Genomic DNA, 57,005 nt, shown 5'->3' on the forward strand with positions numbered 1-57,005 from the left:
CGCATCGGCGGCGGCTGGAACATCTACACCCAGATCATCGGCGTGGGCGACAGCAACGTCGACGGCAGGCCTGACATCGTCGCCGAGGACCGGGACGGCTCCACGTGGCGCTACCGCGGTACCGGGAGCCGGCAGGCCCCCTTCACCTCGCGCGACATGACCGGTGCCCTCTTCGTCCCCCGGTACACCATGGTGGTGTGACCCACTCGGCCCCACTAAAGTAGATAAATGTGGGCATAGCAGACGCTGTGGGAGCGGCCATGCGGGAGCACCGGCACGGGGCCGCCGCCCGTAAAGAGGTGGAGAGCACCCCGGAGCTGCTGGTGGCCCTCGCCCATCTGGTGGATCGGACGGGCGAGCGGATCAGGTTGCAGCGGGCACGGGTGGAGCTGGCGCTCGCGCTGCAGCGGGACATGCTCCCGGCGGAGCTGCCGCAGATCGCCGGGATGCAGCTCGCCGCCCGCTACCAGCCCTCGCAGGACGGGCTGGACGTCGGCGGCGACTGGTACGACGCCTTCCCGATGGCCGACGGCACGGTCGGGATCACCATCGGCGACGTCCAGGGGCACGACGTGGAGGCCGCGGCCGCCATGGGGCAGATCCGGATCGGCCTGCGCGCGCTGGCCAGCACCACCACCGACCCCGGCGAGCTGCTGCGGTACGAGAACGACCTGCTGCTGTCCACCGGCGGCACCCTCTTCGCGACCTGCTGCTTCATCCGCTTCGATCCGCTCACCGGCGGCATGGACCTGGCCCGGGCCGGGCACGTCCCGATGGTCTGGGCGCACGCGGGCGGTGCCCACGGTGTCGCGGACGACAGCTGCGGCCCGCCGCTGGGCGTGCTGCCCGGCACGCGCTACCCGGTCACGCACCGGTGGGTGCCGTACCCGGGCACGCTCGTGCTGCTCACCGACGGCGTCGTCGAGGGTCCGGCCTGCCCGATCGGCGTCGGCCTCGGCGAGGTGGACCGGCTGGTGCGGGCCGGGCACGACCGCGACCCGGAGGAGCTGGCCTCCGCGGTGATCCAGGTCGCCGACCTGACCGGGCACAACGACGACGCGGCGGTCCTGGTGGTGCATTACGACGGGCTCCCCGGGCGACGCGCGGACCGGTAGACCGGCGGACCGATAGGTGTGGATTTCCCGAATCGTAGGGATATCTTCCTCGTATGCCGGTGCGCGGACGTCTCCTCATCGCCGGGCAGATCGTCGTCCTTGCCGCCGTCTACTACGGGGCAGCAAAGCTGGGGCTGCTCCAGCAACTGGTGCGCGGCCAGGTCACGCCGCTCTGGCCGCCGACCGGTGTCGCGCTGACCGGGCTGCTGCTGTTCGGGCTGCGCACCTGGCCAGGCGTCGCCGTCGGTGCCTTCGTGGTCAACGTGACCCTCGGCGGCCCGGCCTGGATCGCCCTGACCATCACCGTCGGGAACACCCTCGCGCCGGTGGCGGCCTACCTCCTGCTGCGGTGGGCCGGCTTCCACAACGACCTGGACCGGCTCCGCGACGTCCTGTCCCTGATCTTCCTCGCCGCCTTCGGCGCGATGCTCGTCAGCTCCACGCTCGGCACCTCCGCCCTGGTCCTGTCCAGCGCCCTGGACTCGGCGGACTTCTGGCCCACCTGGTCGGTGTGGTGGACCGGCGACGCCATGGGCGTCCTCGTCGTCACGCCGTTCCTCCTGGTGCTCCGCGCGCCCCACCGGCCCCGCGACCTGCCGCCCGCCCGCTGGGCCGAGGCCGCCGCCCTGGCCCTGTGCACGCTGGCCGCCGGCTACCTCGCGACCAGCACGTCCCACGCCTCGCTGCTCTTCCTGGCCTTCCCCGTGCTGATCTGGTCGGCGTTCCGCTTCCAGCTCTTCGGCGCTACGACCTGCGCCCTGGTCTTCTCGACCCTGGCCATCCTGGCGGCGGCCCGGCAGGTCGGCCCGTTCGGGCACCACACCCTGCTGGGCAACATGGTCACCCTCCAGGGGTTCAACGGGGCCATCGCCCTGACGGCCCTCCTCCTCGCCGTCGTGATCATCGAACGCGACCGCACCCACGCCGAGATCCAGCGCCTCTGCGCCCGGCTCACCGAACTCGTCGGCCCGGACCTGCCCGGTTCCGGCTCCGGTTCCGCTTCCGGCCACGGCTTGCCGTAGCAAAAAAAATTGCCCCGCAGACCTCCCTTGATTCCGTCCCGGGACTTCGGCACCCTTCCCGATATGGTGATCGCACTGGGGGACGGCGCTCCGACGCCCCACGGTCACCTCCCCGCCGGGCCTGCGGCGTCCTCGCCGCCCACGCGCCGGCGCTCCGCCGCGGCACAGCCCGCCCGACCGGCCGACGGCCCGGTGCCCCGCCTTCCGCGACAGCTCCCGAACGGCAACGGCAACGGCACCGCCTGCCCGTTATGACCCGCCGCACCCAACCGCCAGGAGGCACCATGACCAACGACGTTCCGGCAACGCCTGCCTTCCCGGCCGCGACCCCCAGCGCCATCGGCTTCACCTCGGGGCCCCCGCTCTACATCGCTTCCGCGGCGTCCACGCCCCTGCCCGCGTTACCCCTGGCGGACGCGGTGCGCGACGGGCTGATATCGGAGGAGAACGCCAAGATCACCGGCATGACCTCCGTCGCCGTCGCGGACGAGTCGACGAGCGTGTTCGACATCGCGTCGGCCGCCGCCCTGGCGGCCACCTCCCGGGCGGACGTGCCCGTCACCGACATCGGCGCCGTGCTCTTCGCCAACGTGTTCCCCTACACCCGCCCGCGGCTGTACAACATGGCCACGGGCCTGGCCGAAGTCGTCGGCGCCCCCTGTGACTTCGCCACCGAGCTGTCGGGCGGCTGCGTGGCCGGCCTCAACGCGCTGCTGCTCGCCGCGTACCGGCTGCTCCCCTCCCACGACCGCGCCGCGCTCATCGTCGCGGCCGACGTCTGGCGGATGCCGCACATCGACCGCTACAACTGCGAGCAGGGCTACATCTTCGCCGACGGCGCCTCCGCCGTCGTGGTCGGCCGCGACGCCGGGTTCGCCCGCATCCTGTCCGCGGCGACCCTCACCGACCCCACGCTGAGCGGCATCCACGCCGAGGTCCCCTCGGACCGTACGCCCGTCGACATCACCGCGCGCGCCCGCAACTTCCTGCAGACCCGGATGGGCACCGACCAGGTCCTCCCGCGCCTGCGCGGCGGCCTGCGGGCCACCATCGACGCCGCCCTCGCGCAGGCCCGCGTCGACAGCCTGGCCGACGTCGCCCACGTGCTGGTCCCGGCCATCGGGGAGCCGTTCCTCTACCGGAACTACCTCGACCCGCTGGACATCCCCATCTCCCGCACCACATGGGACTACTCCGCGGTCACCGGCCACACCGGCGCGGCCGACCAGTTCAGCGCCCTCGCCCACCTGGTCGACACCGGGAAGTGCAGCAGCGGCGACATCATCCTCATGATCGCCGAGGGGCTCGGCTTCCAGTGGAGCCTGGTGGTCCTGCAGGTCCGGTAGACGCCTCTCCCGTCCCCCGCATGGCGGCGCCGCGCCTGACATTCCGGCGGGCTGCTTTGTCGTACTGATGAGAGACGTACACACCCCTAGCGAGCAGGAAGCTCAGGAGGCACCACATGACCACCCAGGTTCCGGCCACACCGTTCACTGAACCGGCGCCCGCCGAGCTCCTGGAGCGAGTGGCCGCCGCGCTGAAGGAGAAGAACTTCGCCGTCGAGATCGTCGACGACGCCGCTGCCGCGCGGGAGCTCGTCAAGAAGCTGATCCCCGAGGGCGCCCTCGTCTTCACCGGGGCCAGCGAGACCCTGCGGCTGTCCGGCATCGACGACGACATCAACACCAGCGGGCGATACGACTCCGTGAAGTCGCGCAGCACGACCATGGACCGCGGCACCCAGCTGGCCGAGATCTGGCGGCTGCTGGCCGTCCCGGAGGTCATCGTGGGCAGCGTCTCCGCGGTCACCGAGAGCGGCTCCCTCGTGCTCGCCTCGGCCAGCGGCAGCCAGCTGGCCGGCTTCTCGGGCGCCGCACCGCGTGCGGTCTGGGTCGTCGGGGCGCAGAAGATCGTGCCCGACCTGGAGACGGCGCTGCGCCGCATCGAGGAGTACTGCCTCCCGCTGGAGAGCGAGCGGGCCATGAAGGTCTACGGCGTGCCCAGCTCGGTCAACCGCCTGCTCGTCCTCAACAAGGAGCCGATGCCCGGGCGCGGCACCGTCGTGCTGGTCCGCGAGGCCATCGGATTCTGATTCCGGCACCACAGAGGTGAAAGGTCCCGGCCACCACGGCGCACAGCCGGGTGGCCGGGACTTCGGCATATCCACCGCACGAACACCAGGAGGGACTCCCATGTCGGGTCTGCAGGGCAAGGTAGTGATCGTGACGGGCGGCTCCGGCGGGCTGGGCACGGCGACGGCCGCCTGCATGGCCCGGGAGGGGGCCAGCGTGGTGGTCACCGGACGGGACCGCGAGGAGGGCGAGAAGGCCGCCGCCGAGGTCGGCGGGCTGTTCCTGCGCCACGACGTGACCAGCGAGGACGACTGGAGGTCCGTGGTGGACGCGACGGTCGACCGCTACGGCCGGCTGGACGGCCTGGTCAACAACGCCGGCATCGACTCCTGGTCGCTGATAGAGCACGAGACCCTGGAGCACTTCGAGGAGGTCCTGAAGGTCAACCTGACCGGGATCTTCCTCGGGTTGAAGGCGGTCATCGCGCCCATGCGGGCGGCCGGCGGCGGCTCGATCGTCAACATCGGCTCCGCCACGGGCCTGAGCGGGCACCCGCTCACCTCGGGGTACGGGGTGTCCAAGTGGGGCGCCCGCGGCCTGACCAAGATCGCGGCGGTGGAGCTGGGCCGCTACCGGATACGGGTGAACTCGGTCCACCCGGGCCTGATGTACACCCCGATGACCGCGGCCCGCGGCGTGAAGCAGGGCGAGGGCAACTTCCCGCTGTCCCCGCTGGGCCGGGTCGGCCTGCCGGCCGAGGTCGGCGAGGCGGTGTCCTTCCTGATCTCCGACGCGGCCGCGTACACCACGGGTTCGGACATCGCCGTCGACGGCGGCTGGACGGCGGGGGAGGCCGGCCTGATGCAGCACGCCCCCGCCCCTGAGGACCTCCCCGGCGGCACCGTCTGACGCCGGGGGCGGCCCCCGCGGGGCGGGGGCGGTCCCCGGTCAGCCCAGCAGTTCAGCCATCCGGTCGAGGTTGCGCAGCGTCCCGTCGCGCGGCTCGACCGGCAGGTTGAACGTGATCTCGTCCACGCCGGCCGCCGTCAGGTCCTCGACGGCCTTCCGCTCCGGCGCGGCCGCGTGCACCACGACGTTCACGTGCCGCTCCGCCCCGGCCCGCTCGCGCAGTTCGGTGACGGCGGTGCCGAGCGCCTCGGCGCTGGCGGCGTAGGGGAACCAGCCGTCGCCGAACTCCAGCACCCGGTCGAAGGTCCCCGGTCCCCAGCCGCCGACCAGCACCGGGATCGGGTGGAGCGGCTTGGGCCAGGCGAACGACGGCGGGAAGTCCACGTACTTGCCGTGGAACTCGGCCTGCTCCTGGGTCCACAGCTCCTTCATCGCCAGCACGCGCTCGCGCATCAGCGCGAACCGGGTGCGCGGGTCGGTGCCGTGGTCGCGCATCTCCTCGCGGTTCCAGCCGGCGCCGATGCCGAGGACGGCGCGGCCGCCGGACACGTGGTCCAGCGAGGCCAGTTCCTTGGCGAAGACGATCGGGTCGCGCTGCGGGATCAGCGCGATGCCGGTGCCCAGCAGCAGCCGTTCGGTGACGACGGCGGCGGCGGTGAGCGCCACGATCGGGTCGAACGTGCGGTAGTACATCGGGGGAAGGTCCATCCCGCCGGGGAACGGCGTCTCCCGGCTGGCCGGGATGTGGGTGTGCTCGGTCACGTACAGCGAGTCGAACCCCCTCTCCTCCAGCGCGGACCCGAGCGCGTCGGGTGCTATCCCCTCGTCGGTCACGAACGTCGATACACCGAACTTCATCGCGGTCACCTCACCGGTCAGCGGAGCTTGAGCGTCGTGGGCAGCGAGGCGAACCCACGGATGTTGGTGGTGTAGACGCGGATGCTGCGCTCCGCGTCGATCTGGTACCCGCTGATCAGGGAGGCCAGTTCGTCCAGGACGATCCGGCCCTCCAGCCGGGCCAGCGGGGCACCGATACAGAAGTGCGGGCCGCCCCCGAAGCTGATCGCGCGGTGGGTGTTGGCGCGGTCGAGGTCATAGCTCTCGGCGTCGGCGAACACCTCGGAGTCGCGGTTGGCGGACGCGATCAGCAGCAGGACGCGCGCGCCCGCGGGCACCCGGACGCCGTGGATGGTCCGCTCCTCGGTGAGGGTGCGCAGCACGTACTGGACGGGGGCGTCGTAGCGCAGGGTCTCCTCGATCCACTCCGATATCCCCCCGTCGAAGGCGCGGGCGAGCTGCTCGGGGTTGCGCCACGCCCAGTACCAGGCGTTGCCCAGCAGCCGCAGGCTCGTCTCGTAGCCCGCCGTGACCAGCAGGCCGAGCAGCGAGATGATCTCCGGGTCGGTCAGCGGCGAGCCGTCGACCTCCGCCTGCGCCAGCGTCGTCAGCAGGTCCTCGGCCGGGGTGCTGCGCCGTTCGGCGACCCAGCGCACGAACAACCCCGCCAGCTCGCCCATCGCCTGGGCGTTCTCCGGCGTCATGTCCCGCGCGCCCGGCGGGCGGTGGAACGCGAGGTTGATCAGGCGGCGGGCCTCGGCCCGGTCGTCGGCCGGCACCCCGATCAGCTCGGAGATGACGTCCATCGGGACGGTGGCGGCCACGTCGGCGATGAAGTCGAACGACTCGCGCTCCAGCGCCGCTTCGAGGTGGGTGCGCACGATCTCGCGGATGTGCGGCTCCATCGCGGCGACGCGGCGGGGGTTGAACACCGACGACACCAGCGCCCGCGTCCGGGTGTGGTCGGGCGCGTCCATCGCGCTGAACGACATCATCTTGTGCGCGTCGGGACCCCAGATGGCGTCGTCCAGGACGGGGCCGTTGGAGCTGGAGTAACCCGCGGGGTCGCGTAACGCGGCATCCACGTCCGCATGTCGTGACAGCACCCAGATGTCCAGGTCTGCGTTGTGATAGACGGGCGCCTCCTCCCGGAGCCGCGCATACAGCGGGTAAGGGTCGACGTTGAGTTGCACGTCGTAGGGGCTGTACTCCACTGCCACCTTCGATCGCCTCCACACTTGTGATCGGTTCGAGCGTCCCTGTTCCGGTGCCTGACAGAGCGTCAGAAAGTGATACTCCTGGGGTTCCTGCTCGCTGAGTGATCTGTGCGCCTCATAGGTACGACAAGACAACCGGCTGGAATGTGAGGCGGGAGGCCGACCTGACATTCGGGTGCGCTGTGTTGTCGGAGTGGTGAGAGAAGACGCCGCGGAGGGACTGGTGACACACGATGACCACCGAGTCGGGACCCGGGAACGGCAGGTCCGATCCCAGCCTGAGCGTGATCATCAGCGAGCGGCGCCAGTTGACCGACCTCGGCTACCGGCTGCTCGGCTCGCTGGCCGACGCCGAGGACGCCGTCCGGGAGACCTACGCCCGGTGGTACGCGATGCCGCGCGAGGACCAGGACGCGGTCGCCTCCCCCGGCACCTGGCTCACGACGGTTCTCAGCCGGATCTGCCTGGACCTGCTCGACTCCGCGCGGGCCCGGCGCGCGTCGTACGTGGGTGAGTGGATCCCCGAGCCGCTGCCGCAGCAGGCGGAGTGGTCCGCGGCCCCACCGGGCGGCACCGGCACGGACCCGGCCGACCGGGTCACCCTCGACGAGTCGGTGAGCATGGCCTTCCTGGTCGTCCTCGACGCGATGACCCCCGCCGAGCGGGTGGCCTTCGTGCTGCACGACCTGTTCCGCTTCTCCTTCGCCGAGGTGGCCGAGATCGTCGGCCCGACCCCGGCGGCCTGCCAGGAGCTGGCCTCCGCGGCCCGCCACCGCATCCGCAACTCGCGCGCCTCCACGGCCCCGAAAGCGCAGCAGGCCGACATCGTGCGGGAGTTCAGGCAGGTGTGGTTGGCCAAGGACATCGACGGCCTGATCGCCCTGCTGGACCCCGACGCCATGGTGACCACCGACAGCGGCGGCCTGGCCACGGCCGCGGACCGCCCGGTCGAGGGCGGCGAGCAGATCGCCCGCGCCTGCGTCGAGTTGGCCGAACGCGCCCCCCTGACCATCGTGGAGCGCACCGTCAACGGCCAGCCCGGCCTGGTGAGCCGGCACGCCGGTACCACGGTCGCGGTCCTGGCCTTCGACATCGCGGGCGGCCGCATCAAGCACATCTGGGCCATCCTCAACCCGGAAAAACTCCGCTCCTGGACCCCGAACTGACCGCACCGGCCCCGGCCCCGGGTTGTGGTGAAACAGCGGAAGTTGGTCTAGTCCTCTTGACGCGATGCACCTGCGCGCTGTTTGGTACGTACCAACTCAGGCCCGAGATGCACCCTCCCCCCACCACTTCACGCATGAGGGGCTTTCATGCAGCTTGCCAAATGGGCGGCCTCCGCCTCCGCGCTCACGCTCGCGACCGCCGGTGCGGTCCTCGCCCTGGCTCCCGACGGCAACGCCGCGGCGACCAGCGTCTACTCCGTGGCTCCCTACGTCGACATGTCCAACAGCCAGGAAGGCCTGCTCGACACCGCCATCACCGGGCACGGGCTCAAGGCCTACACGGCCGCCTTCGTGCTCGGGTCCGGCTGCAACCAGATCTGGGGCGACACCCTTCCCATCGGCAACGACTCCTTCACCGACCCGCTGATCGCGAAGGCGAAGTCCGAGGGCGCCTCGCTGATCATCTCCTCGGGCGGCGCGGCCGGCCTGCCGCTGGCGTGGACCTGCTCCAACCAGAGCTCGATCGACGCCGGTTACCAGGCCCTCATCAACGACTACGGCGTCACCCAGCTGGACTTCGACATCGAGGGCGCCGCGATCGCGGACACCGCCGCCACGGCACGGCAGATGCAGGCCATGAAGGACCTCAAGGCGTCCAACCCGAGCCTGAAGTTCTCGGTGACCCTGCCGGTCCTGACCAGCGGGCTGACCAACGACGGCGTGAACATCATCAAGGCCGCCAAGAGCGCGGGCGTCAAGATCGACGTGGTCAACATCATGACCATGGACTTCTACGCGGGCACCGGCACCCAGATGGGCCAGGGCTCGGTCTCAGCCGCCCAGGCCACGCTGTCCCAGATGCAGTCCGTCGACGCCGGCTACACCTACGCCAACCTCGGGATCACCCCGATGATCGGCAAGAACGACGACGGCTCGACGTTCACCCTGGCCGACGCCCAGACCGTGGAGACCTTCGCCGCCCAACAGGGCGTCGCAAGACTGGCGTTCTGGTCGGTCGACCGCGACCAGCCGTGCGGCGGCAGCGCCAACTCGCTGTCCACGTGCAGCCAGATCAGCCAGAGCAGCCTGGCCTTCACCGACATCTTCCTGCGGTACACGGGCGGCTCGGGCGGCACCACCGGCGGCACCACCGGCGGGACCACGACCGGCGGCACCACCACGGGCGGAACGACCACCGGCGGCACCACGGCCGGCGGGACCACCGGGGGGACGACGTGCACCACCGCCTCCTGGAGCGCCTCGCAGATCTACACCGGCGGCAACACGGCCTCCTGGAAGGGCCACAACTGGAAGGCGAAGTGGTGGACGCAGGGCGAGGAGCCCGGGACCACCGGTGAATGGGGTGTCTGGCAGGACCTCGGCGCCTGCTGAGCCGCCGGTCTCCGTCCGCTGATCCGCTGATACGGGAACGTCCCACGGCCCGGCCCCCGTTCGGGGCCGGGCCGACCCGCGGCCGCGAACGACCGTCGCCGCACGGGTCCTACAGGACGACCACCAGGACGATGACCACGACGATGCCGGCCAGCAGGGCCAGATAACCCGCGGCCGCCCCCCACATCAGCCTCCTGAAGGGCTTCGTCACGGCGCCGGTCAGATTCCCGCCGCGCACCGACTCCCCGTGCGACCAGGCCTCCCACACGTACGACCAGACCGATGAGGCGACCTGGCGGACCAGCCTGCCCTGGCCCTTGGTGGCCCAGCCGACGACGGAGTCGCCGGCCGCCTTCACCGTCGCGCGGTCGTTCCTGTTCAGCAGGTCGGCGTCCGTGCTGTGCTTGAGCTGCGCGAGGCGCTCCCGCATTCCGGCGATGGCCTTGTCGGCCGGAAGACCCGTCTCGGCCCCCAGGATGGCCCGGTGGAGCTCCTTCTCCCGCGCCAGGACGTCGGAGGGCGGCACCAGCAGGGGCAGCAGGTGGTGGACCGCGTCCAGCCGGCCCCAGAGGAAGTCCGACTTCCGCCAGTCGTCGTTGATGAACGCGCCGAAGTGGTGGAACCGGATGCCGTAGAGCTTCCGGTCGCCCAGGCCCTCCGACCAGTCCTCGTTGAACAGCGGCCCGACGCTGTCGGGTCCCAGGCGCAGGAACCTGAACCGCGGGGTGAGCTTGCCGATCACCTTGGCGGGAGGCGCGAAGGTCTGCGTGAGGACCTCGACCTGCAGCCCCGCGGAGACCACCGTCCTCGCCTCCCAGATCCCGTCCCCGCCCGCCGCGTCGCCCGTCCTCCGCTCGGCGTCCGCCGTGTTCAGCGCCTTCGCGAACTCGTCCGCGGCCCGCCACACCCGCACACCGGCCGCGCCGGTGGCATCCAGGTCGCGGAACACGCCGTTGACCAGGCGGGCGACCTGCTCCTCGCTCAGCTCGGCCCCCGCGGGGCGCCGCCGGATCTCCTCCGCCTTCACCGCGTCCGTGATGGCGATGACTTCCCTGAGCTGCTTGTCGATGAAGATCGTCGCGTCGCTCAGCGCCGCACGCCCCTCGGACCCTTCGGCGAACGGCGGCACGCCGGACACCGGCGCCAGGCGGGTCTGCAGGTAGTTCCCCAGGAGCTGGACGAGCCGTTCGGCGACGATCAGCCCCCACCGCCAGGTTTCCGGCCCCTCGCACTGCGGGTCCGAGATCTCGTCCGGATGGTCCGACGGGCACCACAGCCAGTCCGTCGTGGCGAGGATCGCGTCGAAGGCCTCACGGTTCGGCACCTCGGGAGCAGACAGCGTGGTCACGGCACCCGTGTCGGCTCCGGCCGCCGGCTGCAGCGCCAGCAGCAGGGCGTTGAGCCGGCTCCGCCGGTATTCGCCCAGGAGCCCGCTCGCCGCCTCCGCGGTACGCCGGACGAACGCTTCCCCGCCCGCGGCGTCGCCCTCGGCGAGGACGTCGACCAGCCGCCCGAACAGCTCGTCACGGGTGGCCAGCCCGCTCGTGGCCAGCCGGTTGTCCAGCTCTTCCACGCTGGCGCGGAAGTTCGCCTCCTTGGGGTAGTTGCTCGCGCTCCACAGCGTGGTGCCGATCTTGATGTCGGCGCTCCGCTGGTCCTTGACCGCCTCCTCGGCCACCTGCCCGCCGGAGGGGACGACGTAGGTGACCACCCGCTCCACGGCACCGGAGGCCACCCGCTTCGTGATGGCCTCCAGGACGGAGGCGAACGGCTCGTTGTTGAGCACCCCGCCGTCCATCACGCTGCTCGCCGGATAGCTCCTGCCGTCGTCGGGAACGATCCGGCGTTCGAGCAGCGTGGACTCGCTCATCGGGGCGAACGCCCCGGGGAAGCCCGCGGTGACCCGGCCGGCGAGCCGCAGCACCCCCTCGGCCTCGTCCGAGAAGTGGCTCGCCTCCTCCTTGCCGCATTCGACGATCCCGTACGCGCCGTCCTGCTTCGCGTACTCGACGTCCCGGACATGGCTCTCGAACCGGTAGACGCGCCGGTGGTCGGGCACGCTGAAAGGCCGCCCGTAGCTGTCGCGGTACGTCCGGCAGCGGCCGTCCAGGGCCGTCCCGGTGACGAACAGCGTGACCATCTTCCGCTGGCGGACGGACCCGTTCCTGATGGACTTCAGCACCTCGCCGATCTTCTTCTCGAAGTACATCCCGTTCAGGATGCTGTTCTCCTCGACGGGCACGCGCATCAGCCGCTGCCGGACCCTCATCGGCTGCTTCAGCAGCTTGTCGAGCGACGCCGACGACCGCCACATCTGCCGCAGGTCGGGGAGCTGGGCGTTGCGGGCGATCGCGGTGGCGAGGAAGAGGCCGTTGAGTCCGCCGGCCGACGTGCCGGACAGGATGTCGATCTCCACCTCCTTCCCCTTCTCCCTGACCAGCTCCCGCCAGGCCCGGAACACCGGCACGTCCCGATCGGCCGCGTCGGGCTCCGGGTACTGCGGCGACGACGCGCGCCGCAGCAGATCCAGCTCGTGCGTCACGCCCCCCATCCAGACCGCGAGACTGACGCCGCCGTTCATCACCAGCGCGAGTCGGATGGTCCCGCGCCCTTCGGTCTCGCTGCTCACCGCCGGCCCTTTCTCGGAGGTCGTGCCCGCTCGGGGTCCCCTCGACCGTCCCAGACCCGCGACCGCCCCGCACCGCGGAAGCCGTCCGGTTCGGCTATCGGGCGGACGGGCCGGCGGACCTCGTCCCGCTGACGGACCTCGGGCGTCCGCTTTCGGAACGGCTGCGGACTTCCGACCTGGTGGAGTACACAGTGCGGGGCACCAGGCACACTTCACCTGTCGCAGTCCCAACCAACAAGAGGATCACGCATGATCACGCTGAAGAAGGAAGACGAGCCGGCGGATCTGGGCGGGGTGACCCATCTGTCCATCGGGGTGTCCTGGGACCCCACCGCCGGAAGCAGCGGCGGGCTCATGGGCAAGATCCGCCAGAAGACCGGCACCGACCTCGACCTGATCGCCGTGGCGATGCAGGGGACCGAGCCGGTGCGGCTGGCCGGGCTCGACTCCACCGACCCGTTCGGCAACGGCTCGCTCATACACAGCGGGGACAACCAGACGGGCCGCGGGGACGGCGACGACGAGACGGTGACCGTCGTGCTCGACAAGGTGCCGCCGATCATCACCTCCATCGTGTTCGTCGCCGCCGCGTACAAGAAGCGCAGCGCCTTCCAGAACGCGCGGAACATCAGCTTCAAGGTGTACGACGCGACGGGCGGCAGCACCACGCAGGTCGCCGACATCTGGCCGAGCCTGCTCAGCACCGACAACGGCTGCGCGGTGGCCAAGGTGACAAGGGGCGCCGACGGCTGGAAACTCCAGGTGATCAACGAGACGGGGAAGATCAAGCAGGGGGACGAGCAGGCCCTGATGCGCTTCGCCATGAGCAAGTAGCAAAGGCTCGCGTCGGGGTCCTACCGCGTCCGGTAGGACCCTTCGGCGTCGTCCCCGACGGTGACCGATGGACGGCCCGCCCGTCCTACGTGCCCGACCGCAGGGTGAGCAGCGTGATCTCGCCCGGCGCGAAGACCCGGAAGGGCGGCCCCCAGAAGCCGGTGCCGCGGCTGGTGTAGAGCTGGGTGCGCTCGCCGTGCCGGCTCAGGCCGTGCACCACCGGCTGGTCGATGCGGACGAGGAAGTTGAAGGGCCAGATCTGGCCGCCGTGGGTGTGCCCGGAGACCTGCAGGTCGACGCCGGCGGCAGCGGCCCGGTCGACGTACTTGGGCTGGTGGGCGACGAGCAGGACCGGCCGCTCCGGGTCCGCCCCCGCCAGTGCGCCGAGCAGGTTCGCGCGGTGCCCCTCAAGACCCGAGGACTCCGCGGTGACGTCGTCCACGCCCGCCAGGACCAGGAGGTCCCCGCCGCGCTCCACCACGACGTGGCGGTTGTGCAGCGGCTCCCAGCCCAGTTCCGCCATGCGGTCCAGCCAGCCCTGGGCCTCCCCGAAGTACTCGTGGTTCCCGGTGACGTAGACCTTCGCCAGCCGCGACCGGATCGTCCCCAGCGGCGCGGACTGCTCCCGGCGCTGGACGGGGGTGCCGTCGGCGATGTCGCCTGCGTGGACGACGACGTCCGCGTCGAGCCCGTTGACCACCTCGGCGACCCGCGCCGACCAGCCGGCCCGGTCGATCGGCCCGTAGTGGGTGTCGGCCAGGAGGACGACACGGGTGCCGTCCAGGCCGCCGCCGAGCCGCGGGACGCGGACGTCCAGCCGCTTCACCCGGGGTACGCGCATGGCCTCCTGGTGCCCCCACGCCAGCAGCCCGGCCGAGACCGCGGCGACCGCGGCCGCGACGGCCCTGGCCCGGTCGGCGCCGCCGACGCCGAGCCCGGCCAGCACGAGGTGCACCAGGCCGCCCAGCACCGACCAGGTGAACAGCACCCAGACCACGCCGAGCGAGGTGTCCGCGAAGCGGGCCGCCCGGTCGGCGCGCCGGCGCCCGTGGCCCGCGGCCATCAGGAACGGGAAGGAGACCAGCCAGCAGGCGAAGACGACCGTGCCGGCCAGGAAGACCGGGAAGGGCCAGTGGACGCCGGAGGCGAACAGCGTCCACCAGGGCACGAAGAACAGCATCGCGAGGACGAGCAGGACCACGGTCCCGCCCAGCCGCCGGCGCAGGGACCCCCTCCCGCCCTCCGGCCGCCCACCGTCCGCGGTGCGCTCAGGACCGCCGCCGGGCGGCACGGGGTCCGCCTCCACCTGGATGGAATCGCTGTCTGCCACTGCGCCGCCCCTCACACCTGTCCCACCGCCGGACCCCATCATCTCAAGGGCGCCCTCCCCGGCCCGACCCGCTGCGGATGAAGTGCCAACACCGGTTGCCTGCGGCCTACTTGTGGAGTCCGCCACCGACATGGTGCCCTTGTGGCTCACGGGGCAACCGATGCCAGGGAGGGGAACGGGTCTCATGATCAAGCGAATGGTCGCCGTGGCGGCACTGATCCCGGCCATGATGGGCGCCGCATCCGGAGTCGCCTCGGCGCAGCCCGCGCCGAAGGCGACCGCAGCGGTGGTCACCCTGACCTACGACGCCAGCCGTGCGGGCCAGTGGGCGGCCGCGGTCACGGCGGGCGTGCAGAACTGGAACAGCGCGGTCCACAACGTCCACCTGCAGCCCGTCAGTTCGGGAGCACGCGCCGACTACGTCTACGTGGCGACCAGCGGCTGGCCGCAGACGACGCTCGGGCCGATCCTCCCCGGCGGCAGGGGCCAGGTGCAGTTGGGCCAGGAAGCGGTCGCCGAGGGCTACGACATGACGCGGATCGCCGCGCACGAGACCGGGCACATCCTCGGGCTGCTCGACGACTACAGCGGCCCGTGCTCGGAGATCATGTCCGGCCACGGCCCCGGCACCTCGTGCACCAACGCCAAGCCCAACACGGCCGAGGCGGCGCGGGTCGACAGCAACTACGCGAACCGCACCGCGGCGGCGGTCCCCGCCCGGTACCCGGTCGTGGTCGACGTCTGGTCCGCCCCGGACCTCGCCCGCTCGCACTGACCTGCGGCGACGACCGGCCGGTGGGTGGCGGGGTCCACCGGTCGGTGGACGGGAGGTTCAACCGGGCGACTGATCACCCGCCGGCCGGAAACCCGCTGAGGAGCAGGTCCCGCGCGGCCCTCACCAGGTCGCGGGGCTCCCCGCGCTCCAGTAGCCCGCGGCGGGAACGCCCTCCCCGTTCGCGCCCGCCTCGGTGCCCAGCACCGGAGACAGGCAGTGGCGGCACTTCTTGTAACCGGTGCCTGCCGGTGCCGCGGTCTTACGGCCGACCCACTCGGTGGCCTCCTCCACCGTCATCACCTGCATCCCGGCCGCCCACGAGGTGCTCAGCACCCCGTGGTGCGCGAAGGCGGGCAGGGCGGCCAGGCACCAGGGCGGCTCCACCGGCTCGGCTCGGCCGACGAACTGCGCCACCTTGGGGCAGTAGCTGCGGTGCAGGGTGTTCTTGCCTGCCGCGTACGGGTGACGGTCCTGGTCGGAGAGCCGCACCTTGTGCGTGAAGGACTCGATGGAGATGGCGTCGAACTCCGCACGGGCGCCCAGGCACACAGGACAGGCGTGCGGGCAGTCGTCGCCGATCTGCCCGGGATCGACCGCGCTGCTCGGCTCGACGTCGAACGGACCGCTCGGCTCGACGTCGAACGGACGGCCCACCCCGGCGTCGAACGCGCTGCCAACGCCGGTGCCGAACGCGCCGCTCAATCCGGCATCGAACGCGCTGCTCAGTTCCTCCGCCGTGTGAAATCGCTGCGCGAAGGCGTCCAGGGCGTATTGCAGCTCCTCCCCGGTGACCCACCCCCGTGCGAGCAGGTCGATCATCTCCTTGACCGCCGGGAACTCGACCACAAGGTGCCAACCCCCCGGAACATGGGGGGATTCGGTGCAGTGTATTCCCCACACGAACCAGTCCTCTGCGTGCGGGCTACCGATCATCGCCTGGACTTTCTCCTCGAAGAGCAGGGTAAACCTCTCAAAGGTCCCACAGCCGGCGCCCGACGAGGTCGACGGGAAAACCCGGCGCGGTCAGTGCTTGCGCTGCCGGGGCAGCTTGGCGTGGCGCGGATGGAGAAGGGTGAGCTGCCGGAAAAGCAGGTGGAAGCTGACAAGAGCGGAGACGGGTGGCAGACCGGCCGTGGCGATCCCGCTGAGCGTCCGCGGGGCGTGGGCAATGCCCAGGGCCATGGCGATCGCCGAGAAGAGCAGCATCACCAGCCAGGCGGCCCGCACCTGACGCCGGTGGGCCGCCGCGTGCAGGATGGACAGGCACGCCACGGTCCACGGTCCGTAGATCAGCAGCGGCCACAAGGAGGCCAGGCTGTACGCGGTCGGGACGGCCAGGTCGTGCAGCGGGCGGTAGCAGACACGGGCACCGAGAACGCCGACCGTGCAGGTGACCAGCGCGGTGGCACCCGGGATGCCGATCCCGACCACGGACGACCGCCGCGCCCAGACCAGGCGCGGCTTCCTGCGTCGACGGTCGACCGGCGGGCTCGCGGTCAGCGGGGCGCCGGGCGCCTCCTCATGGATCGGCGCCGCCACGTACGTGTCCTGCGGCCGGAAGAGCTCCTCGAACTCGGCATCCAGGTCGTAGCGCCCGGCGCCGGCGCCGGAGTGGTCATCGGGCGGGAAGTGGAGCGGCTGCCCTGCCTCGGCGTCGGACGCATCGGGGGAGATGAACTGATGCGTGTCGAATTCACGCATAGGGCCGCCACTCGGATTGCGGGGCCTGCCGGCGCACACCCTTCGGCGCTCCGAGAAGGGCGGCGTTCCAGCGCATCGTGAAATCGGCCTCGACCCGTCCCGCATGGGCCAGGAAATCGTCCAGCAGGTCGCCGAACACGGGCAGGCCGGCGACCCGCTCCCACTCGGCGGAATCCGCACCGGCCGATGGCCGTCCGATTCTCCCTGGAGCGAGGGTCGGCGGCGCCGGAGCAGGGTCGGCGGATTGCCAGGCCGCACCTCCGGAAGGGAGAGGGCGAGAGGACTCTTTCACGCCTCTTCAACGAGACCGGGATTGCGCTGGATGCAGCGCATTGGAGTGAATCTCCGCAGCATTCGGTCGACATTTCGGAGACCGGCGCACCAGGCTTTGCGTTCACGGGCCGCGCCGGCGCTCCGGCTCGCGGGCCGGGCCGCCCGGCAAGGGCGGCGCTTCCGGTCAGTCCGCAGGGGCCGCGGCGACCTTCGCCGCGATGCGTTCGAGGGCGGCGAGATCCTCGGGGGCGAGCCGGTCGACGAAGTGGCGCCGCACCGAGGCGAGGTGGGCGGGGGCGGCGTCCCTGAGCGTGTCCAGGCCCTGCCCGGTGAGGACCAGGACGCATCCGCGCCCGTCCGTCGGGTCCGGCTCGCGGCGCAGGAGGCCGCGCGCCTCCATGCGCGTGGCGTGGCGGGAGAGCCGGCTGCGCGACCAGCCCATCTTGGCCGCCTGCTCGTGCAGGGGGCTCGCGGTGCCGGGCTGCTCGGACAGGGTGCTGAGCACTTCGTAGTCCGCCTCCGACAGTCCGCGCTCCGCCAGGTCCTGCGCGGTGCGTACCTGCACGGCGGTCACCATCCGGCGGTACGCCCGCCAGGCGCGCTCCTCCTCGGCGGCCAGCCAGGGGGTGGCGGCACGGTCCGACGATCTCGTTGACATGTAACCAATCTAGCAGCTAACGTCGTTTCCATGTCAACGAAAAGGCCGCTCATCCTCGTCCTCGTCTGCAGCACCCGCCCCGGCGCCCTCGGCCCGGCGGTCGGCAGCTGGCTGGAGCGGACGATCTCCCCCCGCGCCCGCGAACTCGGCGTGGACCTGGAGCAACTGGCCATCGGCGACCTCGGACTGCCCTTCCTGGACGAGGAGGAGCACCCGTCCACCGGCATCTACCACCAGGCGCACACGCGGCGCTGGAGCGCGACGGCCGAGGCCGCCGACGGCTTCGTCATCGTGACGCCGGAGTACAACTACGGGATGCCCGCGACGCTGAAGAACGCGCTGGACTACCTCGGTCCCGAATGGGCCTGGAAGCCGGTCGGCTTCGTCAGCTACGGCAACACCTCGGCGGGCACCCGGGCGGTCCAGCACGCCAAGCAGGTGGTGACCACGCTCCGCCTGGTGCCCGTGGGCGCCACCGTCGCCCTCCGGATCGCGGACGCCGTGCAGGACGGGCAGGTCCGGCAGGACCCCGCCCTCGCCGGGGCGGCCGTCGGCGTCCTCGACGAGCTGGTGCGGGTCGCCCAGGCCCTGCGTCCGATGCGCGAACGCGCCGCCTCGGGCGCGGCGCCGGGGCCGCTGCCGGGCTCGTACGTACGCCCCCTGCTCCCCGACGACGCGCCGCAGGCCATGGTGCTGCAGCGGTGCTGCTGGGTCGACGAGGCGGTCGCCAACGACACGCTGGCGGTATCCGCCCTGCACGAGCAACTCGGCGACGTACGGGCATGGCTGGCCGAATGGCACGCCACGGGCCTGTTCCTGGACGGCAGGCTGCTGGCGATGGTGCGGGCCCGCCGCAGCGGTGACGACTGGTCGATCGGGCGGCTCGCCGTCGCCCCCGACCAGCGCGGGCAGGGGCTCGGCCGGTGGCTGCTGCGCACCGCCGAGTCCGCCGCGGCCGGGTGCGAGCGCGTGGTCCTCACCACCGGCGCCGCCAGCAGCCGCAACATCGCCCTCTACGAGAGCGAGGGCTACCAGCCGGTGCCCGGTGGCCCCGAGGGGACGGCCCGGCTCGCCAAGCCGCTCCCCGCGCCCCGCGGCAGCAGGCAGGAAGTGAGCGCCCCGGTCACGACGTGACCGGGGCACCCGGACGGTTAGTTCCCCGAGCCCGCGGGGCCGTGGTGGCCGCCGGCGGCGAGCTTCAGGTCCTGCTGGAGCGTGGAGTACGCGACCTTGGGCTGCAGGTTCACGTCGTAGAGCAGGCCGTAGCCCTCGCCACTGAACGTGCCGGGGATCCAGGAGTCGCCGTCGTACACGCCCCAGGCCGTGAAGGAGATGCACTGGCTGACCAGCTGGCAGCCCTTGAGCAGCTCGGAGAACTCGTAGGGCTGCGCGAACTGCGCGAGCGCGTCCGTGGGCACCTGGTCGGTGGAGTTGCCGACGAAGGTGCGCACGTCGGCCTCGGTGATGGCGACCTTCAGGCCCAGGTCGCCGTAGGCCTGCAGGTCGGCCTGGTAGCGCTGGGCGTCGAAGCCGTACTGGGTGTCGAGGTGGCCCTGCTCGCCGATGCCGTCGATCGGGACGCCCTGCTTGCGCAGGTTCTTGACGAAGTCGTACACGGCCTGGAACTTGACGTTCGTCCCGTCCTCGCCGGTGATGTTGTAGTCGTTGTACATCAGCAGGGCCTTGGGGTCCGCCTGGTGCGCCCAGCGGAAGACGTCGGCGATGACGCCCGAACCGAGGTGCTTGACCCAGAAGTCATCACGGTTCAGGCCGTCGGCCTGCGGGGTCTCCCAGGAGTTGGCGAAGACCTCGTTGACCACGTCCCACTGCCACACCTTGCCCTTGAAGTGGGTGACCTCGTCGGTGACGTGCTGGTGCAGGATGTCGCGCAGCTGGGCGTCGGTGATGGAGCCGTTCGCGACCCCGGTGGTCAGCCAGCCCGGGGTCTGGTTGTGCCACATGAGGGTGTGGCCGCGGACCGCCTGCCCGTTCTGCTGGGCGAACTTCACCAGGTCGTCCGCGGCCTTCCAGTTGTGGACGCCCTGGCTGGGCTCCACCGCGTCCCACTTCATGGCGTTCTCGGCCGTGACCGCGGAGAACTGGTCGGCGACGATGCCGGTGTAGGCCTTGTTGCTGCCCAGTTGGGCCGCGTCGACGGCGGTGCCGATGCGCAGGCCCTGCTGCGCCCCCAGCGCCCGCAGGGACGTGTCGTGCGACCTGCCGCCGCCGTTGGCGACCGCGACGGCGGCAGGGACGAGCATGAGGGCGACGGCACCGGCGACAACCGTGGATCTGCGCCTGAGCTTCACAGCAGACTCCCGAGGATTGGATGGCCTCGAAAGTTTCGGGCCAATGTTCGATCGGAGCTGAAAATTAGACCCTGGGATCTCGCAGAGTCAATGGTGGCGCACGCCCCAAAATCGATGGATGGGACGTCTCATTTGGGCTCGGCGACGCGCGCGGCGACCGCGTCGACCGCGTAGCGGGACCAGGCCTGTTCGCCGCCCGCCGCACGGCCGTCCGCGGCGAGCTCGTCCCGGAGCAGGCGCTGCAGTTCGGCCCAGACGCGCGCCCGGCTCCACTCGGCGAACCGCCGGTGCGCGGTCGGCCCCGACGGCCCGAAGACCGGCGGCAGGTGCCGCCAGGTGCAGCCGGACGTGGCCACGAACACGATCGCGGCCAGCGCCTCCCGGTCGCCGTACCGCCGCCGCCCACCGCCCTGCGGCCGGGCCGGTGCGGCGGGCGCCACCTGCTGGAACAGCTCCCACAGCCGGTCCGGGACCAGTCGCTCCACGATCTCCACGCGGGCAGGCTACCCGTCGCACCGAATGAGACGCGGAAAGCCCCTCTTCACCGTCTGATTTCCGCGCGTTCGTCTCTCGGCACCGCGACCGAAACATTCGAACATCGGCCCTGTTCCGGTTGCCGAGTCCACCGCCGTCCTCAGAGCCCCACCGCGCCGAGCCCCAGCACCTCGCCCTCCGCGGCTCCGGGCAGGACGGGAACCACGCTCACCGCTTACCTGACACGCAGCGCCGGATCGCCGAGACGCAGCGGCTCCTGATCGCCACGCGGAAGCCGATCGCGGCCGTCGCCGCGGCGGCCGCAGCCCGTCGCTGACCAGGTGGTGGAACGGATACGCCGGCGTGGTCCTGTTGGCGGGACCGTACTCACGGGACCACCGCCGCAGGTCGGTGCCCGGCAGCCTGGGCGGCATCACGTTGCAGGGGTCCGGAATTGTGGCGGGTGCCGGCCGGCGGGATGCTTCTCGTACGGGTGATCGAGGAGGGCACGTGGCCGCGTTGGTTCTGGTCGTCGACATGGTGGTGGCTGTGGCGTTCGGTGTGGTGGGAGTGCTGGCGCTGGCCACCGGACGCGTCGTCGTTCCCTGGCTGCGCCGCACGGTGCGGCGCCCCGCGCTGTGGGGCGCCGGTGCGCTGCTGGTGTCCGGCGCTCTCGCGGGCGCGCACGTGATGCCCTACCAGGTCGACGTCCCGCTCATGCTGGGCGGCCTCGCCCTGATAGGAGCGGCGCAGATCCTCGGCAGCCGCGAGCCCCGCCGGGCCGGCTGACACCTCGGCCGGCGTCCGCGGCTGTGCGGCACCCGCCGTTGCCGAGCTCAGGGGTGTTCATCGAGCTGGAGGGCGCCGGCGGCGGAGAAGCACAGCGCGCCGACGAGGGTTCCCCAGTTGGCGATCGTGGCGTTGACCAGGCTTCCGGTACTCGCGCGGGTGAAGGCGGCCAGCGCCGAGACCATGAAGAGGACGGAGCCGAGCTGGTTCACGGCGACGATCCACCAGCCGAGGCTCCGCGAGCGCAGGCAGGGCCGTGAGCGATGGCAGATCTCGACGAACGCGAGGTGCCCGGAGACCAGGAACAGCGCGCAGCCGACGACATCGGGAGCCCAGATCAGCCGGTTGACCTGCTGGACGGTGAGCCCCTGGAGGAAGGAGTCCAGCAGGTTGACGGCGAACACCAGCGTCCCGGAGAAGAGCACCACCGTACTCAGCCAGCCGACGTCCATCGGCTCGTAGCTCCACCATCTCCAGCGCGGTGTGACCGCTGTGCCGGAAGCCTGCGTGGGGCGGGGGGCGTTGACCACCTGCAGCACCGCCGTGTAGCCGCCGGTGTTGAAGAAGAGGCCGCCCGCGAAGTAGATGCAGGCGCTCACCGTGGGATCGCCGGAGCCGAACTGGGCGACAGCGGCGCCCGCCGCGAACAGGGCGCCGCCGATGACGAAGGCGACCGAGGCGATGGCGTTGAGCCTGCGCAACCGGCCGAGCCCCGCCTCGTCGGCGCTCGCCGTCGCCCTCGCCGGCCCCTGCTTCGCGTGCACGGCGTAGGCGAGCAGGCCGCGCCTGCGCGCCGACCGGGACTCCCACACCCTCGTGCCCCCTTCGGGGAGAACCCAGGTGCGCCTGGTCACGAACGGTCCGGCGCCCTCCGCGTGGCCCTCTTCCCTCCGCACGAGCCGAGCGTAATGACCCGGCCCCCCGTCCTCCGGGACAAACAGAGCGCCATTCGGCTGACTCCACCGCCTCCACCGCAACCCGACGGCCGAGCCGTCGACCATGCGCGGGACGTCAGGTCATCCCTTGAGGCCGCTGCGGGAGCCGCCGTCCGGCCCGGGAGTCAGCTCTCCAGGCGGACGGGCATCAGTATCGAGAAGGTGTGCTCGGTGTCGGGCCGGCGAATCGCCATGGGCGCGGTGGGAGTGCCGAACTCCAGGATCAGCCTGTCGCCGCCCCCGGCAGCGAGGGCGTCCAGCAGGAACTCGCGGTTGACGGCGATGGCGCCGTGGTCGTCGTCGCCGTCGTCGCAGACGGCCACCGTGCCGTCGCCGGTCACCTTGAGCACGCTGAGTTCGCAGGGCACTCCGCCCTGCTCGCGCGTCTCGCCCGGACGGGTGGGCCCGCTCTCCACCGCCGCCCGGAAGTCCGCGACGTCGACGAGGGCACGGGTCCCCGCCGGCAGCTGGACGAGGCGGCGGTAGTCGGGGTAGTCGTGGTCGAGGCACTGGCCTGCGACCTCGCGGTCCCCCGCCTCCAACGCCACCCGGCCGCCGTCCACGGAGATCCTGGCGGAACCGTCGCCGGTGAGCAGCGCCCGCATCGCGTCGGCGAGCGGAGAGGGCACGATGACCTGCGCGCGCGGCCCGCCGTGGCCGCTGGTGCCGGCCTGTGCGACAGCCATCCGGTAGCGGTCGGTGGCCACCGCGTGGATCGTGTCGCCCTCGATGTCGAACAGGACGCCGCCGAGCATGGGCAGTTCCGTATCGGTATTGGCGGCGAACCGGACCGCGTCCAGGGCGGCGGCCAGTTCGGACGCCGCAACAGCCGTCCGGGCGGCGTGGGTTCGGGTCGTGGTCATGGGATTCTCCCTGCTTTCGAGGAGTGCTCGGACCGTGGAGAACTCACCGCGGGCATCGCCCAACCTCACTTCGAGCCGGCGCAGATGGGCCTGGAGCAGCGTCCGTACCAGGTCGGCGTCCGCGCTCGACCAGCCGGCCAGCACCAGCCGGATGTCCGCGAGCGGCATACCGGCCCGGCGCAGCCGTGCCAGCAACCGGGCCTCGTCCACCTGCTCGGGGCCGTACCAGCGGTAGCCGCTCGCCGGGTCCACCCAGGCCGGGACGAGCACGCCCGCGCCGTCGTAGAAACGCAGGGCGCTCACGTTCAGCCCGCTGTCCCGGGCCATCTCTCCGATGCTCAGCAACTCGTCCTCCACACCCGGGACTCTCGGCCCTCCACCATGTCGAGGGTCAACACCCCCTCGTCACCGCAGCGGCGGCGTCTGCTCGATGACGGCCTTCAGACGCGGGAACGCCTGCCTCCGAAGGCCCCCAGCGTCTGTTCGAGCAGCGGCAGGGCGCCGACCACCCGTCGGGACCGGATCAGCGCATCCCAGGCAGGCTCGAACTTCTTCCACCCTCCCGCATACGCAAGATGGCGAAGCCGTTCACGCGCCCCAGGCTGGGACACGGAACCCCGCCAGATATTCGCCCAGCGATAGAAGTCACGGTAAGCGCGCCAATACCCGTCCTCCAGCTCGCGGGCCGTCATCCCCTTGGGCCGGTAGACCACGTGACGGGTGTCGTAGAGATCCCAGTCCCGGTGGACGATCCTGTCCTCGGCTTCGAGTTGCCTCCACAAACCGGTCGACGGGTAAGGCGTCATGATGTGGAAGGTCGCCGTCTCGATGCCTTGCTCCACAGCCCAGTCCACGGTCCGGTCGAAGACGTCCGGGCCGTCCTGGTCCAGCCCGAAGACGAAGCTGGCGTTCACCATCACACCGGCGTCGTGCAGACGCTTCACCGCGGCACCGTAGTCCCTGCCGATGTTCTGATCCTTCCTGCGTTCCGCGAGGTTGGCGCCGTTCACCGTCTCGAAGCCCACGAAGAGGCTGCGCAGTCCCGCGTCCGCGGCGCGTTCGACCAGGCCCGGTTCCAGAACCGACTTCACCGTGCCCGCCGCCTGCCAGAGCCGTCCCATCCCGGCCATTCCGTCGAACAACGCTTCCGCGAAGCGCCGGTTGCCCAGCAAGTGGTCGTCCAGGAAATACAGGTGCTTACCGGGTAGCCGCTCGATCTCCGCAAGGGCGTCGTCGACGGCTTGGGTGTAGAAGGACTTCCCGCCCTCGAAGAAGGCGTCCTTGTAGCAGAAGTCGCAGTGGTGCGGGCAACCGCGCGAGACGACGATCGAGTTGGGCACCAGATAGAGGTGGCGCTTGATCAGATCCCGCCGCACCGGGGGCAGCCCGGCCAGCGTCCGCACGCCGGAGTCGTAGCGCCCCGCCGGCTTTCCGCCCCTGAAATCCTTCAGGAAGACCGGCCAGGTGTCCTCTCCCGGACCGGTGAAGATCGTGTCGGCATGCCGGGAGGCCTCGTCGGGGAGTGACGTCACGTGCAGGCCGCCCATGGCCACATGGACGCCGCGGGCGCGGAAGTGGTCGGCAATCTCGTAACTGCGCCGCGCGGAGGTGATGTACGGCTGGATGACCAGCAGGTCCGGGATCGGCAAGGTCTCGATGTCGATTCGCTCCACGTGCTCGTCGTGGAGACTCACGTCGTCGTCAGGGTCCAGGTAGCCGGCGAGGGTCGCGAGCCCCAGGGGCGGGAAGAGTGAGTACTTGATCGGCCTGAACAGCGGGCTGGTGGCCTCGGTCAGCGCCGGAAGAATCATCGTCACACGCATGACCGCCCAGACCCCGGGAAGCCCGGCCGCGGTTCCACCGACCAGCCCTTGCCGTAGGGGGTGGAGCGCAGCCGCACCTGGGCTGAATTCGAGGTCCGTGCCGGTCGCGCCGCCGCTCGGCCCCGCCCGCCTCGGTCAGGAGCCCTTGGTGTCCGCGGCCAGACCGCGGTCCTTCAACTGGTCCAGGGAGCTTACGTACTTGAGCATCAGGCGGGCGAACTCCAGGCGGTCGCGCTCGTCCCAGCCGGCGGTGATGTAGTCGAAGGCCTCGCGCTGGTGGCGGCGGAAGCGGGCCATGAGGTCGGCGCCTTCGGGGCTGAGCAGGAGGACGGTGCGGCGCCCGTCCTGCTGGGAGGCGGCGCCCCGTCCTCATCACCGGCGCCCGCGGCAAGGTCGGCCAGGCCGTCGTCAGCCGGCTGCACTCCGCCGGCCTGCCCATCCGGGCCGCCAGCGCCACGCCGGCCGGGCTGCCGGTACCGGCCGGCGTCGAGGTCGCAGAACTCGACCTCAGCCGGCCCGAGACCTTCCCCGCCGCGCTCGACGGCGTACGCCAGGTCTTCCTCTACCCCCAGCCCGCGGCCGCCGGCGCCTTCGCCGAGGCCGCGCAGGCAGCCGGGGTCGAGCACGTCGTCCTGCTGTCCTCCTCCTCGGTCCTGGCCCCCGGCGCCGAGACCGACCCGCTGGCCTCGCACAGCCTCCTCGTCGAGCGCGCCCTGACCGCCTCCGGCCTGCCGCGCACCTTCCTGCGACCGGACGCCTTCGCCGGCAACGCCCTCGGCTGGTCCTACGCCGTCAGCCACGACCTGCCGATCCAGCTCGCCTACCCGGACGCGCACATCGCGCCCATCCACCCCGAGGACATCGCCGACATCGCCGTCGAAGCCCTGGCCGGCACCGCCCTGCGCGGGCGCGCGCTCACCCTCACCGGCGGCCAGTCCCTCACCTTCCGCGAGCAGATCGCCGTCCTGGCCGACGTCCTGGGCCGCGACATCCGCCTGGAGACGATCACCCACGCCGAGGCCGAACAGCAGATGAGCCGGTTCATGCCCGCCCATGCGGCCGGCTCCCTGCTGGCCCTCTGGGCCGCCGCCACCGGCGCCCCCGCCCCCATCGCCGACACCACCCGCACCCTGCTCAACGCCCCCGAGCGCACCTTCCGGCAGTGGGCCGCGGAGAACGCCGCCGCCTTCAGCGAGCACTGAGCCGCCGGCGTTCGGTGCCGTCGCGCCACCTGCTGCGCACCGCGGCGGAAGCCACCCGCGAGCACGGGTGGCTACGCGTCTGACGCCGGACTCGGAGGCGGTACGGATCCGAGAGCGCATCCGGCCGCTTGCCTCCTCAGTGCTCGCAGAGGTAGAACTCCCGTTCGTAGACCTGCTCGTTGTGCTCGTCGACGAAGAACTTCCGCTCCCGCATGAGCTGTTCGCGGTAGTCCCTGGCCTGCTCCAGCGTCATCGTCGAGGTGTCCGACCACGGCTGCTGCGGCGGCACATCGGAGGTCGAGACGATGGTCTGCGACGGGTCGACCAGGAAGAACGCGACAATCTTGCGGTAGCCCGGGCGGGTGGGGTCCACGAGGCCGAACGGTCCGACGCGGTGCTGCAGCATGTTCGGGAACGCCAGGCAGCGGCCCGCCGGAGTCGACGCCGACCCCAGGACCTGGCTCAGCGCCTCTTCGTTCTCAAGGCCGTAGACCTCGCGCACACCGTCGTCGTCGCTCTGCTCGTAGGACGGGTCGTCGAGTGCCGCCCGGAAGCTCAGCCGGCTCTCGGTGATGTTCTCGCTGTCCCAGTAGTAGATGCCGGTCGAGACGATCCGCTCGTTCATCATCCCCTCGACATGCCACGAACCACCGGCGTACTCCGGCTTTTCCGGGGTGAGATGAATGGTGGCGAGCTTGACGATGACCTGGAGACGCCGGCCGCGCAGATCTGTTCGGGCGGATTCGCCGGGCACCTCAGGAGGGGTGAAGTCCGGCGCGTCGGGGATGACCGGGCGGCGGTTCTCCCACCAGTCGTCCTGGGCCTCGTCATAGGCGATGCGGGCTGCTTTGTAAGCTTCGTCATCGGCATAGGCGGACTTCTCCGGATACTTCGGCTCCGAGTCGTCGTACCACCCGTAGGGATCGGCCTCGATACGCAGGGGCCGCGGATGGCGCAGATCGGTGAGCACGTTCTCCAGCAACGGGCGCACCCGCGCGAACAAGTCCGGCAGAACGGCGGCCAGTTCGTGATGCGTCTCGGGGTGGACGTTGTTGACGTACGAACGGAAGGCGACATCGCCGTCGTCACTGACGTCGACGTCCGTGGGCAGCCACTGGAATTTCTCCGAGAACTCGTACGTCGAATCGCGGTCCGTCGGATTCCGCCAAGCGCGCCCGGGCTCGCCGCTCACCCCCTTCACCAGGCAGAACAGCGAGGGATGAACCAGGTCCAACACCTGTTCACCGGACCCGGGATGCCAGTCCTGCTCCGCTTCCGAGACCTCTTCCAGTACCCGGACCGCCTCGCGCAGCCGCGATCGGAACTCGTCGTCGACCAGCGTGTCCGACTGCCACACCCCGTCGACGGCCGAGACCTCGACGCCGGTCCGCCCGTCCCGCAGCGCGGCGTAATGCGCGAGTTCGGCAAGTACGTAGCGAACCTGCGCCTCGGTGAGGCCTTGGGCGACCGCTTCCCGCGTCCACTTGGCGACGATGCCGACGTCGTTCATCTTGTCGAACCAGCCGGGCTTCGCCCGGATATGGGCGCTGCACCGCATCATCTGGAGTTCCCGCAGCGTTCTGGGCGTCGCGAGCGATATGGAACGGGAAGCCTGGAAGGGCAGCGGGAAAGCGGACAGGGCAGTCAATTCTCTTGGTCCTCACAGTCGGTGCGCGGTGGCGCGAACGATACGTCAGCGGACCGACATCGCCGCCGGGGTTCCCGTCATCGCTGGTCGGGGCGCTGGTGAGCCGGGGAGCCGGGGAACCCTCGGCTGTCCTGGATTCCGGCAACGGGCGGAAGCGCCGTCAGACCCGCCGGGTAGGGTGCAGTCCTCGGACGGCGGGAATCCCGCAGAGCGCAGTGGTATCGCCGTCATAGCGATCCTGGGGGGATCATGCGAACAGGAATCATTCTGCGCCGGTGCGTGAGCGTGGGCGCCGTCGCGGCCGTGCTCGCACTGGGTGGGGTGGTGGGCGCGGGGTACGCGTCCACCGCGCAGGCCGCGGAGCCGCAACAGCGCATTGTGTATACGGAGTCGTCGACGATCGACGGTGTACTGACGTATTCGCTGGTGTCGATGAACGCCGACGGTACCGACCGCAGGACCCTGGTTCCGACCGGTGAAGGACTGCCGCAGGCCACGTACGACAGCCCGGTGTTCTCGCCCGACGGGCGGCACCTGGCGTTCATCAGCGAGGACGGGTTCGGGGACATCTGGGTCGCCAACCCCGACGGCAGCGCGGCGCGGCCTGTCGCCATGGACGTCCAGGACCCCGACGGGTGGGTGACCCAGCTCGCCTGGGGCGCGAACAGCGACATGCTCTACCTGGGCTTCCAGTCCAAGCCCGGCCATGACCGCCTCCGGCTGATGAAGGTCCAGCTCGACGGCAGCGGGCTCGGCTACGTACTGCCCGACCAGCCGAACGTCTACGACGGCCAGCCCTCGGTCGCGCCGAACGGCACGCTGGCCTTCCTCCACGGCGGCACCATCGAGGTCTACGACCCGCGCCAGGGCGGTACGCCCACCCCGCTCACCTCGGGCCTCCAGCCCGCGTACTCGCCGGACGGCACCAAGCTCGCCTTCACCCGGCAGGCCTCGAACGGATTCCAGGTGTTCGTACGCGACCTCGCCAGCGGCAAGGAGACGCAGATCACGGACGACCCCAGCGGGGTGGCCTCCCCGTCGTGGTCGCCCGACGGCAGCAAGCTGGCCTACCTGGCCGGCGGCACGACCATGCGGCTGACGGTCCATTCCGCCACCGCTGCCGGAGGCGCGGGCACGGCGATCACCACCGGCGGCGTCCAGGGCGAAGGAATCCCTGCCTGGGTCATCCCCGTCCGCTCCCCCGGCCCCGGCGCGGATCTGACCGGCGACGGGAAGCCGGACCTGGTGGCCCGGGACTCCTCGGGCACGCTGTGGCTGTACAAGGGTACCGGCAGCGCGACCGGCCCCTACGCGGCACGCACCAAGGTCGGCAGCGGCTGGAACACCTTCAACTCCCTCGTTTCAGCCGGTGACCTGACCGGCGACGCCAAGCCCGACCTCGTGGCCCGCGACGCCTCGGGCACGCTGTGGCTGTACAAGGGCACCGGCAACGCCACCAGCCCCTACAACGCCGCACGCACGAAGATCGGCACCGGCTGGAACACCTTCAACTCCCTGACCGCAGCCGGCGATCTGACCGGCGACGGCAGGCAGGACCTGGTGGCCCGGGACGCCTCCGGCGTGCTGTGGCTGTACAAAGGCACGGGCAACGCCACCAGCCCCTACAACGCCGCACGCACCAGGATCGGCTCCGGCTGGAACACCTACAACCGGCTGAATGGTGCCGGTGACCTGACCGGCGACGGGAAGCAGGACCTGGTGGCCCGCGACGCCTCGGGCACGCTGTGGCTGTACAAGGGCACCGGCAACGCGACCGGCCCCTACGCGACACGCACCAGGATCGGCACCGGCTGGAACACCTTCAACTCCCTCACCTCGACCGGTGACCTGACCGGCGACGGGAAGCCCGACCTCGTGGCCCGCGACGCCTCGGGCACGCTGTGGCTGTACAAGGGCACCGGCAACGCCACGAGCCCCTACAACGCCGCACGCACCAGGATCGGCAGCGGCTGGAACACGTACAGCGTGCTGTGCTGAGCGGGGACTGAGCGACCGCACCGCACGACGAGGGGCACCCGGCCGGCAGCCGGGTGCCCCTCGGTCCGTTCTCAGGTGAGCGCGCCGTAGATGCTCCACCCGCCGCCGATGTACGTACGCGCCAGGAACGGCGCCGCCGTGTTGCCGGTGCCGCGGTAGAGCCACAGGCTGCCTGCGGGGTCGCGGGCCAGGAGGTCGGCCTTGCCGTCGCCGGTCACGTCACCGGCGCCCGCCAGGGTGTTGAAGATGTTCCAGCCGGTGCCGATGAACGTACGGGCGGCCAGCAGCGGAGCCGTCGCGCTCCCGGTGCCCCGGTAGAGCCACAGACCACCCTTGGCATCACGCGCGACAAGGTCGGCCTTGCCGTCGCCGCTCACATCACCCACCCCCACCAGCGAGGTGAAGCCGCCCCAGCCGGTGCCGATCTTGGTGCGTGCGGCGTTGTAGGGGCTCGTGGCGTTGCCGGTGCCCTTGTACAGCCACAGCGCGCCGGAGCTGTCGCGGGCCACGAGGTCGGCCTTGCCGTCGCCGCTCACATCACCCACCCCCACGAGGGAGTTGAAGGCGTTCCAGCCGGTGCCGACACGTACCCGGGCCGCGAAGGGCGCCTTCGGGTTGCCGGTGCCCGGGTAGAACCACAGGGTGCCCGAGCTGTCGCGGCCGACGACCGTTCCGGTGCCGTCCGCCCGCTCACCGCTGACGTCGGTGAGGAGGTTGTAGGTGTTCCAGCCCGAGCCGATGCTGACCCGGGCGGCCAGCGGCGCGGCCGTCACACCGGTGCCGTGGTAGTACCACAGGGTGCCGGACGTGTCCCGCGCCAGCAGCGTGCCGTTCTGCGCCGCCGGGGGCACACCGCTGCCGACGAGCGGTTCCAGCTGAGCGCCCTGCCCGGCGTCGCCGCTGACCAGGTACGAGGACGACTGGCTGCCGTACGCGGTCGGGCTGAAGGTCACCGTCTGCCGCACGCTCTGCTCGGGGCCGATGACCAGGCCCTCGGGGAGCGGGTCGGCGCTGGTGAAGACGCCGGCCGGGGCCTTCGCCTTGGTGACGGTGACCGGGATGTTGCCGGTGTTGGTGATGGTGAAGGTCCGGGTGCTCGACGTGCCGCGGACCACCTCGCCGAACTGGAGTGCCGTCGGGTGCAGCTCCAGGTGGCCCTGGCCGCTGATCGCGCTGCCCTGGACCGGGATGGTGAGCGGGCCGCTGGTGCTGCCCAGCGTGATCGAGGACGAGCTGTGTCCGCTGCCGGTGGGCGCGTACCCGACCTCCAGGACGATCGAGCCCTGGGCCGGGATCACCGTCGGGTCCGCCGGGTCGGCGCTGGGCAGGTTGCCCGCCGAGAAGGGTCCGCCGGGCGGGGTGACGGAGGTGATGGTCTCCGGGACGGTGCCGGTGTTCGTCACCTGGACGTTGGTGCTGCCGGTGGTCCCGGTCGGCTGGTTGTCGAAGGACACCGTGCCGGGGAAGGCGGCGAGGCCGGGGCTGGTGCCGACGCCGTGCAGGCTCAGCGCGAAACTGCCGGCGTCGGTCGCCACGGTGAGCGTGCCGCTCGCGCCCAGGACCGTGCCCGGCCTGAAGGTGACGGGTAGGGTCAGCTGCCCGCCGGCCGGGATCGACGGCGGCAGCGCCGAGGTGTCCGCGGTGAACGGGCCGTCGACGGTGACGCCCTTGATGGCAAGCGGCCTGGCCGGGCTCTGGTTCTCCGTCAGGACGACGTCGGTGTCCGCGGAGCCGCCCACCGGCACCAGCCCGAATTCGACCGGGGCGCCCTTGAGCGGGCTGCCCACCGGGTTGCCGAAGGCGTAGACCCTGCCGTCCCGGGTGCCGACGAAGACCTGCCCGCCGTCGGTGGCCGGGGTGGCGAACTTCGCCGCGGTGCCGATCGGCGCGGACCAGACCAGCGGCAGGACGCCGTTCGCGTCGGGAACCGGGGAGTACGCGCGCAGCTGCGCGTTCACGCCGGTCGGGCCGCCCGCCCAGACCACCCACACCAGGGCGCTGCCCGAGCGCGTCCCGTCGGAGGTCACCACGGGCGATCCGCTGGTGTAGGGGAAGGTGTCCTGGCCGGCCCCGGCGACGGACAGCGCGGGGTTGCCCGAGCTCGTCACGCCGCGGTGCAGCGCCACCAGCGAGCCGGCGTTGCCGACGAGGTAGACGTAGCCGCCGTCGCCGCCCCAGACCCCGGGGTGGCCCCACTGGCCCTTGAGCGGCCCGGTGGTCCCCACCACGGCGTCGGTCCCGCCGGCGCCCTGCGAGCTGCCGCCGAGGTGGTCGCGGTCCAGCAGGAAGATCCGGCCGTCCTTGCCCTGCTGCACCATCAGATGCGGGTGGGAGGCGGTGCCGAAGCTGTCCGGCAGGCCTGCGGGGCCGCCGGAGCCGAGGTCGGTGTCGCGCTGGTCGAGGGCCGGCGCGTTGGACGGGCTGAAGAAGTCGGCGGCCTTCAGGCTGCGGTCGGCCTGCACCTGGAGCCGGATCACGGATTCGGCGAGCGTGCCGGGCGGCGTGCTGCCGGGGCCGGGGGCCGGGCTGACGCCGTTGCCGGTGGTCAGGAAGATCCGCCCGGACCCGTCGGAGGCGAGGCCGCCGCCGGACTGCCAGACGCCGGCCCCGCTGTTGCTCGCGCCGGCCTCGGTCGCCCACATCGACGTCACCGAGGGGTTGGTGGTGCTGACGCCGACCACGTAGCCGCGGTAGGGCGCGGCGTCGCAGTGCCCGCCGAAGCCCGCGTAGACCACCCCGTCGAGCAGCAGCAGGCCGGGCCGCTGCATCTCGTACGCGGGCAGGAAGGACTGGGTGGGGTCGTTGGACGGGGTGCCCTGGATCGTCACGGGGAAGCCGGACTTCTCCGCGCCGGTGACCGGGTCGAGCGCGTGCATGTACCAGTGCGGGTTCATCGCGGTGGGCCCGTCGTCGACCTTGGTGGTCAGGTAGACCGCGCCGCTGGCCGGGTCGTAGACGGGCGTCGAGGTACTGCCGACGGTCGGCGCGAGGTCGCCGCAGTTGAGGGTGGCCGCGGGCCACGCGGTCCCGAAGCTGCGCTGCCACAGCACCGCTCCGGTGGTGCGGTCGAGGCCGTAGGCGTGGTTGGTCTCGGTGACCGCGATCACGGTGCCGCCGATGACGATCGGCTGGGCGTAGACCTGCCCGTCGAGCTGCGCGGGGGCCTTCCAGAGCTGGCCGAAGGACGAGGAGCGCACGTCGGACGGGCTCAGGTTCGGCTCGTTCTGGTCCCAGCCGGTCCGCAGGGTGTCGGCGGAGCCGGTCGTCTCGTTCGCCTGCGCCGGTACGACGCCCAGCCCCGTCAGTCCCGCGGTGACGGCTGCGGCGACCGCGAGTGCGAGCCCGCGCCACCTCGCCCGCCCGCGCCCGCGTCTGGTCACGCCCGCCCCCCAAGCAGCCCTCGCCATGCCGACCCCTCCCGAGAGTCCCCGCCGAAGTCCCCCCTCGACTCGCGCATCGAACCACACAATCCCGGTCGTACGTACGGCGATCGGCCCGCCGGGCGGGGTTTCGCCACATAACGGACCGCGCTGCCGGCCCGCCGGCGCCCGGCGGCCATCCGGAGGCAGCTCTGGCCGGGTACACGGTCCAGGAGCGAATTAGTGAGTCCGGCGCCAAGGCCCGGCAGCGCCAACTCGTGTTTCGGCACCCATACGGTCAGCGGTGGGGAGTTCTACGTCCTCTCCCATGTGAACAACCTTCCGGTCACCGCACACTCCTGCGCCGAAGGCAGTGGCGGCTTCATCGTCACGAAGACCTTTCCCGCGGGTGGCTTCGGTTCCGACATCATCGGCGGTGGATACGCGCTGGTGGATCCCCTCATCACTCGTCGTGCGGGTAGTCGGACACCGCGGGCTGTCGGGTGCCGTCGAATCCGTTGGCGAGCAGGTCGTCCAAGGTGAAGACCGCGTCCGAGTGGTCGCCGAGCACGTGGTGGGCCAGCGCGTCGAGGATCTCCAGATGGGCGTCGCGTGAGATCGTGACGGCCTCCTCGATACGGCGGCTGGCCTCGAAAACGCGCTCGCCGACCGGCCCGGCCTGCTCCAGACGTCTCACGAGCAGTCCTGCTTCCAGATAACCGGACCAGGGCGTCTGCACATTGAGGTACGAACGTGCGGTACTGCCGAACAGCATCAGGAGCGGCCGCATGCCGATGTTCGTAGCTCTGCTTATGTCCAGCGAAGCTTGGAACCGTTGCTCGAGTGCCCTCTCAAGGCCCTGGTTGTAGGCGGACAGTGCCGTGTTGAACGCGTCGTTCGCGCGTTCGTAGTCGCCGAATCCGCTCGTGGGGCCGGCGACCACATGAAGCCGGCATCGGATGAAGGCGGCGCGGTCGTAGAGCATGGCGGATCCGGGCTCCTGCTGTGAGGTCTCAGAGACTCGTGAACTCGGGGAGGACGAGTGGGAATGCTGCCCTTCCTTCGTAGCAGTCCACAGGTGCAGTGTCGGGCCGAGCAACAACGCAATGCCAGGGGATTTCTGCCCGGTGAGGCACCGGCGGAGGATACGAGATGCGAACCCGTGAGGGGTTGCCCCCAACACGCTTTCCAACTGCTCGCCAGGGAGTTCAGGCGGGTTCGGGACCGACCCGACGTGCGGCGGAGCGGCCTGTGCGACGGTGCCCGGCCGCCGCCGAGCGGGGGTGACTGCAACCGCAGAACTGCAACCACCAGGCCCGGCACCGTTCACGACCTGCGCCAGCCGCTCAGCAACTCCTCGGGGCCGTACGCCGCCTGAAGTCCGGAGCAGCTGACCCCGTTGCGGGAGACCGCAACGAGCGGTACCGGCTCGTCGGTGATCGCCGCCCGGTGCTTCTGCAGTGCGGCCAGGTCGTGGCCGTCGAACGCGGAGTTCTCCAGCCACTTGACCGAGCCGAGGAAGAGCAGCTGCCTGGCCACCGGCTGCCGGTCGGCGCCCACCAGGTCGATCTCGACGTCGTTGCTACGCGTCCAGTACCCGCCGATCGCTGGGGCGGCCGGCAGCAGGCCGTCCGGCAGGAGGCGGGCGAGCGATTCCCGCACCATGGGCTCGATCGCCCGCCCCCGCCAGCTCGTCCACTGCTCCTTGATCCGGCTCAGGGTGAGGTCTCCCCGCATCCGCTCGATCTCCGCCATGTGCGGATCCAGAAACGCGAGCCAGAACCGGAGGTAGGGGTCAGCCACGCGGTAGCGGCGTTCCTTCGACGGCCGCAGCGAGACGGGCAGTTCGGCCGCCACCACCCGCTTCTCGGTCAGGACGTCCGTGGCCCGGGTGAGAGTGGTGTGCGCGATGCCGCCGGCGGCGCGCGCGATGTTGGTGAACGTTCGCTCCCCCGATCCGATGGCCCGCAGGACTTCCCTGCTCATCGCCTGCGGCGGGAACTCCGCGGCCAGTGACCGCTCCGCGGAGACGAGGAGCGCCGAGATCGGGTTGTCCAGCGAGTCGCGGAGGAACTCCCAGACATCGGCTCCGGGCCGCCACTCCGCGCAGATCAGCGGGAGACCGCCGGTGATCAGGGCGGCATCGAGTGCGGCCGCCGGCGGCAGGTCGAGCATCTCCCCAATGTCGGCCGGATTCAGCGGCCCCACGACCATTTCCCGGCCGCGCTGGTGGAAGGGGCGCTCGTAGCTGTTCAGCGCCTCCATCATCGACAGGTCGGATCCGACCAGAAGGAGGAGTACGGGCTTGCGGCTGAGCAGGCGGTCCCATGCCCGCTGGAGCATGCCTTCGAAGGCATCGATGCGGTCCATGAGATAGGGAACCTCGTCGAGAACGACCACGCTCGGTCTGTCGTCGGGGAGGATCTCCGCGAGCAGCCTGAACACCGCATTCCACTGTTCGGGAGTCTCCTGCGAGAACAGTTCCCGTTCCGGGAGGGTGGATCCGGCGACGGCGTCGAGCAACTCCGCCAGCTCGTCCTCCGCCGTGCCGCCCGCCGCGGTGAAGAACAGATGGGGCACCTCGGTGCGCCCGAGGAACTCCTCGACGAGGCTGGACTTGCCGACGCGCCTCCGTCCGCGCATCAGGATGCACTGACCGGGCTTCGCAGACCCGACGGCGTTGTCGACCGCTCGCAGGGCGTTGCCGAGCAGTTTCAGCTCCCGGTCCCGTCCGATGAAACGACGCATGGCAAGCTCCCACAAGAGATAGTGTCTCTGGAGACACTATCTCAATCGATACTATCTTTCTTCGAGGCCCCCGCCGTGAGCAGCGGGGGCCTCGACGTCGTGTCCGGTGCGGCACCGGCGGCCGGGCCGCCCGCCGCGGGTGGCGGGGACGAGGGGTTCGCGGATGGACTCCGACCGTGCGGCGAAGAGCTGCGCAGCCGTTTCCGGAATCTCGGCCGCAATCCCCTTGCGCAATGGTCAAGAAACGTTGACCATTACTCGCATGCCTACCGACGATCTCCCCGAGACGCTCCACGTCACCACCGACGAGCAGCTGCGCGCCGTCGCCAACCTCACGCGTCACCGGATCATGGCCGTACTCCGCTTCGAGCCGGCGACGATCACGCAGATCGCCGAGCGGGTCGGCCTTGCGAAGGGGAGCTCCAGCTACCACGTGCGGCTGCTGGAGCGGGCCGGCCTGGTGAAGGTGGTGCGGACGCGGAAGGTCCGGGGGGTCACCGAGCGGTACTACGCGATGGCCGCGGGGACGATCGTGCTGCCTGATCCGGGCGAGGGAGGGCCGGACGTGCTGATGCGGCATGCGGTGGCGGACCTGGAGGCGGCGCCGGCGGACGGCGAGCGGCACGTGCGGATGGCGCATCTGCGGCTCACCGAGGAGCAGTTCGCGCAGCTGGGGGAGCGGTTGCAGGCGCTCGCGGACGAGTACCGGGAGCTGTCCGATCCGTCGCTGCCGGACGCGTCACTCGTCTTCGCACTGTTCCACCCGGCACCGCGCCGGCAGGCCGATGGAGACGCCAAGTGACAACGGACATGGGGAAGTTGCCGACCGGGTTCGGACGGCTGTGGAGCGCGCAGACGATCTCCTCGCTCGGCGACGGGGTCACGCAGGCCGCGCTGCCGCTACTGGCGTTGACGTTGACGCGGGATCCGATGGCGCTCGCCGTCGTCACGGCCGCGGGGACGCTGCCGTGGCTGCTCTTCGGGGTGCTCGGCGGTGCGCTGGTGGACCGCTGGGACCGCCGGCGCACGATGTGGGTCGCCGACACGGCACGTGCGGTGCTGCTCGCGATACCCGCGGCGGCGGCCGTGCTCGACGTGCTCAGCATTCCGCTGCTCGCAGCCGTCGCCTTCCTGCTCGGCGTCGGCGGACTCTTCTTCGACACGGCCGCCACGGCCTATCTGCCGGATCTGCTCCGCCGCGACCCCGCACTCCTGGAGCGCGCCAACTCCCGCCTGCGCGGGGCACAGACCGCCATGTCCGGCTTCGCGGGGCCGCCTGCGGGCAGTGCGCTCCTCGCGGTCGGGCGGGCGGTTCCGCTGCTCGCCGACGCGGTGTCGTTCCTGCTCTCCGCGCTGCTCGTCCGTACGCTGCCCGCTGCGCCCCGCCCCGTGCCGGAGGCCCGCGAGTCGCTGCTTCGGCAGGCGCGGGCCGGGGCCTCGTACGTCTTCCGGGACCGGGTGCTGCTCGGCCTCGCGCTGCGCCCGGCGGTCGGGAACGTCGCCTTCCTCGCCGTGGAGACCGTCCTCGCCCTCTTCGCGCACGACCGCCTCGGCATCGACACCTACGGCTTCGGCCTGCTCCTCACCGCGGAGGCCACCGGCGGCCTGCTCGGTACGGGCATCGCCACCTCCCTCGGCCGGCGACTCGGCACCGGCACCGCACTGACCTCCACAGCCGCCGTCGAAGGGCTTGCCATCCTGGGCCTGGCCGCCGCCCCGAACCCGTACGTCGCCGGGCTGGCGCTCGCCGTCTGCGGGGCCGGCATGGGCGCCACGATGGTGCTCGCGCCCTCACTCCGGCAGGCGATCGTCCCCGCCCACCTGATGGGCCGGGTCGCCTCGACCTCCCGCATGCTCGCCATGTGCGCCGCCCCCATCGGGGCCTTCCTCGGCGGCTGGCTGGCCACCGCCTACGGCGTCCGCACCCCGCTCTACGCCGCCGCCGTCCTCCTCCTGGCGATGACGGCCGTCACGGCATCCATGACCAGCAACCGCCAGGTCGAAGCGGCGCTGCGTGCCGCCGCCCCGGCCGGTGACCCACATCACCCGGAGTCCTCGGATCCCGTTCAGGAGAGCACCGTTCAGACCGGCAGCAGGTGAACACCGGCGAGCCCCCGGGAGACCCGCGGACGACCGGACGCGGGCCGGTCACCCCACCGCGCGGTAGAGGCTGCCGTCACGCTCGGCGGTCAGTCCCACGTACTCGTTCACCAGGCTCGGGGCGGCCCCCGGGCTGAGCTCCCGGTCGGCGCCGGTCGCGCCGTCCAGAACGATGGGCTCGGCCGTACCGTCGTCGCGCAGGACGTTCCCGTACACGGCACCGTGGAAGGCACCCACCAGGTCCGGGGCGACGCGGCCCGGAACGCCGTCGGGTCCGCCGAGCCGCCACAGCAGCTTGCCGCTCTTGGCTTCGTAGGCGGCCAGTTCGCCGCCCGCGGTGGTGTACGAGAAGCAGAGTGTGCGGGTCTGCAGGTCGTAGAGGCAGCGCCGCACCTCGTGCAGGCGCTCCCCCATGCCCACCACGTCGACTTGCTGTCCGTCCTTGAGCCGCAGCACGGTGCTCAACTCGCTGTAGTCCCTGTTCCGTACGAGGACGCTCTCCGCTGAGAACCGGGTCACCTCGAACTCGGCCGAAGCCGAGGCGTCCACCGCACGCCACTGCGTGCGGCCCGTGGCCGGGTCCAGAGCCACCACGACGCCGCCGTCTCCGGAGGAATCCACTCCGACCACGTGTGCACCCTGGACGGACTGGGCTTCGAACTGCTCCGCGGTCCACACCACTTTCCCGGATTGCAGATCGACGCCGTAGGTGTTCGGGGGTCCGAAGCTGCCCCCCAGGACGACCACGGCCACACCGCCGCTGATCCCCGCGACATGGCAGAAGTCGCCGCCTACGCTGATGCCGAGCGGGGCGTTCCAGGCCGCTTCGCCCGTCTGCGTGTCGAGCGCGACGAGTTCGTAGGTCGAGGTGTCGGCGGTCGTCCCGGTTCCCTCTGCCACCGTGGGGAAAACGCCCACCGCGATCCGCGTGGAGCCGGTGGTCCCCACGGCGGGCGGGTGCTGCTCGCACAACGGCGCCTCGTCGTCCTCACCCGATTCGCCGTACCGGTCGGGCAGGTTCCCCTGCGGCCGGGCGCCCTCACCTACCTGGTCCCCCGTCGCGAGGTCGAGTGCGACGATCACCCCGGAATCGGTGCCGTACGTGTACGCCTTGCGCCCGTCCAGCGCGATCACGTCGAGGCCACCCTTGGCCAAGGGCAGATAGGCCCCCGGTGAGAACTTCGTCGGCGGGTCGTGGGCGGTCAGGGGGTCCGGCTTCGCGCTCACCGTCACGCCATCGCCCGGCGCGGGCTGCTTGGACCCCTGCGACGCCGGCTTGTGGGCACGCTCCCCCTGCCCACCCCCGCAGGCAACGGTCGACACCAGTAGTAGCGCTACGGCCACGGCCACTCGGCGTCCCGGTAGGAAGAGCATGCCTGTTTCCACCTCTCTTCGGATCTGTCCTCCAGCTCCCTCGCACGCACCCGCGCGGAAAGGCATGGCGTTCGGTCACGCTGTGCCGATCGGAGGGAACGCGGCGGGCCGCAGCGCCGTGCCGCGGCCCGTCCGGTCGCCGGTAGCGGGGAATCAGTAGGTGGGTCCGGAGTGCGGCTGTTCTGCGGCGCGGCGCGCGTGCTCCTCCTCGATACGCGCCTGATGGGCGGCTTCCTGTGCGGCGCGGAACTCCTCGTGCTCGCGGGCGCTCTTTTCTAGTTGCTCCCGCGCGATACGCATCTCGTCGTCGCTGAGCGGCATGGTCGTCCTCCTCGGGCTGGTGCGAGCGTGTCCGGCTACGGGGTGGCCGCCTCCCCGGTGACGGTGCCTCCGGGCGCGAGCAGCTCGCCGGCAGGCCGACGGGAGGGCGTCGCGCGCAGGTGCCCATGGGCGGTTGCGCAGCCGAAGACAAGGGCTTCGGAGTCCACGGCGATCCCGTCTCGGGGTAGGGGGCGTCCGTGGATCCAGCGTGGCGCCGGGTGCCCGGCGCGAGTTGTGAATCCGTGCAGGATCACTTGTCGCCGGGCGCAAGCCTGCCGAACCGCCCTGATTCGTAACGGAATTGCCGGGGCGACATGCCATAGGACGCCCGGAATGCCCGACTGAACTCGGCCGGCGCCAGGAAGCCCCACCGGGCGGCGAGAGCGCCGATCGGCTGTCCGCTCAACCGCGGGTCGGCCAGGTCCGCGCGGCAGCGTTCCAGGCGCCGGCGGCGAATCGTTGCCGCGACGGTCTCCGGCTCCGCACGGAAGAGCTGATGCAGGGAACGGACCGAGATGTGGTGGTGCTCGGCGATACCCACCGGCGTGAGCTCGGGGTCGCCGAGGTTCCGATCGATGAAGGCGCCGATCCGGGTCAGCAGAACCCGTCGGCGGGTCTCGGCCGGCAACAGGTGCTGGGCGTCAAGGTGCCCGGACAGGAACGCGGCAGCCAGATCCACGGCGATCGTGCCCAGACGGTAGCTCTCGGCCCAGCTCAGCTCCGCGGTTTCGTCGAGCACGGTGTTCAGGTAATGGCAGAGCAGCCTCCCGGTCACCGCGTGGGCCGAGAGCCGCCGGGACAGCATGCGGTCGGCACACTCGGCAGGCAGCGGGAACGAGCTCTTCGGCAACCTCAGCATGGTCACCCTGTTGCTCCGGCCCATGTCGGGGAAGTCCGCGTCCAGCGGATGAGAGGTGTCGATGAACACCAGGGAGCCGGTCTCGACCGCGGCATCGCTACGACGCTGGCTCACTCGCATCGGACTGCCTTGGATCAGCGCCAGCTGGTAGGTCTCCGGGTCGCCCGAGCGGATATGTCTCGGGGTGCGGGTGGCGCTCAGGGGTGCGAACGAGAAGGCCGCGACGTGCGCGACGCCCAGGTCTGCCGCGAGGACGTGCGCGCCGAAGTCGCCGGCGTACGCGCTGGCAAGCGAGAAGGGAGCGATGTTCTCCCGTACCAGATCGGAGTACCACGCAAACCGGTCTCCGGCCGACAGCGCACTGTTCGACAAGGACATCAATGCCCTGGGGTTCTTCTCCGACGCGTCCGGCACCCCCTCATCGTGCGGATGCCGGAAGTGCCGCGAAAGACCGCCTTCGGCCATGTCCGAGCGCGACAGCGTCGGCCAGAAGTCGGCGGGCCTGTCGTGCCTCGTCTTTCCCGATGTCGGCGACCTCGGCTCGCATCAGGGGCGGCTCCTGGTCGCTGGGCCGTCCGAGCAGCACCTCGGGCTTCGTTCGCCGCCCCTTCTCGCGTACTTCCGCCAGAGGATTTCAGGCGGCGTGCGGCGCGGCGGACTCCGCACCCAGGGGCTCGGTGTCCGGCAACTCCTGCTCGGTCCAGATGCATTTGCCGTCCTGGAGATACCGGGCACCCCAGTGCTTGGAGAGGGCTGCGACGAGTTGCAGGCCGCGTCCGCCTTCGTCGGTGTAGTCGGCACGGCGGATGCGGGGAGTGTTGAGGCTGCCGTCGTAGACCTCGCAGATCAGGGTCCGGCTGCGCAGAAGACGCAGCCGGAGCGGGCCGCTGGCGTGCCGGATGACGTTGCCGACGAGCTCACTGACCAGCAGCTCGGTGGTGAGCACGAGGTCGGCCAGTCCCCAGGCGGCGAGCTGTGCGCGGATGTACTGGCGGGCCTGACCGGCCGCCCGGGGGTCCTCGGGGAGGTCGCAGCCGGCGATGTCACGCGGGTCGGCGCACCGGGTGTGGACGATGAGCAGGCCGGCGTCGTCGTTGGTCTGCCTGCTGTCGGGCAGCAGAGCCGAGACGACCGTGTCGCACAGCTCCTCCAGCTGCCGGACGTCGTCGTCCTCGTCCGCGACCTGGAAGTACGCGGTGGAGGAGGCGGCCTGGGCCAGGACCTGCCGGAGGCGGGCAAGCCCCTGCTCCACGTCCTGGGTGGCCGACTCGATGAGCCCGTCCGTGCACAGGACGAGCAGGCTCTCGCCGGGCAGCCGCAGCTGGTGTGTCTCGAAGGGCGGCTGTGCGGCGCCCAGCGGCGGGTCGGCGGCGACGACGGGGCTGTGGACGGCGCCGTCGGAGTGGACGACGACCGGTGGTGGGTGGCCGGCCAAGGCGTATGAGCAGGTGCGGGCGACCGGGTCGAAGACGGCGTACAGACAGGTGGCGTAGAAGTCCTCGCCCAGCTCGGAGACCAGGTCGTTGAGGCGGTCGAACAACTCGTCGGGAGGCATGTCCAGGTCGGCGAGGGTGCTCACGGCGGTGCGCAGCCGGCCCATGGTGGCCGCCTCCGCGAGGCCGTGCCCCATGACGTCGCCGATCACGATGGCGACCCGGCCGGCGGACAGCGGGAACACGTCGTACCAGTCGCCGCCCACCTCTTCGCCCTGGGCCGCGGGCAGGTAGCGGGCGGCGGCGCAGGCGGCGGGCAGCCGTGGCAGCGCGCTGGGCAGCAGACCGCGCTGCAGCTCCCGGGCGCGGGCGTGCTCCAGGTCGTACAGGCGGGCCCGCTCCAGGGCCTGTCCGACCAGGCCGCTCAGAGCGGTCAGCAGGGTGCGCTCGTCGTCGCTGAAGGGGCGCGGCTCGCTGAAGGACACCGTGCACAGGCCGATGATCCGGCCGGAGGCGATCATGGGAAGGAACGCCCATGCCTCCTTCGGCGAATTCGCGCTCACCCGGCTCATCGAGGGATAGAGCCGGTCGTAGTCGGCTCTCGACTCGATGAACCGGGGGGTACGGGTCCTCACCACGTCGTGGACAGTGGCGTAGTCGGAGAGCGGGAACCCGTCCATCAGCCTGGTGAACTCCTGCGGGTATCCGGCAGAGCCGACGGCATACAACCGGTCGTCCTTGTTGAGCACCTGGACCAGCAGCCCGTCGGCGCCGAACGGGGGCATCACATAGTCCGCGACGGCCTGCACAACGTCCTGGGCGGTCACGGCCTCGGCGAGCGCGGCGGTCAGCTCGCCCATCAGGACGGAACGCTCGACCATGGCCACCGCACCGGGGGCCGACGGTCGGGGCACACCGTGCACGCGCGCCGCAGCCCATGCCGCGATCGCGCGCAGGAAGGACCGCTGCATCTCGTCCGGCTCGCCGGCCGCGCCCGTGAGCACGGACAACGCCCCCATGGGACCGTCGGCGCCGAGGAACGGCACCGCGGCCGTGCCGGATGCCCCGATCCCCAGTGCGTCCCCGTCCACCCATACATAGCCGCCGCGCCGTACGGCGCGTGCGGGCGCCGCGTCCTGCTCGCAGCGCAGCTGCGCCCACGCGTCGGCGCCCGCTGGGGCGAGCTCGTCGGAAGCCACCAGCCGTAGCCGCCCGTCTACGGGCTCACGCCAGTGCGCCAAGGCTTGCAGGCCGCCCAGGCAGGTCTTCGCCTGTCGCAGGGCCAGGGCAAGAGCCACGTCACGGGTGCTGTCCGGCAGCACTCCGTCCGGGGACTGAGCGGCCGACGAAGCCCCAGGATCCACCGAGGTCAGTGGACCGGAGGAGCCTCCGGAGGTGGTCTTCCCAGCTGTCATCTCGCCCTGCTCACTCCTACTCAGAGAAGGGAGGAATAGTAAGAATCGCCAGAATCTGCCCTACTAGTCACGCTAGCACTCTTCTGAACGGACGGTCACCGCCTTCCGCGGCCGGCCCCTGGACGGTCGCGGGTCGAGGTCTGGCCGTGGTCGGCCAGGACAACCTGCGCCGGACGCCTGCCCGTCCCCTTCGCGAAAATGCCATTGATCGGCCGCGCCCGCCCCGGGCATGATCCGCTCCGTGGACACCTATCTGGAGACCGAACGCCTGGCCCTGCGCCGTTTCACGGCCGACGATGCGGACCTGCTGATCGAGCTGGACAGCGACACTGCGGTGATGCGCTACCTGACCGGGGGAGTGGCAACCGCCCCGGAGATCATCCGCGAACGCCACCTGCCGCACATCATCGCCGGTTACGAGAAGTGGGACGGCGATCTCGGACTGTTCGCCGCGCACGAGAGGGACGGCGGAGCGTTCATCGGCTGGTTCTGCCTGCGTCCTGAGCCGGGTGGCCCGCGGGACGAGGCCGAACTCGGGTACCGGCTGCGGCAGGCGTACTGGGGCAGGGGTTACGCCACCGAAGGATCACAGGCCTTGCTGCACAAGGGGTTCACCGGACTCGGATTGCGCATGATCTGGGCTGCGACGATGGCAGTGAACCGCGGTTCGCGCAATGTCATGGGGAAGCTCGGCATGACGCTCGCAGACACCATCCCCACGCCTCCCGATATGGAGATGGTCGAGGGTTCCGAGCACGGGGGCGTGCGGTACGAGATCACCAAGGAGCAGTGGGAGCAGCGTTGACCTTCTCCCCCGACGCGACGGACGGATCTGCCGCTGGCGGGCGGAAGGCCCTCATGCGGCATGCGCGGTGTGGCGATCGGCCTCCCAGAGCCTTCCGGCCCGCCTGGCCCGATCCGCGCGCGTCTGCCTGCACCCGATGGAGCAGCTGCAACTGCCCGGCGACAAGCGCGCGTTCGTGAACGACCACGAGGTGAGCCTGCCGCCCCGCTCGCCCCTGTTCGATTCCACGAAGGCCCGGCGCTCCCAGCTGTCCCTGCCGACCACAGATGCGTGGGCATAGGTCAGACCTGGCCGTAGAGGGTCGCCAGGTCAATCAGTCGGATATCCGGGTCGGCTGCTGCGGCGGCGTGCGCCTTGTCGTTGAAGCCGGCCCCGCTGAAGCAAAGGAGTTGCGTGTTGGTGGTGTCGTAGCGGCCTGCCAAAGTAATGAGGTCGCGGATATGCCGGAGACGTTCGATGTGAGCCGCACCCATGGTGTCGTTCCACTTGGCCTCTCCGATGGCCAGGAGCGGCGGCTTGGCACCATCCGCGATTCCGACGACCGCCACGTCGACCTCATGACCGGTGCGGGCCTTGGGGTCGTGAACGACGCCTTGTCCGACGCGGGCCGGCAGACCGCCCAGAAGCTCGGGGTCGGCGTGATGCAGCGCCCAGTCTCGGCAGACCTGCTCGAAGTGCGGCCCGAGGACGTTGCTGACGAAGCGGCGTTGGCTGGCCTGCCAGACTCTTGTCGCACTGCCCGGGCGTTCGAGCTGGTCCCAGACCGGGCGCATGATCGCGTGATAGAAGCCGATCAGTGGTTCGGCGATTCGGTAGGTGGGGCGGTTGTCGCGGAAGGCGTCGGCGTCCCGGTGGAGCAGGCACCGGACCGGTTGAACACGGCGGAGGCGGTGGTGGCGGCCGAGTTGGCGCATCGCGATCGGGACCTCCGCCGTTACCGGGCACACCTCGCAGCAGCACCGCATGGCATCGTGTCGGCCGGTGACCTGGTCCTCCCCCGGCCCCCGTCACCTGGGCGGAAGCGGGGCGCACGTCGGGGGACGTTTACGCGGACACGCTGTGGGTTCCGGCGAGCAGGGCGCGCAGGGGTGCGGTGTCGGGCGAGTCGGCGGTGGCCGCGTCAAGAGCGTCGTCCATGCCCTTCTCCCACACCGCGGGCAGGGCCAGGCCGGGTTGCCCCGACCACGCGATGTCCGGGGTGGCTTGTCCGCTCGCGGCGAGGCGCAGATGGACCATGCCCGCGAGCCCGTCGAAGATCCTGGGCCGTATGAAGTTGCGGGCCGACAGCCCGGTCAGCCGAAAGGTCTGCGGCGGCTGGGGCATGCGCTTGGCGACTTCCATCCACAGCAGGCCGCGGTCGAACGTGTCGAGTACGTCGTCCAGGCCGGGCAGCTCTGTCTCCGCCGCCACCTGGTCCGTGGCGCCTCGGCTTACGGCCGTCCCGTCCGTGCCTTCCGCCGCAGCACGCAGCGCCCTGGCCACCGCGAGCCGCAGCGGTTGGGACCAGCTCTCGGCGTCGGCGACCGCGCGGGCCATGGCGAGGTCATCCCAGCTCATGCGCCGCAACTGATCCGCACCTCGCGGCAGGGTGCGCGCCTCCAACTCGGCGAACAGCCGGTCCGGATCACGTAGCAGGGTGAGAGCGGCCGGCTCGTCGGCCGACGCGTCGTTCCGATCGTCGGCGGGCAGCTTTTCGATCAGGGCTATCCGTTCGGCGATCGGGGGATGGGAGTCGTACCGGTGCGGTCGCGGCGCCCGTTGCCCGGCGGAGAGAGCGTCGAGCCGCTCCCCGGGGCGGGCGGCGATCAGCCGCCGGAAACCGCCGTGGATCTCGCCCACCGGCGGCAGCGCGCCAAGCGATGTGCCCATCGTGGCGTACGTCCCCAGGTAGTGGGTGTGGGCGGCGTCGAGGACCGGGAGGGCGCGCAGCGCGGCCGCCGTCGTGTCCCGACCCGCATGCCGGGCGGCCACCTGGTCGGCGGCGAGTTCTTGATGGCGGGCCATGGACTGCGAAGTCCGCAAGAACATCCGGGCGTAGCCGACGTACAGGGAGCCGAGCACGTAGTGCAGCCGGGTGCTGCCCTGACCGAACACCTTCACCGTGTGCAGGACAGCCTGCCGGCCGCGCATGGTGACGCCGCCGAGCCGGGTGTCGAGGTTGGCGTAGTGCCCGAACTCGTGGGCGAGGACGGCGCGCAACCGCGGGACGGTCAACCCTGCGAGCAGTGGCAGGCCCAGCAGCATGCGGCGCCGCCCGGGCAGCAGTCCCAGCAGACGGCTCCGTTCGGCGACCCCCGCGTTGACCTCGGCTACCAGGTAGAGCTCGTCAGGCGCCGGCTCCCCCGTAGCCTCAGCTGCAGCGCGCACCTGTTCCCACAGCTCGGGCTGGTCCTGCGGCGTGACCGCCACGGCGTGCGAAACCGGGCCGAGGCGCCCGGCCTGCAGGAAGCTGAACATGCCCCGCAGGATCGCGACGGCCAGCAGGACGGTAACGGCCACAACCACGCCCTGGAACTCGGCCACACGCGAGAACAGCCGCGTCACCACCAGCCAGTCCAAGGCCGCCATGGCCGCCAGCAGCACCACGCCCATCAGATAGAAGCCGGCCAGCAATACCAGCGCACGGACGGCGCGGAGCCGTAGCGTCATCGGAAGGTCCCCCCACAGGACTGGGCCGGCCCGGAAGGGCCGACGCGATGGCGGATCTTACCCAAGTCCCCCGGTCAGTCCGCCATTCCTTTGACGACCGACCCGCCGCGGAACGCCTTCACGCGGATTCGACGGGACTCCCCTGACACAACACGGGATCTCCAGGGAGGCGGAGGGGGGATCCCGCCGATCGTCGCCCGGATCCAGGTAGCCGGCGAAAGTCACCGGCCCCAGCGCCCTCCTCGCAGAGCTGAACCAGGTGTGACAGGACGATCTCGGTCAGCGGTGCATGACGCTGGGGCACGAGTTTCCGATCGGTGTGGACGTCGTTAATCCACACCGAACCTGAGGCCCTCACACGTTCAAGATCACCAGACCGTGATCGCCACCCTCAGCCTTCAATGCCAACCGGGTGGACCTGAATCGTGCTGCTGCCGTACGGCCCGGCCAGCGGCGGCGCCCCGGCGGGCCACTTCAGCGACACGCTGTGGGTCTCGTTCGGCGGCGTCGTCAGGATGGCGGTCGGGTTGTAGAGGTGGTCGCCACTGCGATCGACCGGGTACGAGATGCTGAAGCTGGCGGTTTCGCCGGGCTTCAGGTCGGTGATTCTGGGCACCTCACGGCCGCGGGCGACGGCGACGGAGGTGCCGTCGCTGTCCTTGAGGTCGGCGCCGGGGAAGCCCGCCGCCGAGCAGGTGCCCGCGCCCTTGTTGGTCATCAGGACGGTGACGTCGCCCGTCTGGTTGTCGGGCGAGGTGTTCTTGGCATACATGGTCAGGTCGGCCGTGTGGCAGATCGGGCTTTTGCCCCCGCCGTTCGCCACGTCGTTTCCGGACCCGCCCGTGGTGGAGCTACCGGCGGTGGAGGGTGCCGGGTCGGAGGGCGGGGCCGTGGAGGGGGCCGAAGTCGGGGCTGCGGCGGAGGAGGACGGGGCGGCGGAGGAGGCGGGAGCCGTGGACGAGGTGGGCGCGGAGCCCGCGGCGTCGTTGTGTCCGGAGCCGCAGGCGGTGGCGGTGGCGGCGAGGGCCGTCACGGCGGCAGCGGCCAGGAGAAAGCGGGCGGAACGGGCGGCGGGACGCTGACGCATCGTGATCTCCAGCGGCTGTCGGTTGCGGGTGTTTCCTGCTGACACCTACGACACTAGGGACACGTCGATCCTGAAATGATCCTGTGAATGTCCGGATTCGGTCTCGGCAACTCCGGTTCCAGAAAGCGGCGTTGAATCATCCCTCGGCGTCTCCGCGGGCCGCTCCCGGGAGCCGCCGAACGGTATGAGGGTTCCGTCGGCGCAGGGAAGAGCAGGGGTTCGTTGCGGGAAACCGGTCACGGCTGCGCCGTAGCAGCACAGCAGTTGGCTGAAACGGTTCGCGCACGGTCAGCGGGTGACCGAGAGGCGCACGCCGCCCATGGCCTTCGTGCGCGCCCCAGTCCGATCCAGCCTGGCACCACACTGCACTCTCCGCCGCGGACTCAGCACCCCGGGCGACCGCCCACCCGCCGGCCGCGTCCCCGACCTCACAGGTCAATGCACCTAAACCTTGCATTCGATGTCCGTTAACCTGTCCGTTCCCGATGGGACGTGCGGCGCCAGCACGCTGCTGCGGCACCGCTCGAACTCATCGAGGAGACAGAATGAAGAGAAGGTCTTACGCAGCCGTGGGCCTGGCCCTCGCGCTCAGCGTCATACCAGCCGCCGCGACGGCCGATGCGAGCGACTTCGGGCACGGTGCCCGGGCGCCGTTCACGCTCGCCGTGTACGGCGACGCCCCGTACGGCACCTCCCCCACCGACACCTCCGAGTTCGACGCGACGCCGGCGTTCATCGCCAACGTCAACGCGGACCCGGACGTCAGCAGCGTGATCCACGTCGGTGACATCCATTCCGGCAAGCAGTACTGCACCGCCGCGTACGACCGGTCCGTCGCCGCCCTGTGGAAGACCTTCGCCGATCCGCTGGTCTACACCCCCGGCGACAACGAATGGGCCGACTGCCACAAGGTCGCGGAGGGCGGCGGCACGTACAACCCGGCCACCGGGCAGATCGACCCGGTACTCGACCCGGCCACCGGCCAGCCCGTGGACCACGCTTCTGGCAACCCGGTCGCGAACCTGGACCTGGTCCGCCAGTCGTTCTTCCCCAAGCCGGGCCACACCCTCGGCAGCGGGACGCTGCGCGTGCTGTCGCAGGCGCAGGTGCCCGACCGGGCACACCCCGAGGACGCCCGGTACGTGGAGAACGTGCTGTGGGTCAAGAATGGCACCCTGTTCGTGACGGTCGACGTGCCCGGCGGCTCCAACAACGACGCAGACCCCTGGTACGGCGCGCCGACGGCCTCGCAGGAGCAGCTCGACGAGGCCGCCCACCGCACCGCGGCCGACCTGCGCTGGCTGGACACCGCCTTCGCGCTCGCCAAGGTCGGCGGCGTGTCCAGCGTCGTGATCACGACCCAGGCCGACATGTGGGACGTGGACGGCAAGACCGCAGCCCACGTGGCGAACTACGAGCCGATCGTGTCCAGCCTGGCCAAGCACACCACGGCCTTCGGCAAGCCGGTGCTGCTGCTGGTCGGCGACTCGCACGTCTACCGCTCGGACAACCCCCTCGCCCAGGGCGCTCCCTGCACGGGCGACGCGGACATCTGCGCGTACGACGCCTGGAACAGCCACCCGTCGTACGACGTCGCGAACTTCCACCGCATCGTCGTCCACGGCAGCACCACCCCGCTGGAATGGCTGAAGCTGACCGTCACCCCGGGCGCCCACAACCAGACGGCAGCCACCTCCTTCGGCCCGTTCACCTGGAGCCGCGTCACGGAGAGCTGACGCCAACCGGCGCCATAACCCTGCGGCGGTCCGAGTACCACCCCGGATCGCCGCGACATCGGTGCCGCCCAGCCGTGCCCCCGCCACGAATTGATCGGCCGCCGAGAGTGACAAGTCAGTCATGTGGCCGCGAGTCCGGAGCGGTCAACTGCAGCGGAAACCTGCAGCTACGGAACGATGACGGCCCCGACTGCAGCGCGGTCGGGGCCATCGTCTGCCCTGGTGGGGTGGGTGCGGAGGATACGAGATTCGAACTCGCGAGGGCCCGCCCCGTTCGGAGCATGACGATCCGCGGCTCCGCTCGAGACGCCGCGTCCCACCCCTGTCAGTCCGTTTCGGGAAGCATCCGAGGCAGCCCGAACCGCGGCATCACGCTCGCATCGAAGCCGGTGATCACGCTGACGCGGTCACCGACGATCGTGACGACGAGCAGTGTGTGTCCCCGGTGGACACCCCCGTGCACGTCGGCCACGTACATGCCGAGCGCTGGCTGGCCGTTCGCGCGAGTCGGCACCACCCGGAACGACCGGTCGGGCCGGAAGGTAGCTGCCGTGAGGACGCGACGTGCCATATCGACCCCCCGGTATTCCAGTACGGCAGGCGGCATGGAGAATCGGACATCCGCTACGAACAGTTCCACCAGCGCGTCAAGGTCGGCCCGTTCGAGCGCGTCGGTCAGCCTGGCCACCAGCTGGTGTTCGGCCGCGGTGTCCGGTTGACCCGCAGGCCTGCCGCCCCCTGAGTCCGCCAGGTGGTTGTCGACGGTGGCCCGCGCTCGTTTAAGGGCGCTCTGCACCGACTCCTGGGTGGCGTCGAGCATCTCGGCTACCTCGCTCGCGCGGTAGCCGAGCACGTCACGCAGCACGAGTACCGCGCGCTGCCGCGGCGGCAGCAGTTGCAGGGCGGTGATGAACGCGAGCGAGATGGCCTCGGTGGTCTCGTAGCGAGCCTCTGGACCCGGTGCCTGGTCGGCGAGGTTGTCCAGCAGCACATCCGGATACGGTTCCAGCCACGGTGGAACGTCACTGGTGCCGGCCGGCTCGGGCAGGGCCAGGTCGGGGAGCGAGGTCGCGCTGCGCGGCCGCCGGCTGTCCGCGCGCAACATGCTCAGGCACCGATTGGTCGCGATCCTGTAGAGCCAGGTGCGGAGCGAGGACCGCTGGCCGAATTCGCCGAGGCTACGCCAGGCGGACACGAGGGTCTCCTGAAGTGCGTCCTCGGCGTCCTGTACGGATCCCAGGATGCGGTAGCAGTGCACGTGCAACTCGTGCGAATGACCCTGGACCAGGTCGCGGAACGCGTGGTGGTCGCCGGCTCGAGCCCGAGCGATCAGATCCGATACGTCCATGTATCCTCGCAATTTTTCTCTCCGCAGGGCGCGTTCGGCTCGCTTACTGATACTGACGCCGCCGGGCCTGCGGATTGGGCGGTGTCGCGCCGCCCAATCCGCAGGCCCGGCGGCGTCCACCCGGTAGGAGGCGGTCCCAGCCCGGGGCGTGCCCCGGATACAGAACAGGACCACAGATCATGGCCACTTACGTTTTCTCCTACCGTGTGCCCTCCGACTACGCGCCCGGCGCCGAGACGGCGGGCGAGTGGAAGGCCTGGTTCGGCGGGATGGGCTCGGCGCTGGTGGACTTCGGCAACGCAGTGACCGATTACGCCTCGCTCGGCGAGGTCGGCGGCAGCAGCTCCCGGATGGTCGGCTACTCGGTGGTGTCGGCCGAGGACATGGACTCCGCGCTGGCGCTGGCCAAGGACTGCCCGGCGCTGCGGGTCGGCGGCGGGGTCGAGGTCGGCCCCGTGATGGAGGTTCCCGAGTCGTGAGCAACGCCATGACCGCGTCGACGGCGCCGCCGGAAGGGTCGTTCCTGGCGACCGGGCGGGGCAAGATCACGCTGGCGCTGCTGTGTCTGGTGACGTTCCTGGACGTCATGGACGGCGCGATCGTGAACGTCGCGCTGCCGACGATCCGTACGCATCTGGGGTTCTCGGTGCCGAACCTGCAGTGGGTGGTCAGCGGCTATCTGATCACCTATGGCGGGTTCCTGCTGCTGGGCGGTCGGGCCGGGGACCTGCTGGGGCGGCGGCGGCTGCTGGTCGCCGGGACCGTGCTGTTCGCGGCCTCTTCGCTGGCCTGCGGGCTGGCCGGCAGCCAGGGGCTGCTGGTCGGCGCCCGGCTCGCGCAGGGCTTCGGGGCGGCGATGATGTCCCCGGCCGCGCTGTCCATCCTGACCACCTCGTTCCACCGGGGAAGCGACCGGCACAAGGCGCTGGGCGCGTGGGCCGGGATCAGTGGGATGGCCTCGGCGGCCGGGATGTTCTTCGGCGGGCTGCTCACCCAGGAGTTCGGCTGGCGGTGGGTGTTCTTCGTGAACCTCCCCCTCTGCGTCCTGGTGCTGTTCGGGGCGTTCCGGCTCCTGAAGGCCGACCACGGCCGGGCCTCGCCGGGCGATTTCGACGCGGTCGGTGCGGTGCTGGTCACCGTCGCCATGCTGCTGCTGATCTTCACGTTGGTGAAGGCGCCGGACGAGGGCTGGCGTGCGGGACGCACCCTCGGCGGGCTGGCCGTCTCGGCGGCACTGATGGTCGCGTTCGTGGTCAACGAGCAGCGGCACGCCCATCCGATGGTCCTGTTGTCGATCTTCCGGATCAAGGGCCTGGCCGCCGCCGACGCCACCCAGGTGATCGCCTGGGCCGGGTTCTACTCGATGTTCTTCTTCATCACTCTGTATATGCAGAACGTCCTGGGCTTTTCTCAGCTGGAGTCCGGGCTCTCGTATCTGCCGGTGAGCTTCGGCATCGGGTTCGGCTCGACCGTGGCGACGAAGATGTTCGTCCGGACCGGCACCCGCCCGATCATCGTCTCCGGCTCACTGCTCGCCGCCGGTGGCATCTTGTGGCTGTCCCGCATCCCGGCGGATGGCACCTATCTCGGCGACCTGCTCGCCCCGCTGGTGGTCATGGGGCTCGGGCTGGGGCTGTTGTACGCCGGTGTGCAAACGGCCGCGAACGCAGGCGTGCCGGAGGATCAGGCCGGATTGGCCGCGGCTTTGATCACCGCCTCCTTCCAGCTCGGGTCAGCGCTCGGGCTGGCGGTGTTCACCGGTATCGCGACCAGCCGCACCAACCACCTGCTGGCCTCCCACACCTCACCCCCACAGGCACTCACCGAAGGATTCCAACGGGGCCTGCTCGTCAGCGCCCTGTGCCTCGTGGCAGCCGGAGCCATCGCGCTACGCGCCTCCAACACCCGCGGCGAACCCGCCACTACACCGCAACCCCACCCAAGCCTGGAAAACTCCCACAATTCCGCATAACACAACACAAACACAATCGCGGAGTGTGCCGTGCTGACGGGCGACCCCGACAGCGCCGCAAGCTCCACCGCGTACGTTGACGGCCCCCGCCGCGAGCAGCGGGGGCCGTCAACGTCGTGCCCGGTGAGGCGCTGGCGGAGGATACGAGATGCGAACTCGTGAGGGGTTGCCCTGGGCACGCCAACGGGTCACGAGGCCGTACGCGTGGCAGCAGATACGTAGTGACCAGGGACGGAACCGGTATCCGGGGTGGCTGTGGACGGCTCCGAACACAGCCGAGTAGCCGCCTGCGCCCGTCCTATGGCCTCAGCCCGGGACCACTGCCGAGGTCACCACGGCACCACCCCGTCCTCGTCGAAGAACGCGCCGGTCGGGCCGTCGTCGGGGAGGGACGCGAGCCGGATCGCGATCGCCGCGCCCTGTTCGGGGGTGCGCACGCCGCGGAAGCCGTTGAGGTCGGTCGCGCAGTAGCCGGGGCAGGCGGCGTTGATCAGGATGTTCGTGTCCCGCAGCTCCCTGGCGTACTGGACGGTCAGGGCGTTGAGGAACGTCTTCGACGGTGCGTACGCCGCGGAGATCGGCCCCGTCTCGGCGCCGGGAGCGGTCTGCCTCGTGAGCGAGCCGACGCTGCTGGACATGTTGACGATCCGCGGCGACGCGGAACGGCGCAGCAGCGGCAGCAGCGCGTTGGTGACGCGGATGACGCCGACCACGTTGGTCTCCACGGCCGTCCGTACGGCCGAGAGATCGACCGTGGTGGGCGTCTGCGGCATGCCGCCGGTCACTCCGGCGTTGTTGACCAGGACGTCGAGGCGGCCGGCGCGCTCCTCCACCAGCCGGGCGGCGGCCGCCACGCTCGCGTCGTCCGTCACGTCGAGCGGCACGCCGAACGCGTCCGCGCCGCCCGCCCGCAGCTTCTGCACGGCGGCTTCCCGGCGTGCCTCGTCCCGGGCGCCGACGCCGACGCTCCAGCCGAGGGCACCCAGGCCCGCGGCGATCTCGTACCCGATTCCCTTGTTCGCGCCGGTGACCAGCGCGATCGTCTGTCCGCTCATGCGGTCCATCGTGTCCCGCACCCCCGCGACGCGGCCAACACCATCTGGGTAAGCGGCGATACCTCCCCGGTATCGGACCAGCTCACTGCGGCAATCCCATCCGGCGCCGAGGCGGGGTCAGGTAGCTTGGCGGCATGGAGACGAGGGAGCTGCGGTACTTCGTCGCCGTCGCCGAGGAGTTGCACTTCGGGCGGGCGGCGCAGCGGCTCGGGATCGCCCAGCCTCCGCTGTCGCGGGCGATCCAGCAGCTCGAACGCCGGCTCGGTGCCGCGCTGCTGGCACGCGGCAGCCGCGGCGTCACCCTGACCGAGGCCGGATCGGTGCTGCTGCGGGAAGGGCAGGCGGCCCTCGACGCGATCGACGCCGCCGAGCGCCGAACCCGCCGCGCCGCTCTCGCGCCGACCGGCCGACCCGGCGTGGTCCTCGTCACGAAGGCCGGAGCGACGGGCGAGCTGCTGGCGAAACTGCTCGACGCCTACGCGGCCGAACCCGGCGCGGTCGCCGTCGACGTGATGCTGTGCGGGATCGGCGAGCAGGAGCGGCTGCTGCGGGACGGGCGGGCCGATGTGGCGCTGCTGCACCGGCCGTTCGACTCGACGGCCGGGTTCGACACGGAGGAGTTGCACGCGGAGGGACAGGTCGTGGTCCTTCCGGCCGGTCACCCCCTCACCGGCCGGGCCCATGTGCGGATGTCCGACGTCGCCGCGCTGCCCGGCCTGCCCATGCCCCGCTGGCCGAACCTCGACGGCACCTTCCCGGACGGTGCCGGCCCGCCGGTGCACAACCACACGCAGCTGCTCCAGCTGATCGCGCTCGGCCGGGCGTCGGCGATCCTGCCGGAGTCGGTGCGCGCCGAGCCGAGGGACGGCCTCGTCACCGTCCCCGTAGCCGACGCGCCGACGGTGACGACGGTGATCGCGTGGCCGCCCCACAGCCGCTCGCGGGCGGTCGCCGCCCTCGTCCAGGCCGCTACCCGTCTTTGAGGACTCCCCGTGGAAGGAGCGGTCCCGTCGGGAACGCAGGCGGGTGCCGGCATGCGACCTGCCAGGGCGCTACCGAAGACGACGACGCCGACACCGACAGGCGGCCAGGACCGCAGGACCAGGACCGTGCCGATCGGGCCGTAGGCGACCGCATCGCAGGCGAACAACGGGGAGAAGACCAGCCGGGAAGAGATCCTCAGCCCGAGCAGCCCGAGAACGGTGGCGACCGCGCCGGGCAGCCGGCTGGCCCGGCTGGCTCGGCTGCGTCCACGAACTCGCCGGGACCGCGGCTACGCGCGGGTCGAAGACGACCTGGAGAGCTTTGCCTGTCTCATCCTTCGAGGACGGAGTCATGGCCGCGGGTGCGCCGCACCGGATCTACGCGGCCCAGGCCTGCTCCAGCAGGGTGCGGAAGGTGGCGGGCTCTCGGCCGATCAGCTCGGCCAACGTCGAGTCGACGGCGGTGAACTCGCCGTTCCGCGCTGCCGCGAAGATGCTCAGCATCAGGTCTGCGATCGGCGCCGGGGCACCGTGCGCGAGTGCCTGCTCTCGGAATTCGCCGGCGACGACGACAGTGCGGGTGAAGGGCCGTCCGGTGACCTGGGCCGCGATCCCGGCGACGGCGTCGAAGTCGAGCGCCGCCGGGCCGGTGAGCGGCGGGGTGGGACCCTCGAAGCACGCCTCGCCGGCGAGGATCGCCGCAGTGGCCTCGGCGAGGTCGTCGTGGCCGGTCCAGGCGACGGGGCCGTCGGCGGGGAGGGCGATGTCGCCGGTGTGGCGCGCGGACTCCATGAACAGCATGGCGCTGGCCGCGTAGAAGCCGTTGCGCAGCGCGGTCCAGGGCAGACCGGTGGAGCGCAGCAGGGCCTCGGTCTGGGCGTGGTCGCGGCATGCCTGGAAGCGGGAGTCGTGGGCGGCGCCCATCTGGCTGGTGTAGAGGATGCGGCCGACGCGGGCCTTCACGGCGGCGTCGATGGCGGTGCGGTGGCCGGTGACGCATTCCTCGCCCGTGCGGTCGAGGGAGACGAGGAGCAACTGCTCGGCGCCCTCGAAGGAGTGCGCGAGCGAGGCGGGGTCGTCGAAGCTGCCCTGCCGGACGCGGACGCCGCGGTCGGAGAGGTCCTGTGCCATGCGGGGGTCGCGGACACTGACGCCGACGCGGTGGGCGGGGACGCGGTCCAGGAGGCGCTCGACGGTGCGGCGTCCGAGCTTTCCTGTGGCTCCGGTCACGATGATCACGGGGTTCTCCCAACGCTGTTTCCAGTGGAATCACCTCAACGGTAACACCGATACTAACGATGGAAGCAAGATTCCGATATCGTTGAAACCATGCCTCTTCGCGACACCACCGACAGCTCTCGGCGTCGCATCGTCGTGGCGGCCGTCGAGCTGCTGGAGAACGGCGGGCCGGACGCGGTCAGCACCCGCGCGGTCGCCGCCGCGGCCGGGATGCAGCCGCCGGCGATCTACCGCCTCTTCGGCGACAAGGAGGGACTGCTGGAGGCGGTCGCCGAGCACGGCTATGCGCAGTTCCTGGAGAGCAAGCGCGCGCAGCTCGACCCCACCGCGGAGGACCCGGTGGAGGAGCTGCGCCGCGGTTGGGACCTGGTGGTGGAGTTCGGGGTCTCGCGCCCAGAGCTGTTCGCGGTGATGAACCGGGCCACCGGCCGGGGACCGGACGCGGCACACCGCGCGGGCCTGGAGATCCTCCGCGGGCGGGTGCGCCGGCTGGCGGCCGGGGGGTGGCTGCGGGTCGACGAGGAGCTGGCCGCCCAGATCATCCAGGCCAC

At 70.9% G+C, this 57,005-nt stretch carries 49 protein-coding genes and 4 pseudogenes (1 of these 53 running past the window's edge); 25 read left to right on the plus strand and 28 right to left on the minus strand.

The features are described 5' to 3' along the window. The 6 genes and pseudogenes from NFU81_RS20145 to NFU81_RS20170 all read left to right on the plus strand — a co-directional run. A pseudogene (locus NFU81_RS20145) lies at positions 1–201 on the plus strand (hypothetical protein); the annotation flags it as partial. 59 nt (positions 202–260) lie between these two features. Continuing rightward, on the plus strand, positions 261–1,115 hold the full coding sequence (locus NFU81_RS20150) for a PP2C family protein-serine/threonine phosphatase (protein ID WP_251491846.1): 855 nt from the start codon (positions 261–263) through the stop codon (positions 1,113–1,115). 53 nt (positions 1,116–1,168) lie between these two features. After that, the gene (locus NFU81_RS20155) at positions 1,169–2,137 is read left to right on the plus strand and encodes an MASE1 domain-containing protein (RefSeq protein WP_251491848.1); all 969 of its coding nucleotides are present in this window, start codon (positions 1,169–1,171) and stop codon (positions 2,135–2,137) included. Between the two features lie 284 nt (positions 2,138–2,421). Next, entirely contained in the window at positions 2,422–3,483 is a 1,062-nt protein-coding gene (locus tag NFU81_RS20160) for a 3-oxoacyl-[acyl-carrier-protein] synthase III C-terminal domain-containing protein (protein ID WP_251491850.1), read from the plus strand. Between the two features lie 116 nt (positions 3,484–3,599). Then, on the plus strand, positions 3,600–4,229 hold the full coding sequence (locus NFU81_RS20165) for an LUD domain-containing protein (protein WP_251491852.1): 630 nt from the start codon (positions 3,600–3,602) through the stop codon (positions 4,227–4,229). A 100-nt stretch (positions 4,230–4,329) separates the two neighbouring features. After that, positions 4,330–5,118, plus strand: coding sequence for a glucose 1-dehydrogenase (locus NFU81_RS20170; RefSeq protein ID WP_251491854.1), 789 nt, complete (start codon positions 4,330–4,332; stop codon positions 5,116–5,118). A gap of 39 nt (positions 5,119–5,157) precedes the next feature. Here NFU81_RS20170 and NFU81_RS20175 read toward each other — a convergent pair whose 3' ends face one another. Together NFU81_RS20175 and NFU81_RS20180 are read right to left on the minus strand one after the other, a co-directional pair. After that, entirely contained in the window at positions 5,158–5,976 is an 819-nt protein-coding gene (locus NFU81_RS20175) for an LLM class F420-dependent oxidoreductase (RefSeq protein ID WP_251491856.1), read from the minus strand. Between the two features lie 17 nt (positions 5,977–5,993). Then, positions 5,994–7,175, minus strand: a complete 1,182-nt coding sequence (locus NFU81_RS20180) for a cytochrome P450 (protein ID WP_251491858.1) — start codon at positions 7,173–7,175, stop codon at positions 5,994–5,996. Between the two features lie 230 nt (positions 7,176–7,405). Here NFU81_RS20180 and sigJ point away from each other — a divergent pair, with 230 nt between their 5' ends. After that, on the plus strand, positions 7,406–8,338 hold the full coding sequence (gene sigJ, locus NFU81_RS20185) for an RNA polymerase sigma factor SigJ (protein ID WP_251491860.1): 933 nt from the start codon (positions 7,406–7,408) through the stop codon (positions 8,336–8,338). 147 nt (positions 8,339–8,485) lie between these two features. Continuing rightward, positions 8,486–9,730 (plus strand): chitinase, encoded by a 1,245-nt coding sequence (locus NFU81_RS20190; RefSeq protein WP_251491862.1) that lies wholly within the window; start codon positions 8,486–8,488, stop codon positions 9,728–9,730. Between the two features lie 109 nt (positions 9,731–9,839). Here the strand turns inward: NFU81_RS20190 and NFU81_RS20195 are convergent, their stop codons facing one another. Continuing rightward, the gene (locus tag NFU81_RS20195; RefSeq protein ID WP_251491864.1) at positions 9,840–12,359 is read right to left on the minus strand and encodes a DUF3376 domain-containing protein; all 2,520 of its coding nucleotides are present in this window, start codon (positions 12,357–12,359) and stop codon (positions 9,840–9,842) included. A 249-nt stretch (positions 12,360–12,608) separates the two neighbouring features. On the opposite strand from NFU81_RS20195, the gene NFU81_RS20200 reads away from it, so the two are divergent. Beyond that, positions 12,609–13,193: a TerD family protein gene (locus tag NFU81_RS20200; RefSeq protein WP_251491866.1), complete on the plus strand. Its 585-nt coding sequence runs from the start codon at positions 12,609–12,611 to the stop codon at positions 13,191–13,193. 85 nt (positions 13,194–13,278) lie between these two features. On the opposite strand, the gene NFU81_RS20205 is transcribed toward NFU81_RS20200, so the two are convergent. After that, positions 13,279–14,523 (minus strand): metallophosphoesterase, encoded by a 1,245-nt coding sequence (locus NFU81_RS20205; protein WP_422665236.1) that lies wholly within the window; start codon positions 14,521–14,523, stop codon positions 13,279–13,281. A gap of 184 nt (positions 14,524–14,707) precedes the next feature. On the opposite strand from NFU81_RS20205, the gene NFU81_RS20210 reads away from it, so the two are divergent. Continuing rightward, complete coding sequence (locus NFU81_RS20210; protein WP_251491868.1) at positions 14,708–15,298, plus strand: snapalysin family zinc-dependent metalloprotease; 591 nt, start codon at positions 14,708–14,710, stop codon at positions 15,296–15,298. A gap of 120 nt (positions 15,299–15,418) precedes the next feature. Here NFU81_RS20210 and NFU81_RS20215 read toward each other — a convergent pair whose 3' ends face one another. The 4 genes from NFU81_RS20215 to NFU81_RS20230 form a co-directional block, all read right to left on the minus strand. Continuing rightward, positions 15,419–16,144, minus strand: a complete 726-nt coding sequence (locus NFU81_RS20215) for a hypothetical protein (RefSeq protein WP_251491870.1) — start codon at positions 16,142–16,144, stop codon at positions 15,419–15,421. A gap of 177 nt (positions 16,145–16,321) precedes the next feature. After that, positions 16,322–16,999: a DUF2637 domain-containing protein gene (locus tag NFU81_RS20220; protein WP_251491872.1), complete on the minus strand. Its 678-nt coding sequence runs from the start codon at positions 16,997–16,999 to the stop codon at positions 16,322–16,324. Further along, positions 16,992–17,138 (minus strand): hypothetical protein, encoded by a 147-nt coding sequence (locus NFU81_RS20225; protein WP_251491874.1) that lies wholly within the window; start codon positions 17,136–17,138, stop codon positions 16,992–16,994. The genes NFU81_RS20220 and NFU81_RS20225 overlap by 8 nt, the downstream gene beginning before the upstream one ends. 318 nt (positions 17,139–17,456) lie before the next feature. After that, a complete protein-coding gene (locus tag NFU81_RS20230) occupies positions 17,457–17,930 on the minus strand; it encodes a MarR family winged helix-turn-helix transcriptional regulator (protein WP_251491875.1) in 474 nt (157 codons plus the stop codon). A gap of 30 nt (positions 17,931–17,960) precedes the next feature. On the opposite strand from NFU81_RS20230, the gene NFU81_RS20235 reads away from it, so the two are divergent. After that, positions 17,961–19,064 (plus strand): bifunctional NAD(P)H-dependent oxidoreductase/GNAT family N-acetyltransferase, encoded by a 1,104-nt coding sequence (locus NFU81_RS20235; protein WP_251491876.1) that lies wholly within the window; start codon positions 17,961–17,963, stop codon positions 19,062–19,064. Between the two features lie 17 nt (positions 19,065–19,081). On the opposite strand, the gene NFU81_RS20240 is transcribed toward NFU81_RS20235, so the two are convergent. Together NFU81_RS20240 and NFU81_RS20245 are read right to left on the minus strand one after the other, a co-directional pair. Next, positions 19,082–20,191, minus strand: coding sequence for an endo-1,4-beta-xylanase (locus NFU81_RS20240; protein ID WP_251491877.1), 1,110 nt, complete (start codon positions 20,189–20,191; stop codon positions 19,082–19,084). Between the two features lie 194 nt (positions 20,192–20,385). Next, positions 20,386–20,733 (minus strand): annotated as a pseudogene (locus NFU81_RS20245) (transposase); the annotation flags it as partial. Positions 20,734–21,223: 490 nt separating this feature from the next. On the opposite strand from NFU81_RS20245, the gene NFU81_RS20255 reads away from it, so the two are divergent. Further along, on the plus strand, positions 21,224–21,502 hold the full coding sequence (locus tag NFU81_RS20255) for a hypothetical protein (protein WP_251491879.1): 279 nt from the start codon (positions 21,224–21,226) through the stop codon (positions 21,500–21,502). Positions 21,503–21,549: 47 nt separating this feature from the next. Here the strand turns inward: NFU81_RS20255 and NFU81_RS20260 are convergent, their stop codons facing one another. The 3 genes from NFU81_RS20260 to NFU81_RS20270 all read right to left on the minus strand — a co-directional run bounded on the left by NFU81_RS20260 (position 21,550) and on the right by NFU81_RS20270 (position 25,123). Continuing rightward, positions 21,550–22,398, minus strand: a complete 849-nt coding sequence (locus tag NFU81_RS20260; protein WP_251491881.1) for a hypothetical protein — start codon at positions 22,396–22,398, stop codon at positions 21,550–21,552. A 164-nt stretch (positions 22,399–22,562) separates the two neighbouring features. Next, positions 22,563–23,657 (minus strand): DNA polymerase III subunit beta family protein, encoded by a 1,095-nt coding sequence (locus NFU81_RS20265; RefSeq protein ID WP_251491883.1) that lies wholly within the window; start codon positions 23,655–23,657, stop codon positions 22,563–22,565. 83 nt (positions 23,658–23,740) lie between these two features. Continuing rightward, on the minus strand, positions 23,741–25,123 hold the full coding sequence (locus NFU81_RS20270; RefSeq protein ID WP_251491885.1) for a B12-binding domain-containing radical SAM protein: 1,383 nt from the start codon (positions 25,121–25,123) through the stop codon (positions 23,741–23,743). A gap of 416 nt (positions 25,124–25,539) precedes the next feature. Between NFU81_RS20270 and NFU81_RS20275 the strand changes: the two are divergent. Further along, a pseudogene (locus tag NFU81_RS20275) lies at positions 25,540–26,139 on the plus strand (SDR family oxidoreductase); the annotation flags it as partial. 27 nt (positions 26,140–26,166) lie between these two features. Further along, a complete protein-coding gene (locus NFU81_RS20280) occupies positions 26,167–26,325 on the plus strand; it encodes a hypothetical protein (RefSeq protein WP_251491887.1) in 159 nt (52 codons plus the stop codon). Between the two features lie 136 nt (positions 26,326–26,461). Here NFU81_RS20280 and NFU81_RS20285 read toward each other — a convergent pair whose 3' ends face one another. Further along, positions 26,462–27,973, minus strand: coding sequence for a DUF4246 domain-containing protein (locus tag NFU81_RS20285; RefSeq protein ID WP_251491889.1), 1,512 nt, complete (start codon positions 27,971–27,973; stop codon positions 26,462–26,464). Positions 27,974–28,252: 279 nt separating this feature from the next. On the opposite strand from NFU81_RS20285, the gene NFU81_RS20290 reads away from it, so the two are divergent. Further along, positions 28,253–29,971: an FG-GAP-like repeat-containing protein gene (locus NFU81_RS20290; protein ID WP_251491891.1), complete on the plus strand. Its 1,719-nt coding sequence runs from the start codon at positions 28,253–28,255 to the stop codon at positions 29,969–29,971. 71 nt (positions 29,972–30,042) lie between these two features. Here the strand turns inward: NFU81_RS20290 and NFU81_RS20295 are convergent, their stop codons facing one another. The 3 genes from NFU81_RS20295 to NFU81_RS20305 form a co-directional block, all read right to left on the minus strand. Then, positions 30,043–33,351 carry a choice-of-anchor D domain-containing protein gene (locus NFU81_RS20295; RefSeq protein WP_251491893.1) on the minus strand — a complete coding sequence of 1,103 codons (3,309 nt, stop codon included), beginning with the start codon at positions 33,349–33,351 and terminating at the stop codon, positions 30,043–30,045. 442 nt (positions 33,352–33,793) lie between these two features. Continuing rightward, on the minus strand, positions 33,794–34,315 hold the full coding sequence (locus NFU81_RS20300) for a hypothetical protein (RefSeq protein ID WP_251491895.1): 522 nt from the start codon (positions 34,313–34,315) through the stop codon (positions 33,794–33,796). A 341-nt stretch (positions 34,316–34,656) separates the two neighbouring features. Then, positions 34,657–36,078, minus strand: a complete 1,422-nt coding sequence (locus NFU81_RS20305) for an ATP-binding protein (RefSeq protein WP_251491897.1) — start codon at positions 36,076–36,078, stop codon at positions 34,657–34,659. Between the two features lie 262 nt (positions 36,079–36,340). Here NFU81_RS20305 and NFU81_RS20310 point away from each other — a divergent pair, with 262 nt between their 5' ends. Further along, positions 36,341–36,880 carry an ArsR/SmtB family transcription factor gene (locus tag NFU81_RS20310; RefSeq protein ID WP_251491898.1) on the plus strand — a complete coding sequence of 180 codons (540 nt, stop codon included), beginning with the start codon at positions 36,341–36,343 and terminating at the stop codon, positions 36,878–36,880. 17 nt (positions 36,881–36,897) lie between these two features. Then, positions 36,898–38,178 (plus strand): MFS transporter, encoded by a 1,281-nt coding sequence (locus NFU81_RS20315; RefSeq protein WP_422665241.1) that lies wholly within the window; start codon positions 36,898–36,900, stop codon positions 38,176–38,178. A gap of 48 nt (positions 38,179–38,226) precedes the next feature. On the opposite strand, the gene NFU81_RS20320 is transcribed toward NFU81_RS20315, so the two are convergent. From NFU81_RS20320 to NFU81_RS20335, 4 genes are all read right to left on the minus strand, one after another. Next, positions 38,227–39,405 (minus strand): outer membrane protein assembly factor BamB family protein, encoded by a 1,179-nt coding sequence (locus NFU81_RS20320; RefSeq protein WP_251491902.1) that lies wholly within the window; start codon positions 39,403–39,405, stop codon positions 38,227–38,229. A 300-nt stretch (positions 39,406–39,705) separates the two neighbouring features. After that, on the minus strand, positions 39,706–39,873 hold the full coding sequence (locus NFU81_RS20325; protein WP_251491904.1) for a hypothetical protein: 168 nt from the start codon (positions 39,871–39,873) through the stop codon (positions 39,706–39,708). A gap of 250 nt (positions 39,874–40,123) precedes the next feature. Continuing rightward, positions 40,124–41,197 (minus strand): helix-turn-helix domain-containing protein, encoded by a 1,074-nt coding sequence (locus NFU81_RS20330; protein ID WP_251491906.1) that lies wholly within the window; start codon positions 41,195–41,197, stop codon positions 40,124–40,126. A gap of 169 nt (positions 41,198–41,366) precedes the next feature. Further along, a complete protein-coding gene (locus NFU81_RS20335; RefSeq protein ID WP_251491908.1) occupies positions 41,367–43,364 on the minus strand; it encodes an ATP-binding SpoIIE family protein phosphatase in 1,998 nt (665 codons plus the stop codon). Positions 43,365–43,821: 457 nt separating this feature from the next. Here NFU81_RS20335 and NFU81_RS20340 point away from each other — a divergent pair, with 457 nt between their 5' ends. After that, a complete protein-coding gene (locus NFU81_RS20340) occupies positions 43,822–44,385 on the plus strand; it encodes a GNAT family N-acetyltransferase (protein WP_251491910.1) in 564 nt (187 codons plus the stop codon). Positions 44,386–44,521: 136 nt separating this feature from the next. Continuing rightward, positions 44,522–44,665: a hypothetical protein gene (locus tag NFU81_RS20345; RefSeq protein ID WP_251491912.1), complete on the plus strand. Its 144-nt coding sequence runs from the start codon at positions 44,522–44,524 to the stop codon at positions 44,663–44,665. Between the two features lies 1 nt (position 44,666). Here NFU81_RS20345 and NFU81_RS20350 read toward each other — a convergent pair whose 3' ends face one another. The 3 genes from NFU81_RS20350 to NFU81_RS20360 all read right to left on the minus strand — a co-directional run bounded on the left by NFU81_RS20350 (position 44,667) and on the right by NFU81_RS20360 (position 47,857). Then, a complete protein-coding gene (locus NFU81_RS20350; protein ID WP_251491914.1) occupies positions 44,667–45,299 on the minus strand; it encodes a hypothetical protein in 633 nt (210 codons plus the stop codon). Between the two features lie 130 nt (positions 45,300–45,429). Next, a complete protein-coding gene (locus tag NFU81_RS20355) occupies positions 45,430–47,034 on the minus strand; it encodes a M48 family metallopeptidase (RefSeq protein ID WP_251491916.1) in 1,605 nt (534 codons plus the stop codon). Positions 47,035–47,425: 391 nt separating this feature from the next. After that, positions 47,426–47,857, minus strand: a complete 432-nt coding sequence (locus NFU81_RS20360) for a DUF4232 domain-containing protein (RefSeq protein WP_251491918.1) — start codon at positions 47,855–47,857, stop codon at positions 47,426–47,428. A gap of 19 nt (positions 47,858–47,876) precedes the next feature. Between NFU81_RS20360 and NFU81_RS20365 the strand changes: the two genes are divergently transcribed. Together NFU81_RS20365 and NFU81_RS20370 are read left to right on the plus strand one after the other, a co-directional pair. Continuing rightward, positions 47,877–48,116 carry a hypothetical protein gene (locus NFU81_RS20365; RefSeq protein ID WP_251491920.1) on the plus strand — a complete coding sequence of 80 codons (240 nt, stop codon included), beginning with the start codon at positions 47,877–47,879 and terminating at the stop codon, positions 48,114–48,116. Between the two features lie 550 nt (positions 48,117–48,666). After that, entirely contained in the window at positions 48,667–49,857 is a 1,191-nt protein-coding gene (locus tag NFU81_RS20370; RefSeq protein WP_251491922.1) for a hypothetical protein, read from the plus strand. A 325-nt stretch (positions 49,858–50,182) separates the two neighbouring features. Here the strand turns inward: NFU81_RS20370 and NFU81_RS20375 are convergent, their stop codons facing one another. Next, positions 50,183–51,205 (minus strand): sigma-70 family RNA polymerase sigma factor, encoded by a 1,023-nt coding sequence (locus NFU81_RS20375; protein WP_251491924.1) that lies wholly within the window; start codon positions 51,203–51,205, stop codon positions 50,183–50,185. Positions 51,206–51,384: 179 nt separating this feature from the next. Between NFU81_RS20375 and NFU81_RS20380 the strand changes: the two genes are divergently transcribed. Beyond that, entirely contained in the window at positions 51,385–51,684 is a 300-nt protein-coding gene (locus NFU81_RS20380) for a YciI family protein (RefSeq protein ID WP_251491927.1), read from the plus strand. After that, positions 51,681–53,177: an MFS transporter gene (locus NFU81_RS20385; protein WP_251491929.1), complete on the plus strand. Its 1,497-nt coding sequence runs from the start codon at positions 51,681–51,683 to the stop codon at positions 53,175–53,177. The genes NFU81_RS20380 and NFU81_RS20385 overlap by 4 nt, the downstream gene beginning before the upstream one ends. Positions 53,178–53,506: 329 nt before the next feature. Here NFU81_RS20385 and NFU81_RS20390 read toward each other — a convergent pair whose 3' ends face one another. Next, a complete protein-coding gene (locus tag NFU81_RS20390; RefSeq protein ID WP_251491931.1) occupies positions 53,507–54,232 on the minus strand; it encodes an SDR family oxidoreductase in 726 nt (241 codons plus the stop codon). A gap of 134 nt (positions 54,233–54,366) precedes the next feature. Between NFU81_RS20390 and NFU81_RS20395 the strand changes: the two genes are divergently transcribed. Next, complete coding sequence (locus NFU81_RS20395; protein WP_251491933.1) at positions 54,367–55,215, plus strand: LysR family transcriptional regulator; 849 nt, start codon at positions 54,367–54,369, stop codon at positions 55,213–55,215. A 50-nt stretch (positions 55,216–55,265) separates the two neighbouring features. Here the strand turns inward: NFU81_RS20395 and NFU81_RS20400 are convergent. Both NFU81_RS20400 and NFU81_RS20405 read right to left on the minus strand, forming a co-directional pair. Beyond that, a pseudogene (locus NFU81_RS20400) lies at positions 55,266–55,457 on the minus strand (ribonuclease BN); the annotation flags it as partial. A 136-nt stretch (positions 55,458–55,593) separates the two neighbouring features. Then, positions 55,594–56,454, minus strand: a complete 861-nt coding sequence (locus NFU81_RS20405) for an SDR family oxidoreductase (RefSeq protein WP_251491935.1) — start codon at positions 56,452–56,454, stop codon at positions 55,594–55,596. A 90-nt stretch (positions 56,455–56,544) separates the two neighbouring features. Between NFU81_RS20405 and NFU81_RS20410 the strand changes: the two genes are divergently transcribed. Beyond that, positions 56,545–57,005, plus strand: partial view of a TetR/AcrR family transcriptional regulator gene (locus NFU81_RS20410; RefSeq protein ID WP_251491937.1) — the 5' portion only. It continues 268 nt past the right edge of the window; the window shows 461 of its 729 coding nt (coding positions 1–461); its start codon is at positions 56,545–56,547; its stop codon lies beyond the right edge, outside the window.

This window comes from Actinacidiphila cocklensis (genome assembly GCF_907177275.1).
GTDB classification, from domain to species: Bacteria; Actinomycetota; Actinomycetes; order Streptomycetales; family Streptomycetaceae; genus Actinacidiphila; species Actinacidiphila cocklensis.

Excerpts from the sequence above, each read along its gene's own strand:
- NFU81_RS20150 (WP_251491846.1), top strand. The coding sequence starts at position 261 with ATGCGGGAGCACCGGCACGGGGCCGCCGCCCGTAAAGAGGTGGAGAGC.
- NFU81_RS20155 (WP_251491848.1), top strand. The coding sequence starts at position 1,169 with ATGCCGGTGCGCGGACGTCTCCTCATCGCCGGGCAGATCGTCGTCCTT.
- NFU81_RS20160 (WP_251491850.1), top strand. The coding sequence starts at position 2,422 with ATGACCAACGACGTTCCGGCAACGCCTGCCTTCCCGGCCGCGACCCCC.
- NFU81_RS20165 (WP_251491852.1), top strand. The coding sequence starts at position 3,600 with ATGACCACCCAGGTTCCGGCCACACCGTTCACTGAACCGGCGCCCGCC.
- NFU81_RS20170 (WP_251491854.1), top strand. The coding sequence starts at position 4,330 with ATGTCGGGTCTGCAGGGCAAGGTAGTGATCGTGACGGGCGGCTCCGGC.
- NFU81_RS20175 (WP_251491856.1), bottom strand. The coding sequence starts at position 5,976 with ATGAAGTTCGGTGTATCGACGTTCGTGACCGACGAGGGGATAGCACCC.
- sigJ (WP_251491860.1), top strand. The coding sequence starts at position 7,406 with ATGACCACCGAGTCGGGACCCGGGAACGGCAGGTCCGATCCCAGCCTG.
- NFU81_RS20190 (WP_251491862.1), top strand. The coding sequence starts at position 8,486 with ATGCAGCTTGCCAAATGGGCGGCCTCCGCCTCCGCGCTCACGCTCGCG.
- NFU81_RS20200 (WP_251491866.1), top strand. The coding sequence starts at position 12,609 with ATGATCACGCTGAAGAAGGAAGACGAGCCGGCGGATCTGGGCGGGGTG.
- NFU81_RS20210 (WP_251491868.1), top strand. The coding sequence starts at position 14,708 with ATGATCAAGCGAATGGTCGCCGTGGCGGCACTGATCCCGGCCATGATG.
- NFU81_RS20220 (WP_251491872.1), bottom strand. The coding sequence starts at position 16,999 with ATGCGTGAATTCGACACGCATCAGTTCATCTCCCCCGATGCGTCCGAC.
- NFU81_RS20230 (WP_251491875.1), bottom strand. The coding sequence starts at position 17,930 with ATGTCAACGAGATCGTCGGACCGTGCCGCCACCCCCTGGCTGGCCGCC.
- NFU81_RS20235 (WP_251491876.1), top strand. The coding sequence starts at position 17,961 with ATGTCAACGAAAAGGCCGCTCATCCTCGTCCTCGTCTGCAGCACCCGC.
- NFU81_RS20240 (WP_251491877.1), bottom strand. The coding sequence starts at position 20,191 with ATGCTCGTCCCTGCCGCCGTCGCGGTCGCCAACGGCGGCGGCAGGTCG.
- NFU81_RS20270 (WP_251491885.1), bottom strand. The coding sequence starts at position 25,123 with ATGCGTGTGACGATGATTCTTCCGGCGCTGACCGAGGCCACCAGCCCG.
- NFU81_RS20280 (WP_251491887.1), top strand. The coding sequence starts at position 26,167 with ATGCCCGCCCATGCGGCCGGCTCCCTGCTGGCCCTCTGGGCCGCCGCC.
- NFU81_RS20300 (WP_251491895.1), bottom strand. The coding sequence starts at position 34,315 with ATGCTCTACGACCGCGCCGCCTTCATCCGATGCCGGCTTCATGTGGTC.
- NFU81_RS20305 (WP_251491897.1), bottom strand. The coding sequence starts at position 36,078 with ATGCGTCGTTTCATCGGACGGGACCGGGAGCTGAAACTGCTCGGCAAC.
- NFU81_RS20310 (WP_251491898.1), top strand. The coding sequence starts at position 36,341 with ATGCCTACCGACGATCTCCCCGAGACGCTCCACGTCACCACCGACGAG.
- NFU81_RS20325 (WP_251491904.1), bottom strand. The coding sequence starts at position 39,873 with ATGCCGCTCAGCGACGACGAGATGCGTATCGCGCGGGAGCAACTAGAA.
- NFU81_RS20330 (WP_251491906.1), bottom strand. The coding sequence starts at position 41,197 with ATGGCCGAAGGCGGTCTTTCGCGGCACTTCCGGCATCCGCACGATGAG.
- NFU81_RS20345 (WP_251491912.1), top strand. The coding sequence starts at position 44,522 with ATGGAGCAGCTGCAACTGCCCGGCGACAAGCGCGCGTTCGTGAACGAC.
- NFU81_RS20350 (WP_251491914.1), bottom strand. The coding sequence starts at position 45,299 with ATGCGCCAACTCGGCCGCCACCACCGCCTCCGCCGTGTTCAACCGGTC.
- NFU81_RS20355 (WP_251491916.1), bottom strand. The coding sequence starts at position 47,034 with ATGACGCTACGGCTCCGCGCCGTCCGTGCGCTGGTATTGCTGGCCGGC.
- NFU81_RS20370 (WP_251491922.1), top strand. The coding sequence starts at position 48,667 with ATGAAGAGAAGGTCTTACGCAGCCGTGGGCCTGGCCCTCGCGCTCAGC.
- NFU81_RS20375 (WP_251491924.1), bottom strand. The coding sequence starts at position 51,205 with ATGGACGTATCGGATCTGATCGCTCGGGCTCGAGCCGGCGACCACCAC.
- NFU81_RS20380 (WP_251491927.1), top strand. The coding sequence starts at position 51,385 with ATGGCCACTTACGTTTTCTCCTACCGTGTGCCCTCCGACTACGCGCCC.
- NFU81_RS20390 (WP_251491931.1), bottom strand. The coding sequence starts at position 54,232 with ATGAGCGGACAGACGATCGCGCTGGTCACCGGCGCGAACAAGGGAATC.
- NFU81_RS20395 (WP_251491933.1), top strand. The coding sequence starts at position 54,367 with ATGGAGACGAGGGAGCTGCGGTACTTCGTCGCCGTCGCCGAGGAGTTG.